Source organism: Flavobacterium sp. W22_SRS_FK3 (assembly GCF_052113665.1).
In the GTDB taxonomy this organism is placed as follows: domain Bacteria; phylum Bacteroidota; class Bacteroidia; order Flavobacteriales; family Flavobacteriaceae; genus Flavobacterium.
In genome coordinates this window covers 57672-101433 of the sequence record NZ_JBGQOF010000017.1, presented here as the reverse complement: position 1 = coordinate 101433, position 43762 = coordinate 57672, and the positions used below count along the sequence as shown (strand labels likewise).

26 protein-coding genes (1 of these 26 running past the window's edge) are annotated in these 43762 nt (G+C 32.6%); 13 read left to right on the top strand and 13 right to left on the bottom strand.

From position 1 onward, the window contains the following. Window positions 1-429 precede the first annotated feature (429 nt). From ACEN2I_RS16050 to ACEN2I_RS16025, 6 genes are all read left to right on the top strand, one after another. The gene (locus tag ACEN2I_RS16050) at window positions 430-990 is read left to right on the top strand and encodes an RNA polymerase sigma-70 factor (protein ID WP_441767115.1); all 561 of its coding nucleotides are present in this window, start codon (window positions 430-432) and stop codon (window positions 988-990) included. A gap of 135 nt (window positions 991-1125) precedes the next feature. After that, window positions 1126-2274, top strand: coding sequence for a FecR family protein (locus ACEN2I_RS16045; protein ID WP_441767114.1), 1149 nt, complete (start codon window positions 1126-1128; stop codon window positions 2272-2274). Between the two features lie 132 nt (window positions 2275-2406). Beyond that, a complete protein-coding gene (locus tag ACEN2I_RS16040) occupies window positions 2407-6054 on the top strand; it encodes a SusC/RagA family TonB-linked outer membrane protein (RefSeq protein WP_441767113.1) in 3648 nt (1215 codons plus the stop codon). 4 nt (window positions 6055-6058) lie between these two features. Then, window positions 6059-7483: a RagB/SusD family nutrient uptake outer membrane protein gene (locus tag ACEN2I_RS16035; protein WP_441767112.1), complete on the top strand. Its 1425-nt coding sequence runs from the start codon at window positions 6059-6061 to the stop codon at window positions 7481-7483. A gap of 5 nt (window positions 7484-7488) precedes the next feature. Further along, window positions 7489-9927, top strand: a complete 2439-nt coding sequence (locus ACEN2I_RS16030; protein ID WP_441767111.1) for a zinc-dependent metalloprotease — start codon at window positions 7489-7491, stop codon at window positions 9925-9927. Beyond that, window positions 9924-10445, top strand: coding sequence for a DUF3347 domain-containing protein (locus tag ACEN2I_RS16025; protein ID WP_441767110.1), 522 nt, complete (start codon window positions 9924-9926; stop codon window positions 10443-10445). The genes ACEN2I_RS16030 and ACEN2I_RS16025 overlap by 4 nt, the downstream gene beginning before the upstream one ends. Window positions 10446-10742: 297 nt before the next feature. On the opposite strand, the gene ACEN2I_RS16020 is transcribed toward ACEN2I_RS16025, so the two are convergent. The 3 genes from ACEN2I_RS16020 to ACEN2I_RS16010 all read right to left on the bottom strand — a co-directional run bounded on the left by ACEN2I_RS16020 (window position 10743) and on the right by ACEN2I_RS16010 (window position 13383). Next, window positions 10743-10904, bottom strand: a complete 162-nt coding sequence (locus ACEN2I_RS16020) for a hypothetical protein (protein ID WP_441767109.1) — start codon at window positions 10902-10904, stop codon at window positions 10743-10745. A gap of 336 nt (window positions 10905-11240) precedes the next feature. After that, window positions 11241-12398, bottom strand: a complete 1158-nt coding sequence (uxuA, locus tag ACEN2I_RS16015) for a mannonate dehydratase (RefSeq protein ID WP_441767108.1) — start codon at window positions 12396-12398, stop codon at window positions 11241-11243. 172 nt (window positions 12399-12570) lie between these two features. After that, the gene (locus ACEN2I_RS16010) at window positions 12571-13383 is read right to left on the bottom strand and encodes an SDR family oxidoreductase (protein ID WP_441767107.1); all 813 of its coding nucleotides are present in this window, start codon (window positions 13381-13383) and stop codon (window positions 12571-12573) included. 112 nt (window positions 13384-13495) lie between these two features. On the opposite strand from ACEN2I_RS16010, the gene ACEN2I_RS16005 reads away from it, so the two are divergent. Next, entirely contained in the window at window positions 13496-14557 is a 1062-nt protein-coding gene (locus tag ACEN2I_RS16005; RefSeq protein ID WP_441767117.1) for a substrate-binding domain-containing protein, read from the top strand. 687 nt (window positions 14558-15244) lie between these two features. Here the strand turns inward: ACEN2I_RS16005 and ACEN2I_RS16000 are convergent. From ACEN2I_RS16000 to ACEN2I_RS15965, 8 genes are all read right to left on the bottom strand, one after another. Continuing rightward, on the bottom strand, window positions 15245-17053 hold the full coding sequence (locus tag ACEN2I_RS16000; RefSeq protein ID WP_441767106.1) for a glycoside hydrolase family 2 protein: 1809 nt from the start codon (window positions 17051-17053) through the stop codon (window positions 15245-15247). Between the two features lie 10 nt (window positions 17054-17063). Then, window positions 17064-19505 (bottom strand): glycoside hydrolase family 2 protein, encoded by a 2442-nt coding sequence (locus ACEN2I_RS15995; protein WP_441767105.1) that lies wholly within the window; start codon window positions 19503-19505, stop codon window positions 17064-17066. A gap of 3 nt (window positions 19506-19508) precedes the next feature. Then, window positions 19509-20690, bottom strand: coding sequence for a glycoside hydrolase family 88 protein (locus ACEN2I_RS15990; RefSeq protein ID WP_441767104.1), 1182 nt, complete (start codon window positions 20688-20690; stop codon window positions 19509-19511). 11 nt (window positions 20691-20701) lie between these two features. Beyond that, window positions 20702-21004, bottom strand: a complete 303-nt coding sequence (locus tag ACEN2I_RS15985; RefSeq protein WP_441767103.1) for a hypothetical protein — start codon at window positions 21002-21004, stop codon at window positions 20702-20704. A gap of 209 nt (window positions 21005-21213) precedes the next feature. Beyond that, window positions 21214-25311 (bottom strand): two-component regulator propeller domain-containing protein, encoded by a 4098-nt coding sequence (locus tag ACEN2I_RS15980; protein ID WP_441767102.1) that lies wholly within the window; start codon window positions 25309-25311, stop codon window positions 21214-21216. A gap of 70 nt (window positions 25312-25381) precedes the next feature. Next, window positions 25382-27043 (bottom strand): right-handed parallel beta-helix repeat-containing protein, encoded by a 1662-nt coding sequence (locus ACEN2I_RS15975; protein ID WP_441767101.1) that lies wholly within the window; start codon window positions 27041-27043, stop codon window positions 25382-25384. A 248-nt stretch (window positions 27044-27291) separates the two neighbouring features. Beyond that, a complete protein-coding gene (locus tag ACEN2I_RS15970; protein ID WP_441767100.1) occupies window positions 27292-28473 on the bottom strand; it encodes a DUF4861 family protein in 1182 nt (393 codons plus the stop codon). A 96-nt stretch (window positions 28474-28569) separates the two neighbouring features. Next, window positions 28570-28737 carry a hypothetical protein gene (locus ACEN2I_RS15965; RefSeq protein WP_441767099.1) on the bottom strand — a complete coding sequence of 56 codons (168 nt, stop codon included), beginning with the start codon at window positions 28735-28737 and terminating at the stop codon, window positions 28570-28572. A 1173-nt stretch (window positions 28738-29910) separates the two neighbouring features. Here ACEN2I_RS15965 and ACEN2I_RS15960 point away from each other — a divergent pair. From ACEN2I_RS15960 to ACEN2I_RS15950, 3 genes are all read left to right on the top strand, one after another. Then, window positions 29911-33246 carry a SusC/RagA family TonB-linked outer membrane protein gene (locus tag ACEN2I_RS15960; protein ID WP_441767098.1) on the top strand — a complete coding sequence of 1112 codons (3336 nt, stop codon included), beginning with the start codon at window positions 29911-29913 and terminating at the stop codon, window positions 33244-33246. Window positions 33247-33259: 13 nt separating this feature from the next. Further along, window positions 33260-35251: a RagB/SusD family nutrient uptake outer membrane protein gene (locus tag ACEN2I_RS15955; RefSeq protein ID WP_441767097.1), complete on the top strand. Its 1992-nt coding sequence runs from the start codon at window positions 33260-33262 to the stop codon at window positions 35249-35251. Between the two features lie 551 nt (window positions 35252-35802). Next, complete coding sequence (locus ACEN2I_RS15950; RefSeq protein ID WP_441767096.1) at window positions 35803-36588, top strand: polysaccharide lyase; 786 nt, start codon at window positions 35803-35805, stop codon at window positions 36586-36588. Between the two features lie 562 nt (window positions 36589-37150). Here the strand turns inward: ACEN2I_RS15950 and ACEN2I_RS15945 are convergent. Then, window positions 37151-37834 (bottom strand): 3-keto-disaccharide hydrolase, encoded by a 684-nt coding sequence (locus tag ACEN2I_RS15945; RefSeq protein ID WP_441767095.1) that lies wholly within the window; start codon window positions 37832-37834, stop codon window positions 37151-37153. A gap of 261 nt (window positions 37835-38095) precedes the next feature. Then, complete coding sequence (locus tag ACEN2I_RS15940; RefSeq protein WP_441767094.1) at window positions 38096-42055, bottom strand: hybrid sensor histidine kinase/response regulator transcription factor; 3960 nt, start codon at window positions 42053-42055, stop codon at window positions 38096-38098. A 395-nt stretch (window positions 42056-42450) separates the two neighbouring features. Between ACEN2I_RS15940 and ACEN2I_RS15935 the strand changes: the two genes are divergently transcribed. The 3 genes from ACEN2I_RS15935 to ACEN2I_RS15925 all read left to right on the top strand — a co-directional run. Continuing rightward, window positions 42451-42852: a hypothetical protein gene (locus ACEN2I_RS15935; RefSeq protein ID WP_441767093.1), complete on the top strand. Its 402-nt coding sequence runs from the start codon at window positions 42451-42453 to the stop codon at window positions 42850-42852. A gap of 68 nt (window positions 42853-42920) precedes the next feature. After that, window positions 42921-43223 carry a hypothetical protein gene (locus ACEN2I_RS15930; protein ID WP_441767092.1) on the top strand — a complete coding sequence of 101 codons (303 nt, stop codon included), beginning with the start codon at window positions 42921-42923 and terminating at the stop codon, window positions 43221-43223. Between the two features lie 150 nt (window positions 43224-43373). Then, window positions 43374-43762 carry the 5' portion of a cellulase family glycosylhydrolase gene (locus ACEN2I_RS15925; RefSeq protein WP_441767091.1) on the top strand. It continues 778 nt past the right edge of the window, so 389 of the gene's 1167 nt are visible here — the first part of the coding sequence; it begins with the start codon at window positions 43374-43376; the stop codon falls past the right edge of the window.

Genomic DNA, 43762 nt, shown 5'->3' with positions numbered 1-43762 from the left:
AATGCATTGTCAAAATCAAATGCAGATAAGAACCTATAAAAACAAAAACAGTTGCAAGAACGTTCTTGCAACTGTTTAATTAATTATTTTTATCTAATAATCAGTATCGTTTTTTTAGGACGAGACAATCTTTTAAGTTCAACAAGATTGTTTATGATAGTTTTATTAAATCTTACATGTAAAGAATATAAAGGCAAATATCATTCAGATAAATAGTATTAAACCACATAATTTGCTTGGTAGGATAAGTACTAATATTGTTTTTTTTATATAATTTAAATGTTGTATTTTTTTCATATTCAAAATTTAGGAGAAATACAAGTGTCTTTTTTGTGATTATTCAAAGAAATCAAATACATATTTGCTGAAAAATTAAAAATACATAGATTTGTTTTTTGTAGCATATTTGCTTTTTTATAATACTTTGAATTGGATATAATTGTCTTAAAAGAACTTCAAAACCAAAATAAATCTGCTTATAAAAATGTATTCAACCATTTTTATAAAGCACTGGTTCTGTATGCTAACAATTTTTTATTTGATCAGCAGGCCAGTGAAGATGTGGTACAGGAAGTGTTTATTTTGTTATGGGAAAATGCAAAAAATATAGAAATAAATGTTTCACTCAAAGCATATTTATATGCAATGGTTCGTAATAAATCTTTAAATTACCTTAAATCGCTTAAAATTACAGATGATTTAAATGTGATTGAGTTAAACTCAATGCTTGTTTTAGAAGAAGATTTAGATTTAATTTCCGAAGAAGAAAAAACAATTCTGTATAATCATATTTTAAAGATTATTGAAACTTTTCCCAAAGGTATGCAGCAGATTTTCAAACTTAAATTTATTGAAAACTATAAATACTATGAAATTGCCCATCAAATGGGAATTTCAGTCAACACCGTAAAAACCCAACTCAAAAGAGCTAAAGTAAAAATAAGTGAATCGCTTGTTATTTTAATAGCATTATTATCTATTCATTCGTAAGAAAGTTACCTCGGTTTGTTTGTAATTTAATTTTTTCTTTATTTTTTATTAAACTTTTGTCACCCATTCTTTAGTTTCCATTGTCTTAGGTTTAAATTACATTATGTAATTGTTAATTTAACGAGATTCTGAAAAATGGAATTTAAACTGATCATAAAAAAAATAAACAATACTCTTTCGCCGGAAGAAGAATCAATTTTTGATATATGGTACAACGAATCTGCTGAAAACAGAAATTATTTTGCTAAAGTTCAGAATAGCTATCAAAGTGATATCGATAATATAAACCTTGATAAAGCATGGAATGCTATTAATAAAAAAATCACTCCCGAAAAAAATAAAAATCAGTTTTATAAGTATGCTGTTGCAGCATCAATCGCTTTATTATTGGGTTCAGGAATATTTTATTTTACAAAACCAAGAGAAAAAGTTATAGAGGTTGTCGAAAAACCAAAGGAAATTGCACCAGGAGGAAATAGAGGAATCCTGACACTTTCAAACGGAAAGCAAATTGTTCTGGCTGATATTTCGGCAAAAGATACTATTGCAAAGGAAGGAGAAAAAGAACAAGTTACAATTAAGATGGATGCTAAAGGAGTTATTACCTATGTTATAAATCCGGATGCCGATGCATCAGAAGCTGATGCAAATTTATTTAATACCCTTTCAACACCAACAGGAGGACAATACAATATTGTCTTGGCAGACGGAACAAAAGTATATCTAAATACGGTTTCGTCGATAAAATATCCAACCCAGTTTAATGGAGAGAAAAGAATAGTGGAGTTAGAAGGGGAAGCTTATTTCGAAGTAGCTAAAGATAAAAGCAAACCATTTATTGTAAAATCAGGTAATCAGTCTATTGAAGTACTTGGAACTCATTTTAACGTTCATGCTTATAATAATGAGTCAGTTGTAAAAACAACTTTATTAGAAGGCAGTGTAGCAGTTACGCATAAAAATCAAAAAGCAATTTTAAAACCGGGACAGCAATCTAATGTATCTGATAATTTTGATAAGATTGCAATTCGAAAAGTAGATGTTGAAGCCGCTATCGCTTGGAAAAACGGTCGTTTTAAATTTGATAATGCCGAACTTAAAACGGTAATGAAACAATTGGAGCGCTGGTACGGAATTAAAGTAGAATACCGTGGCGATGTATCGGATGTTAGGTTTAACGGAGGTACGTTTATGAATAAAAATTTGTCTGAAGTATTAAAAGTACTTGAGCTTAGCGATATAAAATTTAAGGTCGAAGGAAAAACAATTATTGTGTATCCCTGATTTTGGATTTACCCGATTATATTGGAACAATAAACTAAAAACCAGAAGCAGTTGCGATGCCTCTGGTTGTTAAAAAGTTTATAGCCAATATAAGTTGTCCACTATTGTTTAACTATAACTAAATGTAAATGTATGAAATTTAATTTACAACCAGAAAAGACCTTTAAGAAACCCGGAAAAAAGAAGCTTAGTCTTAATTTTTCTACTTATTTATTTATGTTAAGTGTACTCTTTATGCTGTTTTTCAGTAATACAGGACAGGCACAAAAAATTACCATTAATTTTAAAGAAGCACCACTTGAAACGGTTCTGAAAGAAGTAGCAAAACAATCCAATTACGAAGTCTTTTACACTCAGAAATTGCTGAAAGATTCAAAACCTGTTACGGCTACAGTTAAGAATTCTAGTTTAAAAGAAACACTAAATCAGATTTTTAATTCTCAAAAATTACAGTACTCGATTACTAATCAGACTATTGTGGTGACAGAGGGAAAAGAAAAACCGCAAAGTTTGGGAAACGCATTAATCGATATCCGGGGAAAAGTTGTAAATAATAAAAACGAACCTTTTCCAGGCGTATCGATTACTCTTGCAGGCACCAATAGAGTTAGTGTAACCGATTTTGACGGAAGCTTTACTTTTGATAAAGTACCTTCTAATGGTATAGTTGAATTTACTGGATTAACGATCGAAAAAAAATCTATTGCTGTTGACGGACGTACAGAATTGACTGTTGTTGTTGAAGATAAGGTTGCCGCAATGAAAGAAGTGGTGATAACGGGTTTTCAAACTATTGCCAGAAGTAATTTTACGGGTGCAATTGCCAAAGTTGACGAAAAAACATTAAACGAAAATATTAATGCTGATTTATCAAGTGCACTTGAAGGCCGCGTTGCAGGTTTGATGTTTCAGAAAAACCCGAGTGGAGCGGCGGCAGATAAACCAATTTTAAGAGGTATAGGTACTTTTTCTTCTCTGGAAGTAGGTTACAGTCCTCTTTTAGTAATTGATGGTTTACCTACAGAACTGACTCTAAATGATATTAACCCTTATGATATAGAAAGCGTAGATGTTCTTAAAGATGCAGCAGCAGCTTCTATTTACGGTTCAAGAGCAGCAAATGGTATTATTGTTCTAACGACCAAAAAAGGAAATGGAAAATTAAAAGTAAGTATAAATACAGATTTCTTTATGGCTGAAAAGCCAAATTTAAGAGATATGAATTATGCTTCTACAAGCGATATAATCGATCTTGAACAGGCTGTTTATGATAGAGAAAGAGCAAGATTTGCCAACACTTCTACCATGTTTGCCAATTATGGAGACATTGGAACCAGTAGTATGAAATATTACAGTCCGCTTTACCAGCTTAACAGAAATTTGGAAGAAGGAAAAATCACAGCTGCCGATTATGACAGCACTATGGCGCAGTGGAGAAAAAACGACTATATAAAAGATTATCATGATAATGTATGGCAGAATGAATTCAGACAGCGTTATAATATCGCATTTTCTGGAAGTACAAGTAAGCAGAATACTTATGTTTCGTTAAATTACGACGAGTCTAAAAACCGCATAAAATACAACGAAAGCAGAGCATTTAATCTGTATGCAAAAAGCAGTTTTCAAATCAATAACTGGTTAAATGCAACATTTGGAGTAAATGGAACTTACACTAATGATGATGTAACCGATGGTGATTACAATGATTATCTTACAATCCAAAAACGATACGAGCGTATTACTAGTGATAACGGAGATCTTGTAATAGCGCCGTTTGCAGGTATTAGAGATGGTTTTACTTCCAGCGGTGTTATCAATCCGGCTGTAGCCGAAAAGCTAGCCACTTTGAGCGGTTTTAAGCCAATGAGTTTTAATGTTTTGAATTCGCTGCAGGAAGGTATCGAAAAACAAAATTCATTAAGTTTAAGAGCGTTTGCTAATATAAAAGCTAAAATTTGGAGAGGATTAAGTTATAATACACAGTTTCAATACGAGATAAGAAGAAACGATAATGAGCAATATTATGACATTAACTCTTATAAAATGCGTTATGCTATTAATGCTTTAACAGGATATAATCCAACTACAAATGTATATACACCGGTAGAAGGTTTTTCAACAGGAGGACGCTACAAGCAATCTAGTAGTCAGGCGACGAACTATTCTTTTAGAAATCAATTGGATTATACGGAAGAATTTGGAGAAGGCAAGCATTCTATTAATGCTTTGGCTGGTTTTGAAATGCGTGAAACGTTTGTTCCAAGAACAATTGAACAGTTGCGTTATGGATATGACCCGGTAACACTTAGTTCGGCCGTATTAAATAATTTAGCCCTGAGTCAGACAGGAGTTTCAAGTTATATATTTGGAAACAATAGAACTCTTGCGGCTTTAGCAAGAACGCAGAAAGAAATATTACACCGTTATCTTTCATTTTTTAGTACTGCGAGTTATACCTATTTATCAAAATATAACGTAACCGGAAGTTACCGTGTAGACAGAGCCGATTTGTTTGGTGTAGATCCTAAGTATAAAAACCGTCCGTTATGGTCTGCAGGTTTAGGATGGAATGTCAGCAATGAAGAATTTATGAAACCAGTAAAGTGGGTCAGCATGCTGAAACTGAGAACAACTTATGGTATCAACGGAAACATCGATCAAAGTACAACGCCATACATTACAGCTACAAGAAGAAACGATAACTTATATCAATCTTTACAATATACTAATATTACAGCACAGCCAAATCCGATGTTAAGATGGGAGAAAACGCAAAGCACTAACGTTGGTGTAGATTATAGCTTGTTTCGAGCGAAATTAAATGGTAGTATTGATTTATATCGTAAATACAGCACCGACTTATTGGCTACTACAGACTTAGATCCAACAGTTGGAGCCTTGACCAGAAGAATTAATGCCGGAGCTTTATTAAACAAAGGAGTCGAATTTAGTGTTGGTTCTGAATGGTATAATAACGGCAATTTTCGTGTTGCTTCTAATGTAATATTTGCACATAACAAAACGACTGTAAAGAAAGTTACCAGAGCGCAGTCGACAGCCACGGTATTTGTTTCTTCACCTGGAGATTTTTTCCAAGAAAATGAATTATACAATAGCTTGTATGCTTATCGATATGGGGGAACGACTAATGGGTACCCTTATGTTTTAGATGAAAACGGAAATCCGTCAATTACTTTTGATGCTAACGGAAATCCGATTTCTACCTCCGTAAAAACGGTTACTAATCCTGATGCATTGGTAAATATGGGAACTTTGATTCCAACTTATACTGGTTCTTTGTCACAGAGATTTTCATACAAACAATTTGATTTGAACTTCTTATTTGTTTTCTCTGGGGGTAATGTAATGCGTAAAGAAGTTTTAGCTATGGATTCTGATGTCGTAAATCTTTCAGGTATTGCAGACCGTTATAATGTTAACAATCAAAATGGTAATACACGTTTATATGTAGATTTTGACGAAAGTATCAGAAATTACGCAGGAACAATCAACAGTCAATGGAAAAACTCAAGCGCAAATGTGGTAGATGGAGATTATATCAAACTTAGAAACATTTCGCTGGCTTATAATCTGCCAAAAACCTTTGGTACCAAAATGAATATTGCATCGGCAAAATTTACTTTTCAAATGAATAATATTTGGTATTGGAGTGCAGCTGGAAATCGTATTGATCCGGAAGTTTATAGTGCAAACGCAGCTACGCGTAATTTACCGTCTCCAAAAACATATTTAATTGGCTTTAACCTTACTCTTTAATAAAATGAAACAGATATATATAACACTGCTGTCGTTCATGATATTTTCAGTATCATCATGCGAAGAATATACAGATCTTACTCCTAAAGGAGCTTTGGTAGTCGAAACTGCAGATCAATTTTACGAAATGGTGTCTTTGCCAAACAGAGGTTATCCTATCAATAACTTTCAGTATCTGGTTGATGATCAATGGATGAAAGAGTCAAATGTAATAGGGCAAACACCAAACATCAATATTATTAATTTTACTTTTGATGAAACTACGGATAGGGTTTCTTTAATAAACAGTTCAAGTTTTTATAATCAGGCTTATACATATATCAACAGATGGAATACCATTATTACATTAGTTGATAACAGTAAAGGAGAAGCGAGTACCAAACAATTAGCAAAAGCAGAAGCTAAAATTAACAGGGCATACGATCACTTTTTATTAGTGAACCACTATGCAAAAGGTTATGATCCACAAACTGCAGCTACTGATGGAGGGATTTGTATCATGGATAAATTTGATTTAGAAGCACAGCCTTCAAAAGCTACTGTTGCGCAGGTTTACAATTTTATTCAAAAAGATATAGAAGACGCATTACCCTATCTTCAGGAAAAACCACTTGACGTTTACCATCCGTCATTGGCATTTGCTTATGCATTTAAAGCTAAAGTGCATTTGTTTAAACGTGAAATTGCCGACGCTCAGGCAGCAGCAGAAAAATCATTAGGTTATAACAACCAAATATTTGATATGGTTGCGTATAATGCACAAGGAGGTCCAAATGTACTTTCTGTACCAGCAGCAAATAATATAGAAGTACTAAGCTACCAGTATATGACAGGTTATAATGAGATGAATTTTGCATATCAAAATATTATAAGCCCCGAGCTGAGAACTTTATTTGGTACAAATGATGCACGTTTTAATTTGTTTTTTAATATAACCAGTACAACAAATCTGGATCAGGGGTCAAATACAGCGTATTGGGCAACTGTATATACGAAATTTTTTTATTCTACTGTTGGAATGAAAACTACAGAGGTATATTTGATGCTGGCAGAATGTTATGCCAGAGAAGACAAGCTTACAGAAGCCGTTAATATTTTAAATACAGTAAGAGCAAAACGTATTTTATCAGGAACAGTAAATTTAACTGTTCCGGCTACCCGAAAAGAAACCATGGAACTTGTTATCAATGAACGCAGAAAAGAATTACTTTTAGGTTTTAATCGCTTTTTTGATCTTAAGAGGTTAAATACTGAAACTGAATATGCAAAGACTATTACAAGAGTATTTCCAATCGTAAATAAGACCGTTCCTCAAAAAACGTATACTTTATTACCTAACTCAAGATTATATATTATTCCGTTTCCTTTATCTGTCATGATAAAAAATCCTAAACTTACCTTGAACACAGACGAAAAGGTCCCATTTTAATTCCAATGAAGAAATTATTTATTTTATTAACCATGCTTATGGCTTCACATCAGCATGGTTTTGCTCAAACTCCTGAAAAAAAAGCAGATAGTACAGGCACGCAGCCAAAAGGTATTCAGCCTTACAGTAAGATAATAACAGATAAAGCGAAAAGCAAGTCTGGATTATTTGTTGTGAGCCAGGTTGATACTAAATATTACTTTCAAATTCCTGACAGCTTGTTTAACAGATATATGCTTGTAGTAACGAGGTACCTTTCTACACCAGAAGGTTTTGGGCGTTTTGGCGGTGAAAAAGCAAACGAGCAGACTATTTACTTCGAAAAAGGATCTAACAATAACGTTTATCTACGATCATTACAATACAGACAAGACGTTAGAAATTCAGATTCGATGCTGGCAAAGGCATTATTAGGGAGTAATGAGAATCCAATAGTGGCTGCTTTTCCAATAAAAACAACCAATCCTGATAACGGAAATGTTGTTATTGAAGTTACTGATGTTTTCAAAAAAGATAATGCGATGTTTTCTTTGGAGAGTAAAGAAAAGACAGAGAAAAAATTGTCGGCTCTGGCAGATGATAAATCTTTTATTGAAACCATGGATGCATATCCTATAAACATTGAGGTAAAAACAACCAAAACCTATACCAATAGTACAGCGAGTAGTGGCACTATAACACTAAGATTCAATACCTCAATTGTACTGCTTCCCAAAAAGCCAATGCGTAAACGTTTTGCTGATGAAAGAGTAGGGTATTTCGCTAATAAATATGTTTTATTTGATGATGAACTTCAGCGTGCCCAGACAAAATATATTGTTCAGCGTTATCGTCTCGAACCTAAAGACAAAGACATTAAAAAATACGAAAGAGGCGAATTGGTTGAACCCAAAAAACAAATTGTTTACTACATTGATCCGGCAACGCCAAAAAAATGGAGACCTTACTTAATTGCTGGAATTAACGATTGGCAAAAAGCCTTTGAAGCTGCCGGTTTTAAAAACGCAATTGTTGGTAAGGAATGGCCGGAAGATGACAAGACGATGAGCCTGGAAGATGCCCGGTATTCTGTAGTAAGATATTATGCTTCTGAAACACCTAATGCTTACGGACCACGCGTGAGCGATCCAAGAAGCGGAGAAATTATAGAAAGTCATGTAGGATGGTATCATAATGTGATGAAATTGGTGCAAAAGTGGTATATGATTCAGGTAGGACCTTTAGATCCAAAAGCCAGAAAAATGCACTTAGATGATGAAATAATGGGGCAATTAATTCGTTTTGTTTCTTCTCATGAAATAGGACATACTATTGGTTTACGTCACAACATGGGAGCGAGCAGTGCAACTCCGGTAGAAAACCTAAGAGATAAAAAATGGGTAGAAGCCAATGGACATACCGTTTCAATAATGGATTATGCCCGCTTTAACTATGTGGCACAGCCAGAAGACAATATTAGCCCGCAGGGAATTTACCCCCGTATAGGAGTGTATGATAAATGGGCTGTTAAGTGGGGTTATGGATATTTTTCAAACGCAAAGGATGAGTTTGAAGAAGAAAAAATACTCAGCAGGCTAACAACTGACAGTCTTACGATTAACACTAAATTATGGTTTGGAGGCGAAGGAAAAGATGAGGATCCACGTAGCCAAACTGAAGATCTTGGTAATGATGCGGTACTTGCCAGTGATTATGGAATTAAAAATTTAAAGCGCGTAGTTCCAAACCTGATTCAATGGACATACGAGCCTAATGATGGCTATGATAATTTATCAGATATGCATAAAGCAGTGGTAAGACAATATGGTTTGTATTTGTATCATGTACTGAAATACATTGGCAATAATTACGTAACCAAAAGAACTGTTGATGAAAAAGGTGTTGTATACCAGCCAGTTCCTAAAGCAAAAGTAAAAGCGGCTGTCGATTATGTTGGCAGACAATTGTTTGTTGCTCCACTTTGGATGTATCCAAAAGAAATTGATGAGTTGATTTCTTTAAAAACAGCAAACCAAATATCAGATCAGCAAAATCAAGTCTTAAATATGTTGCTAAGTTCGGGGATGCTCTATAATATAAGCCTTAAAGCGATGCAGTTTGAAGGAGCTTATACTGTTCCTGAGTTTTTAAATGATGTAAAGCAAACAGTTTGGGTGAATTTTAGCGGCAACGAAAAATTAGATTATTATAGACGAAGTTTACAGCGAAGTTATATAGATAAGCTATACTTACTATTACTTCCTAAAGAAGCAGAAGGCAGCAGAGCCCTAAATACAGCACAGCGCAGTGATGTAAGATTGTATACCAAACAGCATCTGATTCAATTAAGAACTGATGTTACAAAATTGATGAGTGCATCAACAGGATTAAACAAAGAACATTTTGAAAGTATTTTGATAGAAATTGATAAAATTATTTCAAAACTAAATAAAACTGATATATGAAAAAATTAGTAATTATAGCATTCATTTGCTTAAGCAGTTTGGCGCAAGCCCAATTAACATCAAAGCAAGAAGTTGCTGCTGAATTAGTAGAAAAACGCGAAGCCCAAAAAAAGGAAATTACCAATAATTACCTTGCTCTAAAAAGTAATTTCATAACTTCAGACAGTCTTGCAGTTGCTAAAAATGCCTTAGCATTGCAACAGTCGTTAAAGAACTTCAGGTTTAAAAAGTTAAATCTGGAACAAATGAACGAAGGTACAAAAAAGAGAAAGGAACTTATTGAACTTGCAGCTGAGATATCTGCAACTAAAAATATCAATAAGCAGCGTAAAATTTTTGAATCTTTATCTGTTAAGTTTTGGGACCTGGCACCTAAATTTAAGGCTGAAAATACTAAATTATACCTGCAGGTTTGTCCAATGACGAGCGCAAAATGGTTGAGTGATAGCAAGGAAATCAAAAATCCCTACTATCCAAAAAATATGTTGACTTGCGGTGAAGTAAAAGCAAGTTTATAAAAATTATAATTTTGATTTAGTTGGATAAATACGGTATTCTGAGAAGGAGCCGTATTTGTCTTTTACAATTTTATTACTTGGCTTCTTTCTGATGCCAAGTCATACTTTTGCTTGTGAAAATAAATCGGAAAAATGTTCTTCTAAGATTTATATGCATACTAAAGCAGAAAAAAAGGATTGTACTACCAGCAGTCAATCCAAAAGTAAATTCATAATTCTTGTGGCGGAAAATGCAAACATTCTAAATTGGATCTTCATCTCTGGCATATATATCATTGTCTGCAAGTGTATTTTGATCTATATGATCAGGATCACTTTCTCCAAATTCTGTTGTACTTCTTTATTAAAATCCTGTTGAGAGATTTTTTTACTTTGGATATGAGAACTGTCAATAAGTGCATTTTGATCAATAATATCCGGATCTGTTTGGCGGTATTCATGGCTGTTTTGCTTTTCCATAATATTGTAGTTTTTTATTAGTTCTTTTGACTTAAATATTTACCAATTTATTCTAAAGAATACACAGAAATATTACAGAAAAATAACTTATAGTTCTTTAATTAATAGCAGTCTGCATATCTTTTCAAAAGACAAATTAGTATAAAAAAGCTTTTTAGAGAGAATTATGAATGTGGTCTGAAATTAGGCACCTCATTTCATAGAAAAGGTCATGATAGTTTGACTTAGTCACTAAAATTTTGAATTAGTAAGGAAATCACGTTTTCCATTTTTTTTTATATGGTACTTATTGAAAATTCTACTTTATTATCTTCATAAAATGAAAGTTGGAAATTATTATAGACTTCTTTTAATTCCCAATTCCAGACCGCGTAATTCGGCTAAACCTCTTAAACGGCCAATTCCGGAATATCCGGGGTTTGTTTTTTTCCTCAAATCATCCAGCATTTGGTGTCCGTGATCAGGACGCATCGGAATGACTCTTTTGGTTTTATTTTCTATTTTTACAATAGATTTTATGACTTCGTACATGTCCACATCTCCTTCCAAATGATTGGCTTCGTAGAAATTTCCTTCTTCATCGCGTTGCGTACTTCTCAAATGTATAAAATAAATTTTCTCACCATTACGATCAATCATTCCTGATAAATCATTTTCGGCAATCACTCCATAAGAACCCGTACACATACAAAATCCGTTTGAAGGAGAATCAATCGCATGTAACAACTGTACTAAGTCAGCTTCCGTACTTACAACTCTTGGCAATCCTAAAATGGGATAAGGAGGATCGTCAGGGTGAATCGCCATTTTTACGCCTACACTTTCTGCAACAGGAACAATTTGTCTTAGAAAATAATATAAGTTTTCTTTTAATTTATTGGCATCAATACCATCGTATCCCTTAAGAACTTTCAGGAAATCTTCTACAGAATAAGACTCTTCTGCACCCGGTAAACCAGCGATGATATTTTGCTGCAATTTTAATTTGTCAGCATCAGTCAGTTTTTCAAAAGATGCTTTCGCTTTTGCTTTTTGTGCTTCGGTATAAGTGTCTTCAGCTCCCGGACGTTTTAGAATGAATAATTCAAAAGCAGCGAATTCATTAATATCGAATCGCAAAGCTTTAGAACCATCCGGCATTTCGTAAGACAAATCAGTTCTCGACCAATCTAAAACAGGCATGAAATTATAGCAAACAACATAAATACCGCAAGAAGCCAAATTTTTAATACTTTGCTTATAGTTTTCTATGTATTTTAAATAATCACCAGATTGTTTTTTGATGTCCTCATGCACGGGAATACTTTCTACTACTGAAAAAGCCAATCCAGCGGCCTCGACTTCATTTTTTCGTTTCATGATTTCATCTACTTCCCACACCTGTCCGTTTTTGATGTGGTGTAAAGCTGTCACGATTCCGGTTGCGCCGGCTTGTCTTGCATCTGATAATTTTACAGGGTCATTTGGTCCATACCATCTCCATGTTTGTTCCATAATTTTGTATTTTTTGTTTTTAATTTAAAAGATTTTAGATTGAAGATTAACGATTTTTGATTTCAGAATTAAAGAATTTCGTAAAATCGTTTTTCAAAAATCAACAATGACTTTATTTACTTTGAATTATAGCATTTATTATACCTTTGTAACTTTTAAAGTTTCGACTATTTTAAATACTTGAAGCACCAAATCCCCCATCAACTTTGATAATGGTTCCGGTTACGAATTTTGACATATCACTGCATAAAAAAAGTAGTACACCATTCAAATCTTCAGGAACACCAAAACGCCCCATTGGCGTATGGTCAATAATTTTGATTCCTCTTGGAGTTAGTTCACCTTCAGGAGTCAGCAATAAAGCCCTGTTTTGTTCACCAATAAAAAATCCAGGTGCTATAGCGTTCACACGGATTCCTTCTCCATATTTAGAAGCCAATTCTACAGACATCCATTTTGTAAAGTTATCGATTGCAGCTTTCGAAGAAGAATATCCAACAACTCTTGTCAAAGGTCGCTCTGCAGATGCTGAAGAGATATTAATTATTACGCCGCTTTTTTGTTTTGCAAAAAGTTCAGAGAAAACCTGAGTAGGCAAAATGGTTCCAATAATGTTAAGGTCAAGGACTTTTTGTAAATGATCTTTCTTTAAGTCATAAATAGCTTGGTCTGGTCCAATTGTAGCACCCGGCATATTACCTCCGGCAGCATTAATGAGAATATCCAAACGGCCATTTTTTTCAATAATGATATTACGGATGGCTTCCATTTCTTCCTGATTTAAAACATTTCCTATTACAGGAAAGGCTTTTCCTCCCTGACTTTTTATCTTGTCAACAGTTACTTGTACTTTTTCAAGTGTTCGTCCCAGAATAAAGGTAATAACACCTTGTTTAGATAATACTTCTGCCATATTACTGCCCAAAATGCCTGAACCTCCTGTAATAAGAGCCACTTTTCCTTTTAAATTAAATATTGAATCCATTGTAATTATTTTTAACTGCTAATTCTTATAATTTGGTATTCCGTGTACGCACACGTTTATTGCAAATGTATGCGAAAAACTTATATATAAAAGCTATATTTGAAATAAAAAAATTAATTTTACCATTTTCCTTGAATTATTTAACTCAAAACTGAAGAATATCATAACAATTAAAAAAATAGCAGAATTGGCCAATGTTTCTCCAGGCACAGTAGACAGGATTATTCACAAGCGTGGTCAGGTTTCACAGGAGAATATAGATAAGGTAAATGCCATAATCAAAAAACATGGATTTAAACGAAACATTTTTGCAAGTAATCTGGCTTCGAATAAGAAATGCAGGCTAGCTGTTTTTTTGCCTAAGTCTGATAAACTCGAATATTGGGAAAGTCAGCTAAACGGAGTAAAGAAGGCTGCTGAAGATTTTGGAAAATTTGGTATTGAATTGCATTATTTTCTCTATGATTTTGATAGTGTTTCATTCCAAAAAATGGTTTCAAAGGTTCTTGATTTTGATTGTGAAGGATTGCTTTTTTCTCCTATTTTTCATGACGAATCTATTGTGTTTCTTGAAGAATATAAAAAGAAAAATGCACCGGTAGTGATGATTGATTCTGATATTAAAGATAAAATTGATCATTACTATATTGGTCAGGACGCCTTTAAAAGTGGTTATTTAGCAGGTCGATTAATTAGTTTTGCTGTAAAAAACAAACGAAATGTACTTGTTGTTAAAATAGCCAAAGAAATAGACAGTACTTCAGTTTACTTGCAGCGCATCAAAGGATTTTATACTTTTTTTGAAGAACATTCTGAACTAACTAATTTTAGCTTTTCTGAAGTTACCATCAAAGATCCTGATGTAAATCAGCTTACTTTGGAAATGTTTAAAGACATCAGTAGTATATTTGTACCCAACTCCAGAGCTTACATAGTGGCTCAATTTCTTGAACAGCAAAATATAAAGGGAATACGGATAATTGGTTATGATCTTTTAAAAGAAAACATAACCTATTTAAATTCCGGAATAATTGATTTTTTAATTAATCAAAAACCAGAAGAACAGGGGTATATGGGGATAAATTGTCTGTATAAAAAAATCATTTTACAAGAAAAATTAGATCCGACTCATTTTATACCATTGGATATAATCGTAAAGGAAAATTACATGTGAGTAAATAAACACAACCTAGTCATTAAGATGAAGTTATTTTGTTAATCAAAAATTTTATTATTAAAAGCTTATTGCCATTCGTATAAGTGTGCAGTTTAAGCTTATATTTTTATCTCATTACGTAAAAGATGACGAAACAAAAATCATAGATATGTTTATCATTTATAAAGTTTCGCATACAAAATGGTTAAGATTTTAAAAGTTTTGAATCGACCAAAAGTTATGTTCACTGGCGTTAATGAATCAAATTATATTATTTCATACATTTTTGAAAATAGTAAAAACAAAAAAACACTACCATTGAAAACTTTCTTACGATTATCCTTTGGTATGGACCAACACTAAGTTTAAATTGATCTACATGAATATGGGACATAATGATATGGATTATAACAAAGGCACCAATAAGGCGTTATCGTCTACCTTTAGCTCTGTTTTGCAGAACAAACTAATTATTAATGTAATGCTTTGGCTTTGCAATAATGGAAAATAGGTAATCGATAAATAATACAATAGTATTTGAAAACAAGAAGCCTTACATTTGCTGAGGAGAGTATTCTTAATTTAATTGTAGATCGTTGTTGATTTTAAATAAAGTACTATATAGACTAAAAAAAATACCAACGGAAATTTTAGTTCCATTGGCATTAAAATTATTCATTAGGGCAGAAAAATATAATTTGAAACTTACTGTTTCTCTTTAGTTTTATACCAATTCTGCATGATAAAATAAGCTTTTTTCTTTTTACCATCTTCAGAAATCAGCCCTTTTCTGTTATAACCGTCCTGAATAGTTGGCAAGAGTCTTTTAGGTGATCTAAAGTCAACTAAAATCCAAGGGCTTAATCCTGAGATATGTGGTATTTTTTCAATCATTTTTAAATTTTGAATGTAAAGATATTCTTGAAATTCTTCGGTCCAGCGATCATTTTTATCACCATGAAGCCCTTGTTTGGCACCTCCGCCAAACTCTGAAACAATTACGGGTTTGTTATAAGGTGTTTGCCACTTTTTTTTCTCAGCATCAGCTAAGTTTCCACCATACCAACCCAAGTATTGGTTAAATGAAATAATATCTAAGTAATTACCAATTTCATCATCAATCATACCTATCCCATTTACAGTGTGGGTTAATAGCGCAGCGCTAATTAGGCGTGAATTATCTAAAGATTTTGTGTAGGATACTAATTTTTTAAGAAAATTATTTCTCTCATTAGAAATTGGAGTTTCATTTGCCATTGACCAAATGATTATAGAAGCTCTATTTTTGTCTCTTGTAATAGCAGTATTTAGTTGGTTTTCTGCATTTTTGTAGGTTGCATTATTTGCAAATTCTACAGTCCAATATACCGGTATTTCTTCCCAGACCATTAACCCCACTTTATCCGCTGTCCGAACCATATTTTCATTATGTGGGTAATGGGCTAGTCTGACATAATTACATCCCATTTCTTTTGCCCAGTTTAATAATCTAAGGGCATCTTCTTGGGAATTGGCACGTCCACCTTTGGCATTTTCTTCATGTATTGAAATCCCTCTTAAAAAGATTGGTTTACCATTAAGCAGGATTTTATCATCTTGTGTTTCAATTGTTCTAAATCCAATATTGTCTTTAATTTCCTCACCATTTACAGTAATGCTTACCGGATACAATTTTGGGTTTTCTGGTGACCAGTAGGTAATTTTTTTTGCTGGAATTTCAAAATTAACTATTCCCTGGGCATTGGTTAGAGCTTTATAATTTATTTTTAGTTCAGCAATACAAACATTTACCTGCTGTTGTAAAGCAGATTTAGAATCAACTTTAATGAAACCAGAAATAATATCTTTAGAGTTCTTTTTAAGCTGCAATGTATAATCTTCTATAAAAGAGCTTGATTCCTCAACTAATGTGACATCTCTGGTAATTCCGCCATAATTCCACCAATCAGTATTAGTTGTAGGAACATCTTCTTTATGTCGTGTATTATCAACTTTAATTACTAAAAAATTGTCCTTTGCCTTAACAATATCTGTAATTTCAAAGTTAAAGGGAGTAAAACCACCTTCGTGAGTACCAAGTTTTTTGCCATTTAAATAAATATCAGATTTGTAATTGATGGCACCAAAATAAATAAAAAGACGTTTAGAAACTTTTAAATCATAATCAAATGATTTTTTAAACCAGATATTACCTTCATAATATTTTAATTCAGCAACCTGCGAATTCCAATCACCCGGAATAGTCATTGACGGAGATGTATCAAAGTCATATTCGACAAGTTCTTGTTTATTAATAGCATGATAATTATTGAAAAATGCGGAATTTGAAGGTTTTTTTTGTTGGTCATATACATCGTGATGAAAACTGTAGAATCCAGTCTCATAAGGATCAATTATGTAATTCCATTGTCCATTTAACGATGTTGTATTTCTATTTTCAACGTTGGTAATTAGCTCTTGTGCCTGACTTAAGAAGGAATAGCCTATCAATAAATAAGTTATCATTTTTTTCATAAAATATAATTTAGTTTATGGGATTAATTTTTAAGTACTCACCTTTAAAATTTTGATTTAATACTGTCATTTCAATTGGCATATTTGATTGATCAGCAGCTACCTCAATGGAAGCTTGTCCGTTAGCCATTTTGATAGCTTCTGTTCCAGTTGGAGTCCCTTGATTTTTAAGCGTTTTTCCTCCACTTAAGCATTGAAAATAAACGCGTTCCTCGTAATCCAGACAACGTATGTTTGCATCATCTACTGCTGTAGCTGTGACTAAATAATTGCCGTTTGGAAGTCTTTTTGAAGATAACTTAAATGATGTTGCAGCTTCATTTTTTGTGAATCTATAATGTATCAAAATACTATCTTTTACACTTTTAGAGTCTTTTGTCTTACCTTCAACTTTTACTAAGTTTTCACCTTCTTCAAAAGAAATGTCCCAATTTAATCCTTGTGCAGGAAATAGTTTTGAGTCTCTTTTTTTAGTTCCCAATGATTTTCCATTATGATACAAAGTGACTGTATCACAGTTACTATATACACTTACATTTCTGGGGTTTCCTTTCTCACCTTGTCTCTCAGTCCAGGTATGAGATTCAATATAGGCAAAAGGTTCTTTGCTCCAATAACTTTTAAATACATAATATGCATCTTTTGGATTACCGTTTCGATCCATAATTCCTTTCTGATTCATGTAGGGAATATCGTCTTCAGGGCGTAATGGGGTTGCGAAATCTTTAAAAGCCCATTGAATATTACCAATAAAATCGGGGTCATTCTCAGCAATGTGTAAATGCCAATCAAACAAATCTACAATATAATTTTCACTCCAATCTCCAATTTGAGCAATATTAGCTGCTTTAGTTTGTACAATAGCCTCTTCCCATCCATCGGCTGTGATAACACCTTCACCAGTAACTGGATTCTCGGTATGACGTCCCATATGACTATCACCTCCATACTCAGCATGTATAAAATGTTTATATTGTTTTTTATATACATCTATGGCTTTTTGATAGTTTTTGTAACTACCAGAATACCAACCTGACCAAATTGAAGGTGAGAATACATCAACAATCTCCGATCCTTCATAGTATTTTCTAATGGCTGTTTTGCGATTGGGATCTAATTGATGGGCAATAGTATTTAATTCTTTCAAGAAATCATTGGTTCTTTTGGTATTTCCCCCATCTGGAAAATCAGGAAGCCAATTCATTTCGTTTCCAAGCGACCAAATAATAATACTTGGATGATTATAGTTTTGGGTAATCATTTCACGAAGCATATTTTTGGTATTTGTTTGCCAAGTTTCATTGCCTATCCCGCCCCGACACCATGGTAATTCATCCCAAACCAGTAAACCAAGCTCGTCACAGGCTTTATATATTTCTGGATCTTGCGGATAATGCGCAAGACGTACAAAATTAGCTCCCATTTTTTTTATACTCTCCATATCGGCTCTGTGTTGTTTATTACTCATGGCCGCTCCAACTCCGGCATGCTCTTCATGGCGGTGTGTACCTCTTATTAATAGCCTTTTTCCGTTCAGATAAAATGGCCCATGATCTTTAAATTCAAACCAGCGTAAACCTACTTTGTCATCAAATATATCGATAGTGGTTTTATTGGTCGTAATAGAGCTCTCAAGAGTATATAAATTAGGATGATCAGTATCCCATAAATCTGGATTCTTAATATTTTCAAAAGCAATACTTGCAGTACCTCCAAGTAAAGGGACTGATTTAGTGGCTACTATTTTTCCCTTTGGATTTTTGATTACTGTTTTGATACGAGCATTTGCTATCTTATCCCAGTTATTTATTGTAAAGTCTAATGTAACTGAAGCATTTTTTGCAGTTACCTTTGGTGTATTTACTTTTAAATTGGAAATATGAGTTTTATTCATCTCTAATAACCATACATCTCTTGTAAGCCCGCCATAGATATAAAAATCACTTTTTTGAGAGGGAATAATTTCTATATTATAGCTATTATCTACTCGAATAAGAACTTCATTAGCTCCTGTTTTTAAAAAAGGCGTAGCATCTATTTTAAAACCTATATATCCGCCAGTATGAGTCCCTGCTTTTTTATTATTGATGTAAACTGTAGTGGTAATATTTGCTCCTTCAAAATACAAATAATAGTTTGAGGTACTCTTAAGGTCTTCAATTTGAATATTTTTTTTGTACCAGCTAGCACCTCGTCGATATCCAGGCTCCAGGTCGGTAACATCTTCACTATTCCAAGAGTGGGGTAAATTTATTTCACTCCAATGGCTGCTTTTATTTACTTGCTCTGCACTGGTAGTATTATCTTCTGTGTATAACCATTGACCATTAATATTGGTTTTAGTTCGTATTTCAGTTTGAATTTGAGCCCAAATTTTAACACTATTAAGAAAAATGAATAGTAAGAGTAATAATATTGAACGTGTTGTATGTAGATTATTTTGTTTTTTCATATTTTATAAAGCTTTTTTACGTAATAGTGCTTCTAAAAAGTAGTAATCGGCATAGATGATGGGCTCATCTATTTCATCATGTTTAGGCCAGTTTCCTGTACTGTGGTCTAGGATAAAAGGAGCTTTTATACCGGAGTCTAAAACATAATGCTCTGTGCTTAATGATGTAATTATTTTATCTGCAAATTGCAGGTAGTTTTTATTTTGTGTATATCCATATAATTCATATAATGCAGAAGCCATAACAGCTGCTGCAGAAGCATCACGTGGTGATTTTGGAATACTTGGGTCATTAAAGTCCCAATAAGGGATACCGTCTTTGGGCAAATTTTTATTAGACATAAAAAAATTAGCAGTCGCCTCAGCTTGATCTATATAAGCATTATTTTTAGTATATCTGTAAGACATAGTAAAACCGTAAACAGCCCAGGCCTGTCCACGAGCCCAGGCAGAATCATCATTGAAACCCTGTAAGGTGGTTTTCTTTTTTACAGCTCCATTAATGGTATCATAAACCAAAACATGATAACAGCTATTGTCTTTTCTAAATTGATTTTTTAAGGTCGTATTGGCGTGTTTAATGGCAATGTTCTCATATTTTTGGTTTCCCGATAATTTACTGGCCTCAAAAAGCAACTCAAGATTCATCATATTATCAATTATAACGGGAAATTCCCATATGTCTTTATTGAAATCCCATGATCGAATAGATCCTACCTTTTCATTAAATCGACCACATAAAGTTTCGGCTCCTTTAATAATTATCTCTTTATACTCTTGTTTGTTTTCTACTTTTAAGGCTTCACCAAAACTACAATATACTTTAAAGCCTACGTCATGTGAATGACTATTAACACTTTCTTTTTTATTAAAAGAAGTCCATTGTTGTGCTTTTTGTTTGTATTGTGGATTTGCTGTAAGACGATATATCTGCCATAAATTTCCAGCAAAAAAACCACTTGTCCAATCTGGTGAAGTAACTTTTCTAATTTTATCCTCACCATTGAGACTCCTTGGCATTGCCATAGAATCTATTGAATAGTTCAGGAGTAATCCATAACGCTTCTCAAATAAAGGGACAAACGATTTATCACTTGGGAGTGTAAGAGCTGTATTTTTACTTTTGCATGCTGTTAGAAGAAAAATAAAAATTAAAATACTGCTCAAATAACTAACTTTTTTCATTTTTATTAGGTTTAATATACAGATTTGTTATTACTATTTCCTAGCAACACTTCTTTACTATCACCACCGATATGATTAAAGACAAGAGTTGTTTTACCGGATATTATTATTTCCAATGAACGATCTAAGTCCGTTGAAGCGGCTATTATTTTGTTTTTGACTGAAAGATTCGCATCAGGTAATACCAGTCCATCTTTACTCGAGATGATTTTTCCTGAAATATTGCCCTCTTGCGCATTTGTACGAGTTATTATCAAGAATAAAAATCCAAATAGCAACCAAGGAGATGCTTTAGTTTTTTGGGTTGTAAACATTCATTTTTGTTTAAGGTTAAATAAAGAATAACAGCATCAATAACACCTTGGTAATAACAACTAGTACAAGGAGGATTTGTAAGAGTAGTATTTTGGTTTTATTGAACTTCATCTGACAAATGTATAGTCCTTAACGGATATATTAGTTCAAAATGAGGTATACAAACGTCCTAAAATTTGCTGTAAAGCCTTAAACAGTATGGGTTTTGTTATTTTACAAAAGTTTCATTATGAAATTTATCTGCAAATTCACTTGGGGTTATTCCATATTTTTTTTGAAAGCACCTGCTAAAGTATTTTGGATTGTTAAACCCAACTTTGTAACTGATTTGAGAAACATTAATTTTGTTTTGTTCTAATAAATTTGCAGCTGCTTTTAAACGAATTTCATGAATAAATTCATTTGGAGTACAGTTAGTCCAAGTTTTAATTTTTAAGAACAACATTGTTCTACTCAGTCCAAGTTCACTACAAAATTGGGGAATATCAAATTGCGAATTAGCAATATTCTCTTCAACTATTTTAAAAGCTTTTTTCAATAAGGCGTCTTCAGCGGAATCAAGTTGTATATCAGGAGGACTTAAGAAATCTTCTTTTTTGAATTTATTTTTTAAGCGTTGGGTAGAATCTATTAGGTTTTTGATACGAAGTTGAAATTCTATTAAATTAAAAGGCTTACTGATATAGTCATCAGCTCCACTTTTTAATCCTTCAAATTTATAGATTAACGAAGACCTTGAGGTGAGTAATATTACGGGAATATGACTGGTTTGAGGAGTTTCTTTTATTTTAGCACATAATTCAGTACCTACCATTTCGGGCATTATTACGTCACTAATTATTAAATTAGGTAAAAACTTAAGTGCTTTTTTTAATGCTTTTTTGCCATTATCGGCGGTAATTATATTATAGTCTTCCTTGAGTAAGTTTTTAATAAAAGAGCGTAAAACGTTATGATCTTCTACTATTAAAATAGTTGGTTTTTCATTATCAATAATTAAATCGGCCAGATCATCATCTTGTTCCTTTGAATCAGAAGACAATTGTAACTGTGAAGTATATTGACTAATATTGTCACTAATTTTAAAGCCTTTTATTATTTCATCTTCGTTCAAGTGTTTTTTACCTTTAGGCAATAGTAAGGTAAAAATCACTCCTTGTGATTCTTTATTTAGTACCGAAATGTTTCCCTTGTGAAGTTCCACAATATTCTTTACAATCGATAGTCCAATACCTGTTCCCTTGTTGGAGTTTTTTTGAACTTGATTATGTAGTGGTATTTCAAAAAAAAGGTCAAAAATTTTAGAAATATGTTCTGGAGCAATTCCTACTCCGGTATCTTCAATCGTAAAACGCACTTCTTTTTCTTCTTTTATAATTCTAATTTTAATGTTTCCTCCCTGTGGAGTATATCGAAAGGCATTAGAAATTAGATTAAAAAAGACACGTTCTAGTTTATAGCGATCAAAATAAATATTTATCTCCGCATCACTGCTCTCAAAGGTATAATCATAGCCTCCGTCCTTCGCGTATTCAATAAAGGAGAGGTATATTTCTCGGGTAAATTTGACAATATTTCCTTTGGCAGATTCTAGCTTAAACTGTTTGTTTTCCAGTTTTCTAAAATCCATTAGTCTATTGATAAGATTCAGCAGGTGGTTGCTGCTACTTTCAATTACGAGTAATTTTTTATACATTTCATTACTTCCGCTATAGTTCTGCAATATTTGTTGTAATGGGCCTAGAATCAAGGTTAAAGGGGTTCTGAATTCATGAGATATATTGGTAAAAAATTCCAATTTTGCTAAATTATTTTCCTTGACACGTTGGGCTTCTAAATATTCCAGTTCTAATTTTTGTTTAAGTTGATCTTTCGATTTGATAATCCAGATTAGGCTGTATATTGATCCTGTTATTATTAAAAAATAGAGAAATAAAGCCCCTTTACTTCTCCATGGTGCTGGAGTAATTTCAATTTGCAGGGTAGTTGGTTTAGTATTCCAAAGGCCATCGTTATTGGCACCAATTATTTCTAAGGTATAGTCTCCTGAATTTTGTATTGCAAATAAAACCTCTGAGGCATTTGTAGTAATCCAATTGTCATCGAGTCCTATTAAACGATAGCGGTACTGGTTGTTTTTCGAGCGAATATAATTGGGTATGGCATATGAAATTGAAAAGTTAGCTTTGTTATAGGGCAGTGAAATTTGCTTGGTATAGGTTATATTTTCTTTCAAAATTCCATTTTTAGCTCTAGGGGTTACCCCTTGGTCACGTATGCTCAGATTGGTTAAAATGACCTGTGGTGCATAGTTATTAAATGCTATTTTTTCACTATTGAAATAGGTAACACCAGAGGGACCACCAAAATAGAATTCGTTGGCATTAATTTGAAGGCAGGCATTGTCATTAAATTCATTACTAACCAGACCATCTTTTTGATCGTACACAACTGTTTTTTGATTAGTGGTATTGTATTTTATTATTCCTTGATTAGTTCCTAGCCATAAATACCCATCTGTTCCTTGTAAAATGGAATGAACTGATGTTATGGGGCCGTTTTTAGCATTAATGGGCGCTTTTTTAAATTTGCCTCCGTTAAAAAAGTACAACCCTTTAGCTTTAGTACCTACCCATACTTTTTGGTTTTTATCTAGTGAAAGACTTAATATATCATCGCCAGAGAGTAAATTATTATCAAAAAAATAATGTACAATTTTTTGATTTTTTACGTTGTCATAATCCGTGTTTAGAACATTGAGCCCATCTTGTGTTCCGACCCAAATCTGTTTTTTTCCATCAATTAATAAAGTTCGAATTCGATTGTTGGTTAAAGAATTTTCACCAGGAATGTCTCCGGGGATAATTTGAAAGGTACCTGTTTTGAGTTCGTAGCGAATTAGTCCTTTGCCGAAAGTTCCTAACCAAAGAATTCCCTTATCTTCTTTGATAGCATAAACGCCAGTTTCATTTATGATTTTTTTTAGCGAAGTACTTAAAACCGTACCATGAATTTTTTTTGTTTTGGTATTATATACTGTAGCACCACTATGAAAAGTACCAATCCATAGAAGCCCATTTTCGCTCAAGTGTAGGGATTTAACATCACTATTGTCTCTTTGCAAGGGATTATTTTTGCCAATATAGGAAACTTGATCTGTCTTTCTTTCATAGATTGTTATACCACCACCTTCAGTACCAAAATAGATATTTTCTTGTCCATCAGTAGCCATAGAGCTTACTACATCAAAACTAAGTTTAACTGCAGTATTACGCTGATTATAGTTGGTAAAATTACTATTGGATATATCCCAAATATTAACTCCTTTATAGTAGGTTCCTACCCAAATAGAACCTTTTTTATCGGTATAAAATGATTTTATTTTGTCGATATTTGGATTTTGAGTGTTGTTTATTTTAGTGGTGATTCCATTTTGATCAATAATAGAAATACCGTCGTAAGTTCCTATCCACAAATTTTGGTGAGCATCTATTAAAAGAGCTCTAACATCTACACCAATATCCTGATATTTTATGTTTTGAAGGAAAGAGGTAAATTTGTTTTTATTAGGATCAAATGCAAACAATCCTTTATTTTTGGTTCCAATCCAAAGATTGTTTTTTTTATCAGCAATAATGGTTTGGATAAAAGCATCTTTAATATTATCCTGAGAGTAGGATCTAAATTGATACGTTGCATTTTTTGTTCTTTGTACTGAGCATAATCCTTTGGAGGTACCTATCCATAATTGTTTACTTGGAGAGATAATTATACTTGAAATAAAGTTACTTGGTAATGATTTGGAATCATTTGGATTATGGTGTATATTTTTAAATCTCCCTGTTTTTTTATTGAAAATAGTTAGTCCATTAGAAGTTCCTATCCAAATTTCGTTGTCGATTTCTTTCATGCAGTATATGGCATTATTACTCAAAGAGTAGGTACTATTCGAGTGGAAATACCTTCTGAAAGTACCCTTCTTGTGATTGAATCTATTCAACCCATTATAGGTTCCAACCCAAATCTCACCTTGCTGATCTTCCATAATACAAAGAATATCATTATTAGATATCGATAGACTATCTTTAGGTTGATTTTTGTAAACTGTAAATCGACTACCATCGTATTTATTTAGGCCATCACGTGTACCAAACCACATTTGTCCTAATTGATCTTGGTGAATTGCTATTACAGCACTTTGAGATAAGCCATCGCTAGTAGAAATATTTTTAAAGCGATATTTATTTGTTTGCGCATAAATTTGACAAATACATAAGAAAAAGCATATAAAAAATGTTTTTTTCATAAAAATGGCTTTAAAAATGTAATAATAGCATTTTTTTATAGACAAATAACATTGTCTGGCTATATAAGAATTATTTTTTTAATCTTTTGCTTAGCTGATAATTATAAAGTGAAGGCACTTGTAAAAGTTCTTCATTGGTAAATTTGATGTAAGCATTTGGTTGGTAAGAAATAGTAAAATGAGTATTCCCATGAACTCCTATAATGGAAGCATAAGGGCCGTCTTCGAGACCGTTTAGCATTATTGGGTATGTAGAATTAGTATCTTTAACCTGAACGTCTAGATTCCAAAAAGTACTAAAAGCACCATGAGACGGCTTCCAGTAATCGGCACCTCCACCACCAAATAGGCGATAGCTATGGTCTTGTAAAGGTGTTATGTAAAGGGTTATTGCATCAAATAGATTTTGATGATTGGCTCCTGAATGTTGATCTAATACTGGATTTGTGTATACGATACAATTTTGGTATACATTTTTGGTTGCGAACGTATTAAAACTTAATGGATGAACTGCTGCGTTGTATATCTTTAAGTTTTTAACTAGTACATTATGCACTCCTCCTAGTGCTACTGTATAATGAGCTGTATTAGTACCATCAGTGATAATGTTTTCAATGGTTGTATTGGCAATTTCTTCGGTTAAAATTCCACTATCAGCGTTGTGAATAGTGATATTATTTACCCAACTATTAAATATGCGTGTTAAAAATATGGCATTGAACCCTTGCTCCACATGATGAGCCACTCTAGGTGCATCTGGAAAAGTAATTTTAAAGTTTTCTATTCCCACTTCAGTTAAATGTTTCCATTGAATTATTTGCGCTCCATAAGTAGGTTTTATATCTAATAGTAAGGGATCTTTTACAGTTATTTGATCATCTTTAATTTTCAAAATTTCCACTTGCTGACGCACTAATGGCAGGGTAGGAAACTTCCAGTGATGGGAACCTACTTTTAAATCACAATAATTGTAAATGGCTTTTATAATATCTCCTTTTTCTCCTTCTTTATTAAATAGTTCCAGCTCAACGATGTCGCCAACTTTTAAATTTTTCACTTCACTGACCCTTAGGATTGTTTCTCCTCTTTTTCCAGAAATTACTTTAGCAAGGATATTTATCTTAGGGTCGTATTTTTCTAAATACGATTTTACACGCTCACCCGGGACTCGTGTCCAAATCATTCCCCCTGACCAGGCATATTGAGAAAAGGGAAGATCAATGTTATTTTCCTTTTCTTTTTGTCTTTTTTTAAAGGTTTGTAAATACTCTCGAAGTTCAGTTAAAGATTCTGGATTTTCTAAATACATCATAGGCCTGGGACAATAAAGTTCTGTGCCGTTCTTTTCAGCTCCCTGTCCTCGGATTACGAATTTGCTTCTTTCGATGTAAAGTATGGAACTTAAAATGATTTTTCCTGCCGGTAGCTCTAGAACTACATTTCCAGGGATTGTGTTGCATTTTTTTAATGCAGCCACGAGTGCTTTTGAGTCGTCAAAATCATCGTTTGCAACTACTCCGAATTCCGTAGCATAAATTATTGTTGCTTTAGAATTGGTTATTGGTTTTTCTCCATTATGATATCCTGCAAAACTAAAATCAGGGATGTATGGAGTAGATTGATTTTCTATTATTTTTTTAAGTATTTTAAGGTTTTGGCCATGAACAAGACTTAAAGTTGATAGCAGCAGTATACTTATTGTTATTTTTAAATTTATGGTATTTGTTTTCATAATTCGGTATCATTCTAATTAAAAATAGATTGTATTTGAATAAAGTATAATTGATTTTAATTAATCAAAAGATAGAATACAAGGGCATATGCGAGTGGATTATCTTTATGAAAATAATTTTATAAGAAAATACAGAAATAATTCATTGCTAACTTTACATATTATAATGTAAAAAAAAAAATATTCACATTGAAACACACAAATTAATTTATATATTTTAGTTTTGTGCTGAAAAAACTATAACAAACTTATTTATTTTTTATCCTTATTTTAAGAGGGGTGTTTATCTTAAGTGCAAAATCTGCTAAATACGATTCCCATTCTTTTTCGTTGTTAAAATGTCCTGCTTTTTTCCACCCAAAACCTGCATAGTAAGTAGCTTTGTTATGGTTAAGTTTTATTGTTCCATATAAGTTACTTAGATCAGTCTTGTCAGTAAGATGATTATCAAATTTTTTTAATTTTTTACCAGCAACGACAATCCCTGTGCCAATTTGCGAATCATCCAAAGGTTCCCAATAGCTCAACCATCCTTGATTTAGATCTGTACCAGTGTTTCCTTTTTTGTCATGAAGTGTCAAACCAACCTCAATTTCTTTGCTACCGGTAAGTTCAATTTCATATTTTGATAAATAACTTCCGTAATCTAAAGAAATAAGTTTGGTTTCTGTGATTTCTTGTCCATTAGCATTCCAATGTGCATAGGTAAGACGAAAACTTGTTCGTAAGGAACCGGTAGTAATAGTTTTCCAGGTAATGAAATTTTTAGAAAAATAGTATGTAGTGTCTATTTTTATTGCGATTCCACCGATACCGCGACTGTCTCCAACATGAAAATTGTCCAGGCCTTCACCAGTATCTTTGTGATAGGATCCTCTACCATTTGTGGTTTTAGCATACCATTTGTTAATAATAGGATATTCGACACGTTTGAGCCAAGCATCAATACCGCTGGTTAATGTTCCTCCTTTAATATTATTTTCAACCATTTCTTGTGCTTTAGGGCCATAGGTTCGAAAGGCAACTTTATTATTTTCCCAAGCATAGTCATCAGTTCTTTCAGGAACAAAGCGAGAGTAGCAATATGTAATAGTATCTCGGTTTTTAGCTGGTTTTTCAACAAGCTCTAATTCGACTTCTTCATATGCTTTGACTTCAGGTTGTGCTAAAATTACATCAGCAATTCCGTCCCCATCCTGATCAACTACCTGAGTAATTAAATAGGTTCCAAATTTTTTTTCGATAAAGGTATAATGCTCTAAACTAACTTTTTTTTTCAATCCTAATTCTTTTTTAGAAAGTGATATCGTTTCTTCAAAGCGGTCAATTGATAGCGTATTTTTGACTACAATCGTACATTTGCTTTTCTTTTTTTGAGCCATTATGTTAACTGTAGTTAAAAATAAAAGTACTATTAGCTTATTTTTCATGATTGACTTATGCATTAATTTTCGTTTGATTGTTTACCGATAATCGCTAAAATTCCAACAGCAACATATAAATGTGTCCATTATCAAATCACTTCCTTAGACGATAAAATATTGCTGCCCCAGTTCTAAATCGCTTAGATCTCTCCATTTTTGCAGCTGGTGTACGGCTTTGGATAAAATCATTAAACGAATGTCCATCAAAACGAATAGGTTTTGTTTGTGCTGTAGTAAAATATCTTTGTCTAATTTCTTCTTTGTTTCCACTACCAATGTATAAAGTATCTTTAAAGACAAGTTTTTACAAATTTCCTTAAACAATAACATAACCTGAACCTCCCTCGCTCTAAAAAATAAGATGATGTAAGCTGATCAATAGTTTCTAGCGTTAATTCAGTTATAGGAACTGCTGAACATGTAATATATATCGGTCGAAATGAGAATATGTTAACGTAATTTGTTTTCCTGCTTTGTAAAGTCTTGTTTTACTGATTGAGGGCAACTAGCTTATCTTGAGCCGTATTTTGATAACATTTTTTTTAATATTGAATGATATAATGCTTTAAACTCAAATGTATTTATAAAAATAAAAATTGTGTTAATTCTGAAGAAGATAAAAGTACATAATAGGGCTAATATTGTACAAATTACTGATAATTAAATGTTTAAATTCATTCATTATGCTTGTTTTAGCAGCCACTAAATATAGTATTGTAATGATGATTTTGTTACTTATATATAAAGTATCACTTTAATTTTTATTAATTGTCTTTTAATGATAATGGGTACTTGTTTTAGTTCTTGAGAGTTATTCTATAAATGGCTTTTGGTTTACTTTTTTTATTTACAATTATAGTGCAATACTCAAAAAAATATTTAGCAAAAAAGATATTCTAATTGCTTTTTATTAGATAATCACTTGCAGGATATCTAAGGCAATTTTTCAATCACGTATTTAAATCCTAAAAATAATCATTAGACTTTAAATACAAACGATGGCTTCACAATTAAATTCAATATGAATAATACTACTGCCTTTTAAATTATAGTTTTATTTTCTACATCTTTCATTTTTTAGCTCCTGTTAAGTGTACTAGTAGTTATAAAAAACACAACTCTTTTGCTGAATGCTGATTTTACCATTATAAATTATAATGATATAGTAAAAATAAAACCTTTAATATGTTAATTTAAAAAAAAACAAATAGCGACGTATTCTGTGTTTTTTTTAAATATATTTTTAAATAATCGTGCTTTTAAGATAAAAAACTTATAAAATTCATAAGCAATACTTTTTTATACCTAAAAACGTATTTTTCTTCCCCGTGTTAAAACCAAATATAGTCATTTTTGCAAGGTAAATTAGTATTGATCGATATACTAACGATGAATTGATTTACATAAAAACTAACTATTTAATAATTAAAATGAAAACCAAAAATGACAAATTTTATTAGGATCAAAAAAAGTCCTGATTACGTATCTGGATTTAAGATGAAAAAGAAAATGATGCTATTTTGTGTCTTGTTTTCTTTATCGCAAGTTCATGGTTACGCTATTAGTTCCAAAAGTGCAGAGCTGCAAAATGTCCAACAGCAAAAAATCATTAAGGGCCAGGTTAATGATGAAAATGGTATGCCAATGCCGGGTGTAACTATTTTAGAAAGAGGAACTAAAAATGGTACTTTAACAGATTTTGACGGAAAATTTACTTTAAAAGTAGATACTGAGAATGCTGTGTTAGTAGTTTCCTATTTGGGCTATGTAAATAAAGACGTTGCTTTAAAAAACCAATCTTCAATTACTATACAAATGCAAAAGGCTACAGCGACATTAGACGAAGTTGTTGTCGTGGGATATGGTAAAATGAAGAAAAAAGATTTAACAGGAGCCATTGTACAGGTAACTCCTGATAAGCTGGCGAACCAAAATCCACAAACAGTTCAGGATATATTAAGAGGAACTCCCGGTGTAAGGGTAGGTTATGACCCTTCTGCAAAAGGAGGAGGAAGTATACAGGTTAGAGGACAGACTTCTGTTTATACCGGCGGAGGTCATAATTCACCGCTTATTATTTTAGACGGAATGCAGTTTTATGGTGAGCTTTCAGAAATCAACCCTGATGATATTGCCCAGCTTGATATTTTAAAAGATGCATCAGCAGCATCAGTATATGGGTCGAAAGCGGCAGCTGGGGTTATTCTTATTTCAACCAAAAAGGGTAAAATCGGTAAGCCTATTATTAGTATTACTACCAACACAACAATTAGCAATAAGAGTGCCTATCGTGGAGTATATTCTCCTGAAGGATACTTAAAATATCGTGAGGATTGGGAAACTGCCCAAACTTATGGTCCTAATACAGCAACCGGGCAATACGAAGCATGGATAGCAGGAACAGTTGCTTCTGGTAAGCCGGGGTATTTTTCAAGTTCTGATGATTTAGCTAAATGGGGTATTACTGAAGCCCAATGGTTAGCGTATGAACCTGCTTCTCAAACAGCTGGAAAAAGCGTCAAAGAAGTTTGGGGAACGCGTTTAGGTTTGAATTTTGATCCTTCTCTGATGGCAAATTTCTTAGCAGGAAAAACACACGATTGGAGTGATAGCTCTTTTAGAACAGGAATTAATCATGATGCTAATTTGAGTATTTCGGGAGCTGCTGACAAAATAAATTATTACTTATCTTTTGGTTATTTAACCTCACAAGGAGCTATTGTTGGGAATGATTATAAATCAGCTCGTTCCAATATGAAAGTTAATGCCAAAATTACTGATTGGCTTGAACTTGGGGCAAACATTAATTTTCAGGATCGATCAGATGGAGATATTACCCCTTCTTTGGGTACAGGTTCGGGGGATAACAATATGATGAGAACCAGTCCATTTGGAACATTTATAGATGAAAATGGTAATTATGAGAGACAGCCAATGGGTAAAAATGTTTCAGGTCAGAATTATAACTTTTACTACGAACGTCAATTTATGGAGAAGGAGACAGGTTATACTACATTTAATTCTATTTTCAATGCAAAAGTTACTTTGCCTCTGGGGATTACTTACTCATTTAATGTTTCTCCCCGTTATCAATTTTTCCACGATCGTTATTTCAGGTCAACACAGAACCCAAACTGGCCCGCAGCTACTACTGGAGCAAATAGAAATAATGCTATGAGTTTCGAATATAACTTGAATAATACATTAGCATGGGATTATACATTTGATAAAAAACATCACATTGTTGCCACTTTTGTTCAGGAAGCGGAAGATCGTCGATATTGGTCAGATGGAATGAACGCATATAATATTCAGCCTTCAGATGCTTTAGGATTTCATCTTGTAAATACTGCTACGATGGAAAATAGTGCGATTAGATCAAACGACACACATCAAACAGCTGATGGATTGATGGCAAGACTTTTCTATTCATTTGACGATCGTTATATGCTAACAGCGACTATTCGTCGTGATGGGTATTCGGCATTTGGAGCTTCAAATCCTTATGCAGTTTTCCCTTCTTTTGGGGTTGCCTGGAGCTTTAAAAATGAAAACTGGTTTAAATGGGATGCAATGAGTACAGGTAAATTACGTTTGTCATGGGGTAAAAACGGAAACAGGTCGCTTGAGGATCCGTATATTTCTTTGGCAAACCTGGTAAATACCGGAACAATGGGGTATTTAGATTCTTCTGGTAAGCCTCTTGAAATTAAATATTTAGCTCTTGATCGTATGGCAAATCCAAATTTGAGATGGGAAAAAACAATATCAAACAATATTGGTTTTGACTTAGGTTTCTTACAGGATCGTGTTACCGCAACTTTAGACTTTTATAAGTCATCTACTCGTGATATGATTATGAGTCAGTCCCTCCCTGGTTTTACTGGATTTTCATCAATTGCAACCAATCTTGGAGAGGTTCAAAATCAAGGTTTGGAATTGAGTCTTAGTACTCTTAATATGAAAAAACCAAACTTTGAATGGAGTACTACATTTGGAATCTCTTATAATGAAAATAAAATCATCTCATTGTATGGTAATATGGTAGATATTAAGGATGCCAGTGGTAATGTTATTGGGAAAAAAGAAGGTGATGATTCAGCTAATGGATGGTTTATTGGCAGACCGATCTCTCAAATTTGGGACTATAAAGTAATTGGAATTTGGCAAAAGGATGAGTGGCAAGAGGCTTCAAAATATGGGCAGCGTCCTGGAGATCCAAAAATTGAAAACAGCTATACCGCAGATGACAAAGCAGATGGGACACCAGTTTATAATGAAAAGGATAAGCAATTTTTAGGAAATTCAAATTCTCCTGTGCAGTGGTCGTTGCGTAATGATTTCAAGATTTTAAAAAATTGGAATTTAGGAATTAGCATGTATTCTTATATGGGAGGCAAATCACTTAATTCAAACTATATGAATAATTTCAACGCAAGTAGTTTGTATAAATTCAACTTCAACCCTTACGTAAATCCATATTGGACGCTTGATAACCCAACCAATGAATGGGCACGCCTTGATGCTAAGGGACCTGCTGGAGCCGGAACGGCAAAATTGTATGATCGTAGTTTTATTCGTTTAGATAACATTTCATTAGCTTATACAATTCCTAAAGATCTTTTGGATCGTGTGCATATTAAAAATATAAAAATTTATGCTTCAGTTCAAAACGTAGCAACTTGGTCTGCTTCTAAAGAATGGAAATATTTTGGAGATCCGGAAACAGGAGGATTGGCTACCCGACAGTTTAATTTAGGTTTTAATTTACAATTATAAAAATTATTCAACAATGAAAAGATATATAAAAAATAAAATTTTAAGACTGGCTCCATTTATTGTATTGGCTATGCTGTCTTTTTCCTGTTCGAGAGATTTTCTTGATTCAGACCCGCTTTCGTTTTACGAACCTGGAACTACATTTTCTACTGAAGCTGGATTGCAGGCAACTTTAGCGTTATGCGATAAACAGTTGCGTAATAATTATATTCACTATGGTGTTTGTAGTGTTAGTGTTCCTATTGGTACAGAGTATATTTTCTCTGATATGGCACAATATGGAAAAACAGATACAAATGGTAGTATTGCTGATTATGCCGCTAATATACTGCCTACTGGAGACTTCAGAAGAGATCCGAGTGGAGAATCGATTTATCTTGGTTTTATGTGGACTGAAGCTTATACAGGTATTAAGAATGCTAATACCATATTATCGTATATTGGTAATGTGGAAAGCTTATCCGAAGATGTTAAAAATAAATATATAGGACAAGCTTATTTTCATAGATCTTACCGTTACTTGAATCTGGTATATCAGTTTGGTGACATACCCTTAATTACTAAAATTTTGGAGGTTCCAAAGCAAAGTTATTATTCCACTAAGAAGGAAGCCATTATTGAAATGATTACAGCAGATATGGAGAAAGCTGTAGAATGGGTGCCAGAGCAGGCTAAAATAGGTTATGTTGGTATGGTTAGTAAAGGGGCATGCCGTCAGTTATTAATTAAGTGTTACTTAGCATCCGGCCGATTTGCTGATGCAGAGGCACAGGCCAATATTTTGATTAATCAATCGGGTTATTCTTTGGTACAAAATAATTTTGGAATTTTTGATCCGGGCGGTAATTCTGCAGCCTGGCCTATTACTAGAAATGTAATTTGGGATTTGCATAGGCCTGAAAACAAAGTTATTAGTGCTAATACTGAGGCTATATTAGTTGCGCCAAATTCAGGGGCACAATCATTTTTAAGGTTTAATTCAATGAGGATTTTTGGGCCCAACTGGAATGATAACAATTTAATTACTCCAGACGGTAAAACTGCAGCACCGCGTTATCCATTGAATAATACAAATTATAGAGCACAATATGACTATCAAAGAGCGTTAGGACGTGGCATTGGTACTATTAGTGGTTCTTATTATTCGCAGCATCCTATGTGGATTGTTAACGGTGTTGAGGATAAGCAGGATCTGAGACATAATAGTACGGTGGGTAACTGGGTGAATATGGAAGATCTAAAATATACTTTTGGATCAGGCAGTACATATGTTGGGCAAAACTTTAGAATGAAGGATGGTAGTAAACTGTTGGCACAAGATTCTATTCGTGATTGGTACGATTTTCCACATTATAAAATCTTTATGCATGATGTTGAAGCTGAAGCTAATCCAGCAGCAAATGATTTTCAGGGAGCTACGTCAGGATCTACTGCACACATGTACATTTATCGTTTAGCTGAAACCTATCTATTACGTGCAGAAGCACGTTTTTATCAAGGGAACGCAACAGGGGCAGCTCAAGATGTGAATGTTGTAAGAGCAAGAGCAGGAGCGGCACAAATGTACACTACAGTAACTATTGGTGATATTTGCGCAGAAAGAGGAAGAGAACTTTATCTTGAAGAATGGAGAAATGTAGAGTTGAAACGTATTTCACACTGTCTTGCTATGAGTGGAAAACCGGATGAATGGGGAAATACTTATAGCTTAAGTAATTGGGATAAACAATCTGGGACAGATGCAGCTGGAGGAAGTTATTGGTGGCAGCGCATTGTACATTATACCCTTTATAACAAATACCCAGCTGGTATTTCTATTAAACCAGGTGTAAAGTTTTATACAATGGACAAGCGTAATAACTATTGGCCAATTCCGTTTAGACTTGCAATAGAGCCTAATATTAAAGGTCAGTTAAGTCAGAATTTTGGATATGATGGTTACAATGAGTCTGTCAAGGTATGGGATAAATGGCAGGATGCAATTGATGACGAAAGCCAAATTTAAATATACTTTATTTGCCCTAAATGAAGATTTTAAAAACGACCTAAAATAAATAGTATTTCTATTCTCAAAGAAATGTTAAAGCAAAGACGAGGTAACCTGTTTAACTCGTCTTTTGTTTTTATCATATGTTGTTTCTCAACTTTTACATCAAGAAATTAATCAATTGTGTTTTACTACAGCCTTTGGTAAAAAAAACTTCTTTGATTTAGAAATACTTATAAACATAAAATTTATAGTAATGAGAATCCAGCCTAACTAAAGCTATCATAACAAATACTATTATTTATGGTGAAGTATACTAATTATCAATTATTTGAATTTGTATATTTTTTGAATAATACCATTTTTCAGTCTAAACAACATATACAAAATAAATAAGCAGGATTTTTTTGTACCTAAAAACGTATTTTTTTACTCTCTATTTGAATTGTTATTAATCAACTTTGTAGTGTTGATTGTAATTAGATAAAGTGTTGTTTTTCAACCTTAACCATTGTAACTACAATCATTTACTAACTTTTAATTGTTTATTAACCATTAATTTTTACAAAATGAAAAAAAGCTTAAAATTAACAATTTTGCTATTTATTATAGCATTAGTATTTAATTCCTGTGGAGAGGAACAAAGTTTAAATGTTCCGGAAGAAGTTAACAAAAACGTGTCACAAATTCTTGGCAATGAGGTGCAGCAGAATACAAAGAAAGATGCAGTAGCAGCTCTTGGAAGCGGTGCCGGGGCCAGAACAATCACATTACAAACAAACACACTAACTTGCCCTGGTGGTTTGTGTACATCGTATGGTGTTTGGTCACAGGGCATTTACACGGTTTGGTTTCAAATGAAGTTTAATTCCGGATTTTACTGGAGTAGAGGAGGTAAATGCGGATACGGGATATTAATTGGTGATCAGAATACTGGTGGTGACCCAGGATGGGATGGCAACGGAGGTAGTGCAAGATTTATGTGGTATTGCCCAAATGGTTCAAGTACATCTATTGGAAGCGGGGCCTATCTGCAACCATATGTCTATTATAAAGATCAGCCAGGTCAATATGGTAACGATTTTGGGAAGAAGTACTACATCCAAGAAGGAGTGACTTACAACTGTCAGATATCTGTTAAATTAAATACAGGTTCAAATACGAATGGTTACGTCAAATATTACGTAAATGGTACTGAGATATTAAATCAAACAATTCGTTGGGTTACTAATGATTCTAAACGAAATGTCAATGCAGTAAGTTTCCACACATTTCGTGGTGGTAGTCAAGAGTACTGGAAAGCTCCGGTGACAAGTTCTATTTATTATGCAAGTGCAGCTTGGGATGCTCAATAATAACTATAAATGTTAAAGTTATTTTATTGATGAAATAAAATCACAACTTCGATGTTGTTTATTAAATAAATAACATCGAAGTTATAATAGCCTTGAAATTTTCCCATCTAAGGAATTAAATTAGTTTAAAAATTGTTAGGTAAACCACTAAACCAACCAGCAATTTTCAATTTAAATTATGTTATTTCTCTTGTTTTTTTGTTTTAACTTGTTAAAAATGAATGATGCATTTCGTTTTTTTAACGTAAAAACAAGAAATTATTCATGATAATTTAATGAATTTTGATTTTATATTTTTACTTGCATTCAGATTATTTTGACGATAACAAAACAATGTATAAGCTATTAACTCCTTTAAAACCGATAGGTATAAAACCGGTAAATAATATTACAAAATAATATTACAAAATAATATGAAGATAGTTTGAAGATATTTTGAAGATATTTTGGATTTTTATAGTTAGAATAGCTTCATTTTTAAACGATAATATTAATTTTACACTTATCTTAATACATTAGACTTTACAAATTAATTGAGCTTAGAGCTCGCCTGTTACAGTTTTCATAGTATTTCTTTTATCATGATGTTGCGGTACCAGACATCATTGCCGTGATCTTGCAAAGCAATTTTACCTTTTTTAAATATTCCGAAACTAGGCCATGTTGCAAATTTACTTTTTGCAACCAATGCTTTAAAATTGTCATCCCAAAGTACTGTTTCAACAACAATAACTCCATTTAAAATTAAAGTTAGTTTTCCGTTTTTACAAACAACTTCGGCAGTATTCCATTCTCCAACATTTTTAATCGGTTCTGATTTGCTCTGAATTAAATCATACAAATCTCCGGCACGATGCCTCATTATTTTTCCATCCGGATGGCCATCATTGTCCAAAACTTGCATCTCTAATCCAGTTTCATAAGTATTTTTATATTTTTCGGGATTATCATTAACATAAAAAATGATTCCGCTATTAGCATTTGGAGCCACTTTCCAATCTAATTTTAAATGAAAATTTTCATATTCAGCATTCGTTACTAAATCTCCTCCTTGGCCATTTTTAGCGGCTTCTGGATCAAAATGTAAAACCCCATCTTCTACTTTCCATCCTGTACCGGCCTCAGTATTGCCGTAAGAATGCCAGCCTGTTGTGGTTTTTTTATCAAAAATTGGTTTGAATCCGTTTTGAGCCTGTATGTTTTGAAATAAAGTGAATACAAATACTGTTATAATAATCTTTTTCATTGTTGTAATGTTTGATTTTAATTTTTCTTAAAAATTCAGGTTTTTCAACCTTATTTATAATTACGTTTTTTCAAATTGCTTTTTTTTTAAAATTGTAATTGATTATACGAATATAATAAAACGATTTACTATGTTTGTTTTTTAAATATTTTAAAAGCTATAAATTTTCATGAATCTGATTGAAAACAAGAGAAAAATGAGGATTTTTAACTATTTAGTATAATTAGTTGAACTAAAGAATATATTTAATTATATAAAAGTTTACTGTCCATTATTGATATACTCCGAAGGTGACATTGCAAAACTTTTTTGAAAATTCCTGCTGAAACTCGATTGCGAGTTGTAACCTACTATTTCTGCAATTTCATAGACTTTGTATTTGCCGGAGAGTAATAATTCTGCGGCTTTTTTTAGACGTGCATTATTAATTAATTCATTTGGACTTAAATTAGAAATGTCTTTTATTTTGCGATATAAAGTAGAGCGGCTCATGTGCAAAATATCGGCTAATGATTCAACACTTAAATTGGTATCTGCCATATTCTGGTCTATAATTTCATCTAATTTTTTAATGAAATCCTCGTCGATTTTATTATGAGCTATACTTTTTAAATGTGATAATGGGGAACTTGCATAATACTCCATGACATGACGCCTGTTGGATAATAAATTGTCGATTTGAGCCAATATAAAGTCCATTGAAAAAGGCTTGGAGATATAGGCATCAGCACCTGATTCTAAACCTTTAATTCGGGATTGTACTGCACTTAAGGCGGTTAGTAAAATTACTGGAATATGACTCGTTTCAATATTAGATTTAATACGGTCACACAACTCGATTCCGTCCATTATAGGCATTGTAATGTCGCTAATAACAATATGTATGGTTTCGTTATGAATGACTTTTAAAGCTTCTTCTCCATTAGCCGCTTTAAAGACTTTATATTCTTTACCAAGTTCTTTACTGATAAAATTAAGTAACTCCAAATTATCTTCTACAACAAGTATATGTGTTTTAATATTTTTAGCTATAATCTCATTTTCATATTCTTCATTATTTTCTTTTATCGTGCTCTCGGAAGTATCCTTATAAAGGTGAAACTCACTTTCCTGACGCAATGGCAACTGTAAAACAAAAGTATTCATAGAGTCATCCAAAAATTGCAATTTTAAAGTTCCGTTATGCAATTCAGTCAATGAATGTGCGAGTGATAATCCAATTCCGGTGCCTGTTTGCGTTTCTGAACCTAATATTCTAAAGAAAGGCTCAAAAATTTTACTTTTAAGACCTTTTGGAATTAAATTTCCATCATTCTTAACTATAAATTCCAAAGCGTTTTCGTCTCTGAATAAAGTAATGATTACTTCGCTTTTGGCATATTTTATGGCATTACTAATTAAGTTACTCAGAATTTTTCTAATTGCCTCTTCATCAACAAATGCATAAATATTTTTTTCTCCCAGCTTTAATTCAAAATGAATATGCTTTTCTTCAATTAAAGGAGTAAATTCGGATTGTAAATTTCTAACCAGCATGGATATGTTTGTTTCTACAAAAGTCAATTTCAGTCCTTCCATTTCAGTTTTTCTAAAATCAAGCAACTCATTTACCAAATTTAACAGACGAGAGGTGTTTTTCTCCATTATTAATAAATTCTGTGGAATTTCTGGAGATTCATAAGACCTTTTTAGTAAACTTTCTAAAGGGCTTTTAATTAAAGTTAAAGGTGTTCGGATTTCATGGGCAACATTGGTGAAGAACTCAATTTTGGCATGGTAAATTTCCTTCTCTTTCTCGTTGTTAAGATTGGCAATTTTTTGATTATTTTCCTTAATATTCTTGTTATGATACCTGCGCAACAGCCAGTAAAGACATCCTGATATTAGTAAAAAATAAAAAAAGAAAGCATAATTGCTAGCCCAAAATGGGGGCAAAATTGTAATCTCAATAACAGCTTCTTTGCTCCAAATTCCGTTAACACTTAAGGACTTTACTCTAAATTTATAGTTACCAGAAGGGAGTTCTGTAAAAAAGACTTTATTATTTTTATTTAAATAAACCCAATCATCATTGATGCCATCTAATTTATACCAATATTGCGTAAGTTCCGGAGCTGTATAGCTTAATGATGCAAAATCGATATTAAAATTAGATTGATGACTGTTTAAAGTGATTTTTCTGATATAGGAAATAGATTCGTCAAGTGGAGAGCCTTCATCATTTACGACTACATCCTGATTGTTTATTTGAAGACCGGTAATAAATATGGGAGGATTGTATTTATTTGTACTGAAATTTTTAGGATTGAAGCTAATCATACCATTCAGATTTCCAAAATACATATCTCCATTTGAATCCTTAAAAGCTGAACTGTAATTGAATTGGTCACTCAACAATCCGTTTGCTGTAGTAAAAATTTTAACTGATTTAGTTTTATAATTAAATTTGACTAAGCCCTTTGAAGTTGTAATACATAAATTATGCTGTTCATCCTCAAGAATAGAATAAATTACATTACTTGGAAAACCATTTTTAGTAGTGAATTTTTTAAATTCCTTTTTTCGCGCATCAAATAAATTCAAACCATTTTCGGTTGCGACCCACAGGTTATTTTGTTTGTCCTGGAAAATGGATGTTATAAAATCATTACTGATACTTTTTTCATTTTTAAAATCGTGTTTGTAAAGAACTTTCTCTTTAGTTTTTGAATTGTAGTAAAACAAACCGTCACGATAAGATCCTGCCCATAAATTTCCCTCCCTGTCTTTAAACATACAGGTATAATGGGTGGATTCTGAAAAAGCATCACAAATTTTGAAATTATCATTTTTATCATCATATACATAGATGCCTAATGAAGTTACTACATATAATTTATTTTCAGGAGTTTCATAAAAAGTAATAATAAAATTACTTCTTAGATTGCTCGAAGTCTGATCATAATGTTTTATAACTTTTCCTGAAGCAGCATCCATAATATCGAGACCATGTTCAAAAGTTCCAATCCAAATTTTATTTCCTCTTGGTAATACGGCATGAATGTTATAGAAAGAAAGCCCTGATTTTGTTCCGTTTGGTTGAAAATTGACAAATTTCTTTGTCGCTAGATTAAATTTATTAATTCCGGCATCCTCGGTGCCAATCCAGAGATTTCCCTGATTGTCTTTGTGAATTTCACGTACGGCACTTCCAACAATTGCATTTTCACTTTTGCGGGGAAAATATTTTTTAAACTGATCATATTGTTTTTGATGGTAATTTACCCCGCCAAAATAAGTTCCAATCCACACCCCATTTTCTTTATCGATAGTAATGCAATAGGCAGCATTATCTGAAATTGCATAAGGATCACTCGGACTTTTGCGTAAATTTCGGATTGTTTTATCTTTTAGATTGTAAATGTAAACGCCCGATTCGCTGGCAATCCATAATTCATTTTTATTTCTTTTAAATTGTCGAACAAAAACCGGTTTTTCCGCACCGTTAATAAATGGTATCGTTTTTCCACTTAAAACATCGTACTTGTAAACACCATGATCCCGGGTACCGATTAAAATTGAATTTGAATTTGAATTGGCATCTAAGGCATAAATGACTGAAATGGAAAACGTACTATTAGGTAACTGTACTTTGATTTTATCAAAACTTTGAGTCGCTTCAGAATAGCGATATAAATCATCATATGATGAGGCCCAGATTACTCCATTTTTATCACATGTAATAGAAGTGGCATAAAAGGAATTCCTATCAAACATAGTGGTTTCTTTTGTATCGACATTATATTTAACCAATGTTCCAATAGATATAAACCATAAATTATTCTTTAAATCATTATCAATATCATTAATACGGTTATTAATAGCCGCATTCAAAAAAATAAATTTTTCTAATTTCTTATCATATGAATACAATCCTTTATCAGTCCCTACCCAAATATAATTTTTAAACTCATGCAGCGATTGAATGTAGTTTATTCCTAATGATGTATTAGGGTTTTCTCCGCTGCGAAATGTTTTAAAATGATATCCGTCAAAACGATTCAACCCATCTTTAGTGCCAAACCATAAGAATCCATCTTTGTCCTGAATGGATGCCAAAACAGAATTGTTGGACATACCATTTTCTACCTTATAATGTTTGAAATAATATTCCTGACTAAAAATTGTAGTTGACAAAAACAAAAGACAAATCAATGTCCCTATTTTTAAAAATCTTTGCATGTAGGTGTTTTTATTTAATTTTTTTATAAAAATAACTTTTCCACGTGTGTCATAAGCATACATTTTGTTTTATATGCGGATTTATAACGTTTAATATAGATGATTTGAATCATTTGAACACAATTGTGAAACAAAATGGGATTAAAATTATACCGTCAATATCCTAATTTGGTAAAAAATTAAAATGATATTTTTTTGGCACATAAATTATAGTATTAATAAAAAAAAACATCAAATTTTCAGAGAGTAATTAAAATATACATCTTTGGGTGAGTTGCAATATTACTTAATTTTTAATAATACAAAGTGAAATACTTAAAAAGTTATTTTAATCTTGATGCAGCAATCTTACTGATTAATCATATCCATTTAAAAAGCTAAGAAATAGTATAAGTATGAAAAAATTAATTCTTTTTGTAGCAATTATTTTGTTTGGATGCAATGTGATTCCTCAAAGAAAAACTTATTTATTATTTGAGTTTATGAAAGTTGATTCGAAACGAGAATCAAACTATCTTGATATGGAAAGCTTTTGGGAGAAAATACACGATCAATGTGTTAAAAGCGGCGAGATTATGGGGTGGCAACTTTGGCGTTTGCAACAAGAACGTAAAGATCAAGGCTATCAGTATGTAACGGTTCAGGTTTTTAATGATCCGATCAAAATGTTTCAGGACGCTGATGGCAAGAGTTTTTTAACCATTGCAAAAAGAGCATTTCCTACTATATCTGATGCAGATTTATTAACAAAAGGAACAGAATCTCTTAAAAGCAGAGATTTGGCAGACACATTTTAACTGAAGCAAATTGGCCAGACAAAAGGACAATTTAACTTGTTTTTAGGAACCGTAATGGGAATAATTTCATGAAAGTCAGCCCAAATAATTATGCAAAATATGAAATAGCAGAATCAAAAATCTTTAAGCCTGAATGTCAAAACAGGGTAGATAGCGGTAGAACTGGCAGTTGGAGTTTACTGAAAGTGATAACTCCCGAAGGAAATGCTTTGAATAATGGAATTCCGTACGTTTCGTTAGATAGATTTAAAAATTTTAATCAGCTATTTGGAAGTTCTAATAATTATAATAGTATACGTACCGAAGCAGATCAAAAAGTATGGCAAGAAGCTTTGATTACACGAGAAATAAATTCGTATAGGCAATTTTGATTAAAAAGGCAGCTAAAGAATTATAAATATTAACGCATATTTTCAATATTTTAATTAGTAAATAAAATTCAATACAATCAATAATAAACATTATGGCTTTTTGAGTTTATCCTAATTCACGAAGCTAAAAACCTCAATATCTTTTTTATAATGAAAAATAAATTAATAGCTATTGCTTTATTTTCGGTACTCACAATTAGCTGTAACAAAAGCAAAAGTGAAATTAAAACCGATCAAAGCCCAACTGAAACTTCTGTAATTGAAAGAACAATCTGGACTAAAGAGAAAGCTAACACCTGGTACGCAAAACAGTCATGGCTGGTTGGAGCCAATTTCACAACGGGTAATGCCATTAACCAATTAGAAATGTGGCAGGCAGATACATTTGATCCAAAAAAAATTGATCAGGAATTAGGTTGGGCAGAAAGCATAGGAATGAATGTGATGCGCGTTTATCTCCATGATTTACTGCATAAAGATGATGCTGAGGGATTTTATAAAAGAATGGATGAATATTTGACTATCGCTCATAAACATCA

Coding starts and splice junctions, on each gene's coding strand:
- uxuA (WP_441767108.1), bottom strand. CDS start 12,398: ATGGAACAAACATGGAGATGGTATGGACCAAATGACCCTGTAAAATTA.
- ACEN2I_RS16030 (WP_441767111.1), top strand. CDS start 7,489: ATGAAGAAATTATTTATTTTATTAACCATGCTTATGGCTTCACATCAG.
- ACEN2I_RS16040 (WP_441767113.1), top strand. CDS start 2,407: ATGAAATTTAATTTACAACCAGAAAAGACCTTTAAGAAACCCGGAAAA.
- ACEN2I_RS15955 (WP_441767097.1), top strand. CDS start 33,260: ATGAAAAGATATATAAAAAATAAAATTTTAAGACTGGCTCCATTTATT.
- ACEN2I_RS15930 (WP_441767092.1), top strand. CDS start 42,921: ATGAAAGTCAGCCCAAATAATTATGCAAAATATGAAATAGCAGAATCA.
- ACEN2I_RS15995 (WP_441767105.1), bottom strand. CDS start 19,505: ATGAAAAAACAAAATAATCTACATACAACACGTTCAATATTATTACTC.
- ACEN2I_RS15950 (WP_441767096.1), top strand. CDS start 35,803: ATGAAAAAAAGCTTAAAATTAACAATTTTGCTATTTATTATAGCATTA.
- ACEN2I_RS15990 (WP_441767104.1), bottom strand. CDS start 20,690: ATGAAAAAAGTTAGTTATTTGAGCAGTATTTTAATTTTTATTTTTCTT.
- ACEN2I_RS15980 (WP_441767102.1), bottom strand. CDS start 25,311: ATGAAAAAAACATTTTTTATATGCTTTTTCTTATGTATTTGTCAAATT.
- ACEN2I_RS16000 (WP_441767106.1), bottom strand. CDS start 17,053: ATGAAAAAAATGATAACTTATTTATTGATAGGCTATTCCTTCTTAAGT.
- ACEN2I_RS15975 (WP_441767101.1), bottom strand. CDS start 27,043: ATGAAAACAAATACCATAAATTTAAAAATAACAATAAGTATACTGCTG.
- ACEN2I_RS15940 (WP_441767094.1), bottom strand. CDS start 42,055: ATGCAAAGATTTTTAAAAATAGGGACATTGATTTGTCTTTTGTTTTTG.
- ACEN2I_RS16045 (WP_441767114.1), top strand. CDS start 1,126: ATGGAATTTAAACTGATCATAAAAAAAATAAACAATACTCTTTCGCCG.
- ACEN2I_RS15970 (WP_441767100.1), bottom strand. CDS start 28,473: ATGAAAAATAAGCTAATAGTACTTTTATTTTTAACTACAGTTAACATA.
- ACEN2I_RS15935 (WP_441767093.1), top strand. CDS start 42,451: ATGAAAAAATTAATTCTTTTTGTAGCAATTATTTTGTTTGGATGCAAT.
- ACEN2I_RS15960 (WP_441767098.1), top strand. CDS start 29,911: ATGACAAATTTTATTAGGATCAAAAAAAGTCCTGATTACGTATCTGGA.
- ACEN2I_RS16020 (WP_441767109.1), bottom strand. CDS start 10,904: ATGGAAAAGCAAAACAGCCATGAATACCGCCAAACAGATCCGGATATT.
- ACEN2I_RS15985 (WP_441767103.1), bottom strand. CDS start 21,004: ATGTTTACAACCCAAAAAACTAAAGCATCTCCTTGGTTGCTATTTGGA.
- ACEN2I_RS16010 (WP_441767107.1), bottom strand. CDS start 13,383: ATGGATTCAATATTTAATTTAAAAGGAAAAGTGGCTCTTATTACAGGA.
- ACEN2I_RS16025 (WP_441767110.1), top strand. CDS start 9,924: ATGAAAAAATTAGTAATTATAGCATTCATTTGCTTAAGCAGTTTGGCG.
- ACEN2I_RS16035 (WP_441767112.1), top strand. CDS start 6,059: ATGAAACAGATATATATAACACTGCTGTCGTTCATGATATTTTCAGTA.
- ACEN2I_RS15945 (WP_441767095.1), bottom strand. CDS start 37,834: ATGAAAAAGATTATTATAACAGTATTTGTATTCACTTTATTTCAAAAC.